Genomic DNA, 47,559 nt, shown 5'->3' with positions numbered 1-47,559 from the left:
CTCTAAAACCTTTTCCCACATAGTCTCGTCGTCCTGACTGAATCGGTTGGGGGATTTTAAACCAAGACCTTGAAAGGGGTGGCTGTAAGAGCGGAACCATAAGAAGCCGTTACCGCAGCAACGGATATACACTCAACCCAAAGCGATACAAGAAACGATACCGACACGTAATTTTGTGTTTGATATTAATTTTCGTATCGCTTATAAAGTCCCATGCCTACGACAAAACACAAGGCGGGAGACCCCCCATGTACGCACAGCTTGTAGAAACCGGAGTAAAGCGCATCAAGGACCTCTCCGAGATGTCCGACCAGGAACGCGCCTTCCAGGAAAAAATCGACGCCGAAATCAAAATCGAAGCCAAGAACTGGATGCCTGACGCCTACCGTCAAACCCTGATCCGCCAAATCTCCCAACACGCCCACTCCGAAATCGTCGGCATGCTGCCCGAAGGCAACTGGGTCACCCGCGCCCCCAGCCTCAAACGCAAACTGCAACTGATGGCCAAAATCCAGGACGAAGCCGGCCACGGCCTGTACCTCTACAGCGCCATGGAAACCCTGGGCGCCGACCGCGACGAAGAAATCGCCAAACTCCACAGCGGCAAAGCCAAATACTCCAGCATCTTCAACTACCCAACCCTGAACTGGGCCGACATGGGCGCCGTGGGCTGGCTGGTCGACGGCGCCGCCATCGTCAACCAAGTGGTACTGCAACGTACCTCCTACGGCCCCTACTCCCGGGCCATGGTGCGCATCTGCAAGGAAGAAAGCTTCCACCAGCGCCAAGGCTACGAACTGCTGCTGACCATGATGCGCCAGGGTACCCAGGCGCAAAAAGACATGGTCCAGGACGCAATCAACCGCCTGTGGTGGCCGTCGCTGATGATGTTCGGCCCCAGCGACGAACACTCCCCCAACAGCGCCCAGTCCATGGCCTGGAAGATCAAGCGCCAAAGCAACGACGAACTGCGCCAGCGCTTCATCGACCAGACCATCCCGCAACTGGAACTGCTGGGCTGCACCTGCCCCGACCCGGACCTGAAGTGGAACGCCGAACGCGGCCATTACGATTTCGGCGAGATCCAGTGGAGCGAGTTCTACGAAGTGCTCAAGGGCAACGGCCCGTGCAACCAGGAACGCGTCGCCACCCGCCGCAAAGCCATTGAAGACGGTGCCTGGGTGCGCGAAGCCGCCGTCGCCCACGCCCGTAAAAAACAGAACAAGAACGCCGCCTGATCGGCCACCTGATGTGGAGTCACCGTTATGTCTGAATGGACCCTGTTTGAAGTCTTCGTGCGCAGCAAGCACGGCCTGAATCACAAGCATGTGGGCAGCGTGCATGCCGCCGACACCACCATGGCCATCGAGAACGCCCGGGAGCTGTACACCCGGCGCAGCGAAGGCGTGAGTTTGTGGGTGGTGCCTTCGGCACTGATCACGGCTTCGTCGCCGGACGAGAAAGACCCGCTGTTCGACCCGGCCGATGACAAGGTCTACCGCCACGCCAGCTTTTACGAGCTGCCGGCTGAAGTCGGGCACATGTGAGGTCGACCATGAACACTCAAACCGATCTGATCGAATACCTGCTGCGCCTCGGCGACAGTGCCCTGATCCAGGGCCAGCGCCTGTGCCAATGGTGCGGCCATGCGCCGGCCTTGGAAGAAGAACTGGCGCTGATGAACGTCGGCCTCGACCTGGTAGGCCAGGCGCGCAACTGGCTGGAATACGCCGCCGAGCTGCTGGATGACGGGCGTGACGCCGATCACCTGGCCTTCCGCCGGGATGAACGGGCCTATCGCAATCTGCTGCTGGTAGAACAACCCAACGGCGACTACGCGGTGACTATCCTCAAGCAATTCCTGTATGACGCCTGGCACTTGCCGGTGCTGAGTGGCCTGGCCCAGTCCAGTGACGAACGCATCGCCGGCATCGCTGCCAAGGCAGTCAAGGAAGTTACCTATCACCTGCGCCGCTCCAGCGAGTGGGTGGAGCGCCTGGGGGACGGCACTGAGCAAAGCCATCAGCGCATGCTCGCGGCGATCCCCGAGCTGTGGCGTTTTACCGTGGAACTGACCAGTGCCGACGACAGTGAACAGCGCCTGCATGCAGCCGGTATCACACCGGACGCCGCGCAAGTCGCCGCTGCATGGCAAACCAACGTCAGCGAGATTTTCAGCAGCGCCACCCTGCCTGTGCCGCCCGCTGCGAACTATTTCTACCTGGACGCCCGACGCGGCCTGCACAGCGAGCACTTGGGGATTCTGTTAGCAGAAATGCAATTCCTACCACGAGCGTACCCCGATGCAACCTGGTGAGCTGATCGCCAGCGACCAGGGCGCACGCCCGGCGCAACCCACCGACCTGGCCGCCGCGTGGGCCACCCTGGCGCAGGTCATGGACCCGGAAGTGCCGGTGGTGAGCGTGGTCGATCTGGGCATTGTGCGTGATCTGGACTGGCAGGCCGGCCATCTGCATGTGGTGGTCACGCCTACCTACTCTGGCTGCCCGGCCACCGAAGTGATCGAGGGCGATATTCGCGACGCCCTGGAGCTGGCGGGTTTTCGCGCGCCGCAACTGGAACGCAAGCTGACTCCGGCCTGGACCACCGACTGGATCACCCACGACGGCCGCGAACGCTTGCGGGCCTACGGCATCGCGCCGCCCCAAGGCAGTAGCAGCAAGCGCAGCCTGCTCGGCGAAAGCCCGGTGATCGCCTGCCCGCAATGTGCCAGCACTCACACCGAAGTACTCAGCGAATTCGGCTCCACCGCCTGCAAGGCGCTGCACCGCTGCCGCGATTGCCTGGAACCGTTCGACTATTTCAAGTGCATCTGAGGGGCCAGTGGCCCGCTTGGTTGGAGAACAACAATGAGCAAATTTCACAGCCTGACCATCAAGGATGTGCGCAACGAGACCCGTGACGCGGTGTCCATCGCCTTCGAGATTCCGCAGCACCTGCAAGACAGCTTTCACTTCACCCAGGGCCAGCACCTGGTGATGCGCACCCAACTGGATGGTGAAGAAGTGCGCCGCTCGTATTCGATCTGCACCGGGGTCAATGACGGTGAACTGCGCATCGCCATCAAGCGCGTGGCCGGCGGGCGGTTTTCGGCGTTTGCCAATGAGCAGCTCAAGGCCGGCCACAGCCTGGAAGTGATGTCGCCCGCCGGGCACTTTCATGTGGAGCTTGATCCTGCTCGCCACGGCCATTACCTGGCGGTAGCAGCCGGCAGCGGCATCACGCCGATCCTGTCGATCATCAAGACCACCCTGCAAACCGAGCCCCACAGCCGCGTGACCCTGTTGTATGGCAACCGCTCCAGCTCCGGTGCGCTGTTTCGCGAACAGCTCGAAGACCTGAAGAATCGCTACCTGCAGCGCCTGAACCTGATCTTCGTGTTCAGCCGTGAACAGCAGGACGTCGACCTCTACAACGGCCGCATCAACGCCGACAAATGCGAACAACTGTTCTCCCGCTGGCTCGACGTAAAAACCCTCGATGCGGCCTTTATCTGCGGCCCGCAGGAGATGACCGAAACCGTGCGCGACAGCCTCAAGGCCAAGGGCATGGCGCCCGAGCGCATCCATTTCGAACTGTTCGCCGCCGCCGGCAGCCAGCATAAACGCGAGGCCCGCGAAGCGGCGCGCCAAGTGGATGCGGCGGTCAGCCAGATCACCGTGATCAGCGATGGCCGCGCCCTGGCCTTCGACCTGCCACGCAACAGCCAGAGCATCCTCGATGCCGGCAACGCCCAGGGCGCCGAACTGCCGTATTCGTGCAAGGCCGGCGTGTGCTCCACCTGCAAATGCAAGGTGATCGAGGGCGAAGTGGAGATGGACAGCAACCACGCCCTGGAAGACTACGAAGTGGCCGCCGGCTATGTGCTTTCGTGCCAGGCGTTCCCGGTCAGCGACAAGGTGGTATTGGATTTCGATCAGCTTTAAGGACACACCGCACCCTTTAGGAGCGAGCTTGCTCGCGAAGGTCGTTAACGATGACGCGGGTAGCCTGAATCAACGCGGCGCCCTCAGGTTTTTCGCGAGCAAGCTCGCTCCTGCAGGGCGCAGGTTTAACCACAACAACAACAATAAAAAGGAGCACACCACCATGACCCCCGACGATATCGAACGCATCCGTCGACATCCCGATTTCATCCAGTTGGTACGCCGTAAACAGAACCTGTACTGGCCGCTGTCGCTGATCATGCTGGTGATCTATTTCGGGTTTGTGCTGCTGGTGGCGTTCTCCCCGGCCACCCTCGGGCAGTCGTTAAGCGGCGGCGTGACCACGGTGGGCATGCTGGTGGGGGTGGTGATTGTGCTGTTGGCGTTCGCGCTCACCGGCTTTTATGTGTACCGCGCCAACCACGTGATCGACCCGCTGAACGACAAGCTGAAGCTGGAGTGCGCGCCATGAGCCGGCTTATGGCGTGGTTTCTATTGCCCCTGGCGTTGGCTACGGACCTTGCGGTGGCCGCAGACGGCGCGTCCCGGCCGCTGAACTGGAATGCGATCGGCATGTTCCTGGTGTTCGTGCTGTTTACCCTCGGTGTGACGCGCTGGGCCGCCCTGCGCACCCGTTCCGCCAGTGATTTTTACACCGCCGGCGGCGGCATGACCGGCTTCCAGAATGGACTGGCGATTGCCGGCGACATGATTTCCGCAGCGTCCTTCCTCGGCATCTCGGCGATGATGTTCCTCAACGGTTATGACGGCCTGTTGTACGCCCTCGGCGTATTGGCCGGCTGGCCGATCATCCTGTTCCTGATCGCCGAACGCCTGCGCAACCTGGGCAAGTACACGTTTGCCGACGTGGTGTCCTATCGTCTGGAACAAACCCCGGTGCGCCTGACCTCGGCCTTCGGCACCCTGACCGTGGCCTTGATGTACCTGGTGGCGCAGATGGTCGGCGCGGGCAAGCTGATCGAGCTGCTGTTCGGCATCGACTACCTGTATGCGGTGATGCTGGTGGGCGTGTTGATGGTGTTCTACGTGACCTTCGGCGGCATGCTCGCCACCACGTGGGTGCAGATCATCAAGGCGGTGATGCTGCTGTTCGGCACCACCTTCATGGCGTTCATGGTGCTCAAGCATTTTGGCTTCAGCACCGAGGCGATGTTCGCCGGGGCCACCGCCGTGCATGCCAAGGGCAACGCGATCATGGCGCCGGGCGGTTTGTTGTCCAACCCGATTGATGCGATTTCCCTGGGGCTGGGCATGATGTTCGGCACCGCCGGGCTGCCGCATATCCTGATGCGTTTCTTCACCGTCAGCGACGCCAAGGAAGCGCGCAAGAGCGTGTTCTACGCCACCGGTTTCATTGGTTACTTCTACCTGCTGCTGATCATTGTCGGCTTTGGCGCTATTGTCATGGTGGGCACCGACCCAAGCTTCCGTGATGCCAACGGCGCGATCATCGGCGGCGGCAACATGATCGCCGTGCACCTGGCCCAGGCCGTGGGCGGCAACCTGTTCCTCGGGTTCATTTCGGCGGTAGCGTTCGCGACCATCCTGGCCGTGGTGGCCGGGCTTGCGTTGTCTGGCGCGTCGGCAGTGTCCCATGACCTGTATGCGTGTGTGATCCGCAAGGGCCAGGCCAGCGAGCAGCAGGAGATCAGCGTGTCGCGCATCGCCACGCTGTGCATCGGCGTATTGGCGATCATCCTCGGCCTGCTGTTTGAGTCGCAGAACATTGCCTTCCTGTCCGGCCTGGTTTTGGCGATCGCCGCGTCGGTGAATTTTCCGGTGCTGTTCCTCTCGATGTACTGGAAGGGCCTGACCACCCGTGGCGCGGTGACCGGCAGCCTGGCGGGCCTGGTGTCGGCCATCGTGTTGCTGGTACTGAGCCCGGCGGTGTGGGTCAACGTGCTGCATTACGACAAGGCACTGTTCCCCTACTCCAACCCGGCCCTGTTCTCTATGAGCCTGGCTTTTTTCAGCGCCTGGGTCTTTTCCGTCACCGACCGCTCGCCCCGCGCTGCGATTGAACGCGGGCGTTACCTGGCCCAGTTCATTCGCTCCATGACCGGCATTGGTGCCGCAGGCGCCAGCAAACACTAACTCTCATTTTCCAACCCGGAGGAATCGTGATGCCTCACGCCCCTACCCTGCAAAGTTTTATCGCTGGCCGCTGGATCGGCCAACACGGCGCCCAAGTGCTGCGCAGCGCCATCGACGGCCATGAGCTGGCGCGCACTCATGAAGAGCGCCCGGACTTCGCCGAAGCCATCGAACACGGGCGTCGCCAGGGCGTCAGCGGGCTGATGGCGCTGGACTTCCAGCAACGGGCCCAGCGCCTGAAGGCTATCGCGCTGTACCTCAGCGAGCGCAAAGAGCAGCTCTACGCCCTCTCCCACCACAGCGGCGCGACCCGCGCCGACAGCTGGATCGATATCGAGGGCGGCAACAGTACGCTGTTCACTTACGCCAGCCTCGGCTCGCGGGAGTTGCCGTCGGGCAATATCGTCCACGAAGGCCCGGCAATGCCGCTGGGTAAACTGGGCAGCTTCGCCGGCACGCATATCCTGGTGCCCCGTGGCGGCGTGGTGGTGCACATCAACGCGTTCAACTTCCCGATCTGGGGCATGCTCGAAAAATTCGCCCCAAGCTTCCTGGCCGGCATGCCCTGCATCGTCAAGCCCGCCAGCGCCACCAGCTACCTGACCGAGGCGGTGGTGCGCCTGATGGACGAATCCGGCCTGCTGCCACCGGGCAGCCTGCAACTGGTGATCGGCAGCACCGGCGACCTGCTCGACCGTCTGCAAGGCCAGGACGTGGTGACCTTCACCGGTTCCGCCGACACCGCCGCCAAGCTGCGGGTCAACCCGAACCTGATCCGCAATTCGGTGCCCTTCAACGCCGAGGCCGACTCGCTGAACTGCGCGATCCTCGCCCCGGACGTGAGCCCGGATGACGAAGAGTTCGAACTGTTCATCAAGGAAGTCGCCCGGGAAATGACCACCAAGGCCGGGCAGAAATGCACCGCCATTCGCCGCGCTATCGTGCCGGCCAAGCACATCGATGCCGTCGCCACCCGCCTGCGCGAGCGCCTGGAAAAAGTCGTGGTTGGCGACCCGTCGGTGGAAGGCGTGCGCATGGGTGCACTGGCCTCCCACGACCAGCACAAAGACGTGGCCGAACGCCTGGAAAGCCTGTTGCAGAGCAGCGATATGCTGTTCGGCGCCCGTGACGGGTTTGAACCGCGCGGTGAAAACGTCAGCCAGGGCGCGTTCTTCGCGCCGACCTTGCTGCAAGCGCGTGACCCGCATGCTGAAGGCGGCGCGCATGACATCGAAGCCTTCGGGCCGGTCAGCACCTTGATGGCCTACGATGACCTGGACGAAGCCCTGGCCCTGGCCGCACGCGGAAAAGGCAGCCTGGTTGCGAGTCTGATCACCAAAGACCCGCAGATTGCGGCCAAAGCCATTCCGGTGGCCGCCGCGTGGCACGGCCGCCTGCTGGTGCTCGACCGCGAGTCTGCCGCCGAGTCCACCGGGCACGGCTCGCCCCTGCCACAACTCAAACACGGCGGCCCGGGCCGTGCCGGTGGCGGCGAAGAACTCGGCGGCTTGCGTGCGGTGAAACACTACCTGCAACGTGCAGCGGTCCAAGGTTCGCCCACCATGCTGGCGGCCGTCACCGGCGAATACGTGCGCGGTGCCAAGGTGATCGAGACCGAAGTGCATCCGTTCCGCCGGTTCTTCCAGGATTTGCAGATTGGCGAATCACTGCTGACCCACCGCCGCACCGTCACCGAGGCCGACCTGGTGAACTTCGGCTGCCTGTCGGGCGACCACTTCTACATGCACTTCGACGACATCGCCGCCAAGGAGTCGCAATTCGGCAAACGCATCGCCCATGGTTACTTCGTGCTGTCGGCGGCGGCAGGGCTGTTCGTATCCCCGGCACCGGGGCCGGTGTTGGCGAACTACGGGCTCGATACCCTGCGGTTTATCAACCCGGTAGGCATTGGTGACACCATCCAGGCGCGGCTGACCTGCAAGCGCAAGATCGACCAGGGCAAGAAGAGCCCGCAGGGCATTCCGCAAGGCGTGGTGGCGTGGGATGTGGAGGTAACCAACCAGTTGGGTGAGTTGGTGGCCAGTTATGACATCTTGACGCTGGTGGTGAAGCGCGAGGACTGACCGCTCACTGAACCGGCTTGAAAAAGCCGGTTGGTACGTGAAGGAACGTTGAGGCAAGCCGGCTACTGGAACGAAACTCACCAAGACCTGATGCAGGCTGTTTACAGGGATGTGGGTAGACTCGAGTGTTGTTCAATGATTTGTACCCGTACAAATCCTTCGTCTTCACTCGGTGGCTCAAGCAGGCTGAACACGCTTTTCAGCGCGTCCTCCGGCACTCTCTTGTCAGCATTGCGTTGGGCGTTTCGCGCCAACGCCAACGCCAGCGGTGCACTCACCAGGATCCCGCTCACCGGGATTGCATATTCCCTGGCGATGGACAGCAGCTCCTCCCGATGACGCCGCGCCGGCAAGGCCGCATCAAAGACGATCGCGCCGCGCCCCAGCCGATCAAGGTTTTCCGAGACCCAGCGAGACTTGCCGGCACCTTGCACGCCCATGACCACGTACAGATGTGCGCCCTGCCCCGCGCGTGACAGCTCGTGCCTCAAGCGCGCATAGGCAAGCTGCCATGCCTGTCGGTTGCGCTCAGGCGTGAACTCCCTGCCAAACTCAGTTTCCAGGTAGTCGTCCGGGTTGATCACCAGGGGCAGGTCCATCGACTGATCCTCCATCAAAAAGGCACATCACCCAAAATCGTCGCACGGTGCATCACCCGCCTTTCTGGTCGGTAATCATCAATCGCGTAATGCTGGGTAATGCGGTTATCCCAGAACGCTACATCATTCGCCTGCCATCGCCAACGCACGGTGAATTCCGGACGGCTCACATGGCTGAACAACAAGCGCAGCAACGCGTCACTTTCCGCGGCCTCAAGCTCATTGATTCGCGTGGTAAAACCTTCATTCACAAACAGCGCCTTGCGGCCCGTGGCGGGATGTGTCCTGACCACCGGGTGTGGCAGCGGCGGATGATCCTTCCTGGCTTTTTCGTAGCGCTCCAGTGCTTCAGGTGTACTGCCAAAGCGCTCGGTGGGAAATGATTTGGTCAACTCATGGGTAGCGGTCAGGCCGTCGAGCAGGTGCCGGATGGGGGCCGATAACGCGTCGAACGCAGCTACGCCATTGGCCCACAATGTATCGCCGCCGAACGCCGGCACTTGTGCTGTTGATCAGTCAGAGGCAGGGACATGTCCAGCCCCTCAACCTCGGCGCCGATGGTAGGGCCAAGTGGATGAAGCGTCAGGCCCATGACTACTCCCCGATGAACTTGTCGCTGACAAAGGCTGAATAGTCAGGCAGGACTTTTTCGATTTTCCCCTGCTCTTTCAGAAACTCGGCGGTCTTGCCGATTTCCTTGGCGGTGCCGCCAGCGAGGTATTCGGCGCTTTTTTGTTCGGCGGCTGTCGGGAACGAAGAGCCTTCGAGCAACTCGGGAATGTCTGCAGCATTGGCGCCTGTGAGTCGGGCGATGCTCTTCACCGGAGCAGAATCTGCGGTCCAGTCCTTTTTATGCGCCGCGTAATCGGCAATCGCTGCCAGGCTGACCTTGGCAAAGTCGGCCACGACCTTCGGGTTCTTTTCGGCGAAATCCTTACGCGCGACCCACACTTCAAAGGTCGGGGCGCCCCAGTTGGACACCTCGGCAGCGTCCGTGAGGATCTTGCCGGTCTTGCGGATTTCACCCAGGGCAGGTGACCAGGTAAACGCCCCGTCGATGTCGCCACGGGCCCAGGCGGCGGTGATTTGTGCAGGGGTCAGGTTGACGATGTTGACCTTGCGCGGGTCCAGGTTCCAGTGCTTCAGCGCGCCCAGCAAGCTGTAGTGGGAGGTGGACACAAAGGGGACGGCGATGGTCTTGCCGATCAGGTCTTCAGGGGTCTTGATCCCGCTGCCGTCGCGCACCACCAGCGCTTCGGAGCTGCGGATCTGTGCGCTGACGATAAATGCCACCAGCGGCATGTTTCGCGAAGCCGCCGCGGCCAGCGGGCTTGAACCGAGGTTGCCGATCTGCACATCCCCGGAAGCCATGGCGGCCAGCACGGCCGGGCCCGCATCGAATTTACGCCAATCGATTTTCTGGCCAATGCCCTGTTCATATTCGCCATCGGCAATCGCGCGTTTGATCGGGTCGATGCCGTTGATATAGCCGATGGTCAGGTCAGCGGATTGAGCACTTAGGGAAAGGACAGCGAGGCCTACGGCCGAGAGGAGATTGCGGGCCAGTTTAAGCGTCTTCATTTTTTATAGATTCCTGAGCGGATAAGACTTGAGCGGCGCGGGTCCCGCCGCTTCAAGGGTCAACTCAGTTAGATGATATTGATCTATAAAGAATAAAATAAATAATTTTATGGAATTAGCTTAGACAGGATACAGGCGCTTGGGCGCGATGAGTCAAGCACCGCGCATGCGCCCTTTGCTTACTCTTGAACGTCCATGAACTCTTTGGCCCAATTCACGTAGGTGTCGGGGAACGTATAGGTATGGGTCAACTCGCTGGCCGTCAGGTTTGACGTGCTGCGCGTGAGGTTGCGCTGATCGCGAAGGCTGTCGTAGGTCGCCTTGATCGAGGCAAAGTAGGCTCCGTGGCCGGCCACCACAATCCGCACCCCCAGCTTGGCCAGGCGTGCATTGTCATTGAGGTTCGGGTTGGCATAGGTCACCAGCATCAGCGGAACCGTCAAGCCTTCAGCGATTTGTTCAAGGTGGTCGAAGTCACGAATACCCACCATGCAGATTCCGTCTGCGCCGGCTTCCTGATACGCCTTGGTGCGGTGGATAACGTCTTCCACCGGCAACACCGCGGCGTTGGTCCGCGCGATGATCGAAAGCTGCGGGTCGACTCGGGCCTCCAGGGCTGCCTTGACCTTGCCCACGCCCTCTTCGGTGCTGATCAGGTCGGTGGATTTGCGCCCGAACTGCGCGGGCAGCAAGGTATCTTCAATGGTCAGCGCCGAAACGCCTGCGCGCTCCAGTTCCTGGACGGTGCGCATCACGTTCAGCGCATTGCCGTAGCCGTGGTCGGCGTCGGCGATCACCGGAAGCTGCGCCACCCGGCCGATGCGAGTGGCCTGCTCGACGAATTCACTCAAGGTAATCAGCGCGAAGTCCGGTGCAGCCAGTACCTGCAGCGAAGCCACCGAGCCACCCAGGATACCGACTTCGAAGCCCAAGTCCGAAGCGATCCGGGCCGACATCGGGTCGAACACCGAGGCGGTGTGAAAGCAGTTTTGGGAGGCGAGCAACTCGCGAAACGAGCGCCGTAGATCATGGTGGGAAATTTTCGACATGTTCACTCCTCACTGTCGCCGTATACGCGGGAACGACCAGTGCCAATTCAAAAGTATGGCTAGCGTATCACGCCCCAAAAAGATGGTTGATGACGATTGAGAAACTTATACATCACGTTCAGGCCTTGCAGTCGACCAACGATGTGTACCCAGCCGCCCTGAAAATAGCCACTTACACGATGCTCGCCCGGCTGCTCGATGAAGTAGAACAACTGGCAGCCGTTGAGGCTTGGGGCGTGCGCAGAAACGCTAGCCGCGCAACCACGCCCAGCGCGTCAATTCATCGTCCAGGTGACGGGCAAACTGCTGCGCGGTGCCGCTCACTTCATCAATCCCGTTTTCCCTGAGCAGCGCCTGGGTCTCGGGCGCCTTCAACGCCTCGGCTATCGCTTGGTTGAGCCACGCTATGGCTTGGGTTGAAGTGCCGGCCGGGGCAACAAAGCCCAGCCAGTTATTCAGCGCATAACCGCTCAACCCTGCTTCCTCCAGCGTTGGCACATGGGGCAATGCGGTACATCGCACTGGCGTGGTAACCGCCAGTGCACGCAGTTGCCCCGCGCGCACCGGCGCCAGCATGGTGGCCACGTTGTTGAAGCTCAAGTCCAAACTACCCTCCCCCAGCGCTACATACAGATCACGCGTATCCGGATAAGCCCGGTGCAGCAGTTTTACCCCGGTCAGTTTTTCGAACAGCAACCCGGCCAGGTACGGCGCGCTGCCGGTACCCGAACTGCCGTAAGTCAACGTCTGCCGCGCGGCCAATTCAATCAGCGCCTGCACGTTGTTGACACCCAGGGACAAACGCGTGCCGAGTACCAGCGGTGAACGGGTAGCCAGGCACACCGGCGCGAAGTCCCGTAGAGGGTCATAGCCCAGGTCGGAGCGCAGGTTGGGGTTGATGGCATGGGTGCCGAAGGTCGCAACCAGGAGCGTATTGCCGTCTGCGGGGCTGGCGATCAATGCGCGGGCAGCGATGGCGCCGAGTTCACCGGGCATCAGCTCTATCCGGATTTCACGGCCCAGCGCTGCGGTAAATGCGGGCGCCATGCTGCGCAGCAAGTCGTCGGAGGCGCTGCGCGGAGAAAAGCCGATGAGGATGCGCAGTGGCAACGGGGCGGATTCAGACTGCATGGGGGCCTCGAAGAAGGTGACTGAAGCGGGATTTGACCCCGTGGGCGGGCCGATTACCAGCCATTTGTCAGCTGACCCGCAGAGCAATGAACATCACTCTATTGCGCTTCTCGTATTATGGTATACCATCATACGCAAATCACCCGCCTCAAATGGAGCCGTTCATGAGTTTCGAAATCCGCAAAATCGTCAGCTATGTAGAAGAAACCCTTATCGAAGGCGGCAAGGCCTCGGATACGCCGGTGAAGATGGTCGGCCTCGCCGTCGTGCTGAAAAACCCATGGCTGGGCCGTGGTTTCGTAGAAGACCTGAAACCGGAAATCCGTGCCAACTGCTCCGATCTCGGCGCACTGATGGTGGAGCGCCTGGTGGGGATTATCGGCGGCGCCGACAAGATCCAGGCCTACGGCAAGGCCGCCGTAGTCGGTGCTGACGGTGAGATCGAGCACGCCTCGGCGATCATCCATACCCTGCGCTTCGGCAACCACTATCGCGAAGCAGTCAAGGCCAAGAGCTACCTGAGCTTCACCAACAAGCGCGGCGGCCCGGGCACGTCGATACAGGTGCCGATGATGCACAAGGACGACGAAGGCCTGCGCTCGCACTACATCACCCTGGAAATGAAGATTGAAGACGCGCCCCGCGCCGACGAAATCGTCGTGGTCCTGGGCTGCGCCGACGGTGGCCGCCTACACCCGCGCATCGGCAATCGCTACATCGACCTGGAAGAGCTGGCGGCTGAAAAAGCCCAGTAAGCAAGACCGGCACTCAAATAAAAAGGCATGCAGGAGCGCTCCATGATTCGGCTCACCGCTGAACGTACCCCGGCTGGCACCAGTTACCTGGCGACCGGCCAAGGCCAGCCTGTGGTTTTGATCCACGGCGTGGGCCTGAATAAAGAAATGTGGGGCGGCCAGGTGGTCGGCCTCGCCACCCGGTACCGCGTCATTGCCTATGACATGCTCGGGCATGGCGCCAGCCCCCGCCCGCAGAGCGGTACGCCGCTGCTGGGCTATGCCGACCAACTGCTGGAACTGCTCGACCACCTGCAATTGCCCCTGGCGACGGTGATCGGGTTTTCCATGGGCGGCCTGGTGGCTCGTGCCTTTGCCCTGCATTACCCGCAGCGCCTGCAAAGCCTGGTGGTGCTTAACAGTGTGTTCAATCGCAGCCCCGAGCAGCGCGCCGGGGTGATCGCACGTACCGCCCAGGCTGCTGAACACGGGCCCGACGCGAACGCCGAAGCCGCCCTGTCGCGCTGGTTCAGCCGTGAATACCAGGCCGCCAACCCGGCGCAGATTGCTGCGTTGCGCCAGACCCTGGCGGGCAACGACCCTCAGGGTTACCTGACCACCTATGAACTGTTCGCGACCCAGGACATGTACCGCGCCGACGACCTGGGCAGCATCCAGGCGCCGACGCTGGTCGCCACCGGGGAGCTGGACCCCGGCTCGACACCGCAAATGGCCCGGCAACTGGCAGAGCGTATTCCCGGCGCGACCGTGGCCGTTTTGCCGGAGCAACGGCATATGATGCCAGTCGAATCGCCGCGCCTGGTCAACCAGCTCTTGCTGGGCTTCCTCGAAACGGCACACTCCCAACAACACCCGATAAAGGGGATCGTGGCATGACACTTGAACGCTTCCAGATGTGCATCGGCGGCGAATGGGTTGACGCCCTGTCCGGCAAGACCTTCGACAGCCTGAACCCGGCGCTGGCCGAACCCTGGGCGCAGTTGCCCGATGCTGACGAAGCCGACGTGGAGCGCGCCGTGAACGCCGCGCAAAGCGCCTTCGAAAGCCCGGCCTGGCGCGGCCTCACCGCCACCGCACGGGGCAAGCTGTTGCGCCGTCTCGGCGACCTGATCGCCGAGAACAAGGAGCAACTGGCGCAGCTCGAAAGCCGTGACAACGGCAAGCTGATCCGTGAAACCCGCGGCCAGGTCAGTTACCTGCCGGAATTTTTCCACTACACCGCAGGCCTTGCCGACAAGCTCGAAGGCGGCACCCTGCCGCTGGACAAGCCCGACCTGTTTGCCTACACCGTGCATGAAGCCATGGGCGTGGTCGCCGCGATTATTCCGTGGAACAGCCCGCTGTACCTGACCGCGATCAAACTCGCGCCGGCCCTGGCGGCGGGCAATACCATCGTGATCAAACCATCGGAGCACGCCTCGGCGACCATTCTTGAACTGGCGCGCCTGGCGCTGCAAGCCGGCATTCCGCCGGGTGTGGTCAACGTGGTCACCGGATACGGTCCCAGCACCGGCGCGGCCCTGACCCGCCACCCGCTGGTGCGCAAGATCGCCTTCACCGGCGGCGCCGCTACGGCACGGCATGTGGTGCGCAGCAGCGCCGAAAACTTCGCCAAGCTGTCCCTTGAACTGGGCGGCAAATCCCCGAATATCATCTTTGCCGACGCCGACCTCGACAGCGCCATCAACGGCGCCATTGCCGGCATTTATGCCGCCTCCGGGCAGAGCTGCGTCTCTGGCTCGCGCTTACTGGTGCAGGATGAAATCTATGACGAATTCGTCGAGCGCCTGGTGGAGCGTGCCCAACGCATTCGCATCGGCAACCCACAGGACGACGCCAGCGAAATGGGCCCCATGGCCACCGCGCAGCAACTGGCCGTGGTCGAAGGCCTGGTGGCCGATGCCATCGCCGAAGGCGCGCGCCTGCGCACCGGCGGCAAGCGCCCGCAGAACCTCGGCGACGGCTGGTTCTATGAGCCGACACTGTTCGAATGCGACAGCAATTCGATGAAGATCATGCAAGAAGAAGTGTTTGGCCCGGTGGCGTCGGTCATCCGCTTCAAGGACGAAGCCCAGGCCCTGGCCATCGCCAACGACTCGCAGTTCGGCCTGGCCGCCGGCATCTGGACCCGCGACCTGGGCCGCGCCCACCGGCTGGCGCGGGACGTGCGCTCGGGCATCATCTGGGTCAACACCTACCGCGCCGTATCGGCCATGGCGCCCATCGGCGGCTTCAAGAACAGTGGCTATGGACGCGAAAGCGGCATCGATTCGGTGCTGGCCTACACCGAGTTGAAGACGGTGTGGATCAACCTTTCCCAGGCCCCGATGCCTGACCCTTTCGTGATGCGCTAAGAGACCCCAACCATGATCGAACCCGGCATTTACAAAGACGTCATGAGCTCGTTTCCTTCCGGCGTCACGGTGGTGACCACCCTGGACCCGGAGGGCGGCATCGTCGGTATCACCGCCAGTGCGTTCAGCGCGCTGTCGATTGACCCGGCGCTGGTGCTGTTCTGCCCCAACTATGCGTCAGACACCTACCCTATCCTGCGCGACAGCAAGCGCTTTGCGATTCACCTGCTGTCTGCCGACCAGACGGCTGAAGCCTATGCGTTTGCCAGCAAAGGCAAGGAAAAGGCCAAGGGCATCGAGTGGCACCTGAGCGACTTGGGCAACCCACTGCTGGCCAACGCCACGGCGATTATCGAGTGCGAGCTGTGGCGCGAATACGACGGCGGCGACCACGCGATCATCGTAGGCGCAGTAAAGAACCTGATCCTCCCCGAGCAACCGGTGACGCCGATGATCTACCACAAGGGCAAGCTGGGCCCGCTACCAACACTGGCGTGAGCAGACGCCGGGGGCGGTGAGGGTTTGTCGCTTAAAGAACGCAGCGTGATAAACTTGCCGAAGATTTTGGCCCTCAATCGGCCCCGGCTGGCCCCTCAAGCCTTTGCCAAAGCCGGTGCCGAGGCCTCCAGTTAACCGCCCCATTCAGAGCAGACCCCATGAAACGCCTGCCACTCGACGACAGCTTCAAGGTCAATCACAACCCTGTTACCCTGCGCGAAATCGTGCTGGAGAAACTGCGCAGCGCCATCATGAACTTCCAGCTGTTGCCGGGTGACCGCCTGGTGGAGCGCGACCTGTGCGACCGCCTCGGCGTCAGCCGCACCTCGGTGCGCGAAGCCTTGCGTCACCTGGAGTCGGAAGGCCTGGTGGAATTCGCCGATGCCAAGGGCCCGCAGGTGGCGATCATTACCCTGGCCGATGCCGTCGATATTTACGAACTGCGCTGCGTGCTTGAAGGCTTGATCGTGCAGTTGTTCACCCTGCGTGCCAAGGCCAAGGACATCAAGGCCCTGGAAAAAGCCCTGGAGGAAAACCGCAAGGCCCTCAAGGACGGTGAACTGCAACAAGTCATCGACTCGGTGCAGGGTTTCTACGACGTCCTGCTGGTAGGGTCTGGCAACCATGTCGCCGCCACCCAGCTGCGTCAGTTGCAGGCGCGCATCAGCTACCTGCGCGCCACGTCGGTGTCCCAGGAAAACCGTCGCGGTACCAGCAACCAGGAAATGGAACGCATGGTGCAGGCGATCAAGAGCGGCGACCCGCTGGCGGCCCACCAGGCCTGCGTCGACCATGTGCGCGCCGCCGCCGCCGTTGCCCTGGATTACCTCAAGCGCAAGCAGGAAGAGACCGGCAAGATTCCCGAGATCATCCTGCCTATCGCGCTTAAAGAACCGCGCATAGGTCACTGACCGTGTTCAGCCCAGGCTTTTGCCCGAAATGCGGTGGCAGTGATTTAGGTCACCAACTGCCGCCGGGCGATACGCATGAGCGCCTGATGTGCCGCGGCTGCGGCTACATCCACTACGTTAATCCGAAGATCATCGCTGGCTGCATCATCGAGCAGGACGGCAAGTACCTGCTGTGCCAACGGGCGATCCCGCCACGCCCTGGCACCTGGACGCTGCCGGCCGGCTTTATGGAAGGTGGCGAAACCACGGAGCAGGCGGCACTGCGGGAGGTCTGGGAAGAAAGCGGCGTGCGTGCAGAGATCGTGTCGCCCTACTCGATCTTCAGCGTGCCGAAGATCAGCGAGGTGTACATCATCTTTCGCGCCGTCGCATTGGAGATTACCGGCCAGTTCGGCCCGGAAACCCTGGACTACAAATTCTTCGCGCCCGAGGATATTCCCTGGGACAGCATCTACTACCCGGCGATTCGGCAGATCCTCGAACGTTATATCGAGGAACGCCAGGCCGGTGTCTACGGCATCTACATCGGCAACGACGACAGCGGCAGGATTCACTTTATCCGCTGATGTTCAGACCGGACTCGGTTCAAAATGGGGGGCTGGCTGTGGTGGGGGGGCTTGTAGCCCTTCGGGTTCACTACAGATTAATGGGGCTGCTTCGCAGCCCAGCGCGGGGCAAGCCCGCTCACCACAGCAAGCCCGCTCACCACAGCATGCCCCCTCACCACAGCAAGCCCGCTCACCACAGCAAGCCCCACATTTGAATCGCTTTACACCTGATAAACCTAGGGTGCCAAGCCTTCCACAATAATGATCTGCGCCTGAGCCACGCCTTCTCGGTGCGCCCTCGCCTGCTGGTACTCCTCAGACTCATAGCACGCCACCGCCTGGTCGTAGCTGTCGAACTCGATCACCACATTGCGCTGCGTCGCAGGCCCGCCTTCCATCGCGGCGCTGCGCCCGCCCCTGGCCAGAAAACGCCCGCCAAACTTCGCAAACGCCGCCGGTGCGCGCTGGGTGTACTGCGTGTATTGCTCTGCATCCGCCACATTCACATGGGCAATCCAGTACGCCTTCATCGTGACATCCTCTTGATTAGATTTTATGGTATACCATAATACATACAACCAACAATTCGAGCACCCTACATGTCGTTCAACAGCATTGCAGAAATCATCGAAGACTACCGCCAGGGCAAGATGGTGCTCTTGGTGGACGACGAAGATCGGGAAAACGAAGGCGACCTGTTGCTGCCTGCCGACTGCTGCACCGCCGAGGCTATCAGCTTCATGGCCCGTGAAGCCCGTGGCCTGATTTGCCTGACACTCACCGATGAACATTGCCAGCGCCTCGCCCTGGAACAGATGGTGCCGAGCAATAGCAGCGTGTTCAGTACCGCATTTACCGTGTCCATCGAAGCGGCCGTCGGCGTCACCACCGGTATTTCTGCTGCTGACCGCGCGTGCACCGTGGCGGCCGCCGTCGACATTAATGCCGGCCCTGCAGACATTGTGCAACCGGGCCATATCTTCCCGCTGCGCGCCAAGGACGGCGGTGTACTGACCCGCGCCGGCCACACCGAAGCCGGCTGCGACCTGGCGCGCCTGGCCGGGCATACGCCGGCCTCGGTGATCGTCGAAGTGATGAACGATGACGGCACCATGGCCCGCCGTCCCGACCTGGAAGTATTCGCCCGCAGGCACGGGATCAAGATCGGCACCATCGCCGATCTGATTCACTACCGCTTGAGCACCGAACGCACCGTGGTGCGCATTGGCGAACGCGACCTGCCGACGGTGCATGGCACGTTTCGCCTGATCACCTTCGAAGACCGCATCGAAGGCGGCGTGCACATGGCGATGGTCATGGGCCAGTTGCGCCGCGACGAACCCGCCCTGGTGCGGGTGCATGTGATCGACCCGCTGCGCGACCTGGTCGGCGCTGAATACAGCGGCCCGTCCAACTGGACGTTGTGGGCCGCCTTGCAGCGGGTGGCCACCGAAGGCTGCGGCGTGGTGGTGGTGCTGGCCAATCATGAGTCATCCCAGGCACTGCTGGAGCGTGTGCCGCAACTGACCCAGGCGCCCCGGCAATTCAACCGCTCGCAATCACGCATCTATTCCGAAGTCGGTACCGGGGCGCAGATCTTGCAGGACCTCGGCGTCGGCAAACTACGCCACCTCGGCCCGCCCCTGAAATACGCCGGTTTGACCGGCTACGACCTTGAGGTGGTCGAGAGCATTCCTTTCACCGAATGACGGATAACCGGTAAGGCAAAATGCTTGCACAAAGTTTGGAATACCATAATATGACATTCCATAGACCGAACGTTCCTGCCAAGTGCGCCCGCCAGGGAAAGCACGAATAACAGCCCTTGGCACGGTCGCCCTTTGGGGCCCGATTAGAGGCCCCGCTGGACCTACTGCTCCCGATAGGCGGGCATTACCAAGCCCGCTCAATAACAAAACAAATGAGGGCGTGAAAATGGTGTTGAACAAACGTGCAACCGCGGTGCTGTTCGCGGGTTTATTGGCCACGGCCTCCCACGTGGCCCTGGCAGCCGAAAGCGTCAATTTCGTGAGCTGGGGCGGTAGCACCCAGGATGCGCAGAAGCAGGCCTGGGCCGACCCGTTCAGCAAGGCCAGCGGCATCACCGTGGTCCAGGATGGCCCCACCGACTACGGCAAACTCAAGGCCATGGTCGAAAGCGGTAACGTGCAGTGGGACGTGGTGGATGTGGAGGCCGACTTCGCCTTGCGTGCCGCCGCCGAAGGCTTGCTCGAACCCCTCGATTTCTCGGTGATCCAGCGCGACAAGATCGACCCGCGCTTCGTGTCTGACCACGGCGTGGGTTCGTTCTTCTTCTCCTTCGTGCTGGGCTATAACGAGAGCAAGCTCGGCGCCGGCAAACCCCAGGACTGGACCGCCCTGTTCGACACCAAGACCTTCCCAGGCAAACGCGCCCTCTACAAATGGCCGAGCCCGGGCGTGCTTGAGTTGGCCCTGCTGGCCGACGGTGTACCCGCCGACAAGCTGTACCCGCTGGACCTGGGCCGCGCTTTCAAGAAACTCGACACCATCAAGAAAGACATCGTCTGGTGGGGTGGCGGTGCACAGTCGCAACAGCTGCTGGCCTCCGGCGAAGTCAGCATGGGCCAGTTCTGGAACGGACGCATTCACGCGCTGCAGGAAGACGGCGCACCAGTGGGCGTAAGCTGGAAGCAGAACCTGGTGATGGCCGACATTCTGGTTGTACCCAAGGGCTCGAAAAACAAGGCGGCGGCCATGAAGTTCCTGGCCAGCGCCAGCAGCGCCAAGGGCCAGGCAGACTTCTCCAACCTGACCGCCTATGCACCGGTGAAGATCGACAGCGTGCAGCGCCTGGATTCAGTCCTGGCGCCCAACCTGCCGACGGCGTATGCCAAGGACCAGATCACCCTCGATTTCGCCTACTGGGCCAAGAACGGCCCGGCCATTGCGACACGGTGGAATGAATGGCTAGTCAAATGAAAATGACGGCAACCACGCCCTCCGGGAGCGCCGTTGGCGCTGCCGGCAAGGCTGGCGGTAAAGCCGTTTCGCCGTCCCTGGCGCAGCGCTGGCGCGGTTCAAGCAACCTGATCCCGGCCTTGCTGTTCCTTGGTCTGTTCTTTCTGGCGCCGCTGATCGGCCTGCTGCTGCGCGGCGTGCTGGAGCCGGTGCCGGGGCTTGGCAATTACCAACAGCTGTTCGCCAACTCGGCCTACGCCCGGGTGTTGCTCAACACCTTTTCGGTGGCGGGCCTGGTGACCCTGTTCAGCTTGTTGCTGGGCTTTCCGCTGGCGTGGGCCATTACCCTGGTGCCACGCGGCTGGGGACGCTGGATCCTGAGCATTGTGCTGTTGTCGATGTGGACCAGCCTGCTCGCCCGCACGTACTCCTGGCTGGTGCTGTTGCAGGCCTCCGGCGTGATCAACAAGGCGCTGATGGCGATGGGCATCATCGATCAACCCCTGGAAATGGTGCACAACCTGACCGGCGTGGTAATCGGCATGAGCTACATCATGATTCCGTTTATCGTGCTGCCGTTGCAGGCGACCATGCAGGCCATCGACCCGATGATCCTGCAGGCCGGCTCAATTTGCGGCGCCAGCCCCTGGATCAACTTCTTCCGGGTGTTCCTGCCGCTGTGCCGGCCGGGGCTGTTTTCCGGCGGCTTGATGGTGTTTGTGATGTCCCTCGGTTACTACGTCACCCCGGCGCTGCTCGGTGGTGCGCAAAACATGATGCTGCCTGAGTTCATCATTCAGCAGGTGCAGTCGTTCCTCAATTGGGGCCTGGCCAGTGCCGGGGCCGCGTTGCTGATCTTCATCACGCTGGTGCTGTTCTACTTCTACCTGAAGCTTCAGCCGGAATCCCCGGTTGGCGCCAGCAACGCGAGGTAAGCCGTCATGCTCCTGACTCCCAATGCCATGAGCCGCAGGATGCGCCTGGGCCTGTATACCACCACCGGTGTGATTGGGCTGTTCCTGCTGCTGCCGATCGTATTCATCGTGCTGCTCTCGTTTGGTTCGTCCCAATGGCTGGTCTTCCCGCCGCCCGGCTGGACGCTGAAATGGTACGGCCAGTTCTTCTCCAACCCCGACTGGATGAACGCCGCCGTGGCCAGCCTCAAGGTCGCGGTGCTGACCACGGTGTTTGCCGTGGCGCTGGGCCTGCCCACCGCATTTGCCCTGGTGCGCGGGCGGTTCCCCGGCCGCGAGTTACTCTACGGGCTGTTCACCCTGCCGATGATTGTGCCGCTGGTGATCATTGCGGTAGCGGTGTACGCGCTGTTCCTCAAACTCGGCTACACCGGCACGATGTTCGCCTTTGTGGTCAGCCATGTGATCGTCGCGCTGCCGTTCACCATCATCTCGATCATCAACTCGCTGAAGCTGTTCGATCAATCAATTGAAGACGCTGCGGTGATCTGCGGCGCGTCGCGCTTGCAGGCGGTGTTCAAGGTGACCTTCCCGGCGATTCGCCCAGGGATGGTGGCCGGCGCGCTGTTCGCCTTTCTGGTCTCGTGGGACGAAGTGGTGCTCAGCGTGATGATGGCCAGCCCGACCCTGCAAACCCTTCCCGTAAAAATGTGGACCACCCTGCGCCAGGACCTGACGCCTGTGATCGCCGTCGCTTCGACGTTGCTGATCGGCCTCTCGGTGCTGGTCATGGTGATTGCCGCCGCCGTTCGCCGGCGCACCGAAACCCGGCCCTGAGCCCAGGAGAAGAACATGAGTGCAGTAATCAAAGAGTCCGCGCAAGGCAACGAGCAACCCCTGGTAAGCCTGCGCAGCCTGAACAAGTACTACGGCGAATTTGCCGCCGTGGACAACATCTCGCTGGACATCAAGGACGGCGAATTCCTCACCTTCCTCGGCTCCAGCGGCTCGGGCAAAAGCACCACGCTGTCGATGCTCGCCGGTTTTGAAACGCCGAGCAGCGGCGAGATCCTGGTGGGCAACCAATCGCTGGTCAATGTACCGCCGCACAAGCGCGACATCGGCATGGTGTTCCAGCGCTACTCGCTGTTCCCGCACTTGTCGGTGCGCGACAACATCGCCTTCCCCCTGGCGATTCGCAAACTGGCGAGCGCCGAGCGCGAGAAGCGCGTGGACGCCATGCTCAAGCTGGTGCAGCTGGAAGAGTTTGCTCATCGCCGCCCTTCGCAACTCTCCGGCGGCCAACAGCAGCGTGTCGCCATCGCCCGGGCGCTGGTGTATGAACCACGCATCCTGCTGATGGACGAACCCCTCGGCGCCCTGGACAAGAAACTGCGTGAAGACTTGCAGGACGAACTGCGCCAGTTGCACCGGCGCCTGGGCATCACCATTGTCTACGTGACCCACGACCAGGAAGAAGCCATGCGCCTGTCCCAGCGCATCGCGATTTTCAGCCACGGCAAGATCGTCGGCCTGGGCAGCGGCTTCGACCTGTACCAGAACCCACCGAATGCGTTTGTCGCCTCGTTTTTGGGCAACTCCAACTTCCTCAAGCTCAAGGTCCAGGGCAACGCGGTCGGCATGTTCGAAGGCCATCCCGTGTCGATCCGTCTGACCGCCGGGCTGCGTACCGATCAGGACGTGCTACTGATGGTGCGCCCGGAAAAAGCCCTGGCGTTGAGCGTCGAACAGGCCGCCGGGCAGCCGCTGGCGGCGGGCTGGAATGAAGTATCAGCGATCGTGGGCGAAGTGCTGTTCCTCGGGGAAAGCCAGACCTGCGCGGTGAAAACCCTGGGCGGCACCTCGATGACGGTCAAGGCCTTGTCTGCCGCGGGCATGCCGCTCAGGGCCGGCGACCCGGTGCGGGTGCGCTGGGCCACGGCGGATGCGTGTGTGTATACGCAGTGGGCGCAAAGTGATTTGAACAAGGCTGCCGGGGCACACTGAGTCAGCCTTTGTGGGAACGGGCTGGTTGTGGTGAGGGGGCGTGTCCCCCGTCGGGTTCACCACAGATTGATGGGGCTGCTTGGGCAGCCCAACGCGGGGCAAGCCCGCTCATCACAAGGTTTTACGTTCGAAAATCGCCCCCTCGATTCCCAGCACCTCGCGGGTATCGGCATAAATCCCCACGCCTTTCTCCCACACCTGCTTGATCGACTGATCGGCGCAGCGAATCTGGTAATTGAGTTCGAACGGCTCGTGCCGCGACAACGCATATTGCACCTCGCGCCAGACGTAATCGGCGTACTGCGCCAGGATCAGGCTGTTGTAGGTGAACTCATGGTTGTCCACCAGCCGCTCGGCAGGGTAACCGGTCAATTGCAGGCACCCGGCACTCACGAATTCCATGGTCCAGTCGCGGTTGTTGCGCCCCCGATAGACCAGCCCCGGCATGCTGTCGAGCAAACTCATGCTGCTGCGCTGGCTGGCCTGCAAGGCAATCTCGCGGCGCTTGTGCGCCGTCACATCACCCGCCACCAGGTAGAACCCTTGCGCGCCGCGCTTGAGGCTGACCTCGAACCAGCGTAACTCGCCACAGGGATGCACAAAACGCAGGCGCTGGTTGAATGAGGTGTCGGGGCGCCGGCGCAGTTCGTTCAAGGCCTGGCGCCACAACGGGCGGTCTTCCTGGTGCACGTAATCCATCAGGTTGCGCTCCGTACCCGGCTGCCCCATCAGCTCGGCCCAGGCCAGGTTGAAGTGCGCGATCTGGCCGTTGTCGCGCAATTCGAGCAGGGCGGCCGGAAAGCGATCCATCAGGTGCGCCGGCGGGGCCTGCTCAAAGGCTTCGGGGCTTTCCCTCATCTAATGGCGCTCCTCGTGTTTCATCAATGCACCGCTGTGCACCCGGGCCGCCAGCTCCAGCCGCGAGTGCAGGCCGAGTTTTTGCAACAGGCTGCGCACATAGATTTTTACCGTGCCATCGCTGATCCCCAGTTCCCGGCCGATCTGCTTGTTGCTCATGCCGGCGGCGATCAATGCCAGGGTCTGGCCTTCGCGCTCAGTGAGGTTGCCACTGCCCGCAGCCTCGCAGTGTTGCGCCGGTGCGGCCTGGTCAGCCAGCAGCGCAATCAAGGCCGCATCCAGCACAATCGCACCTTTGTGGCAATTGCGCATGTAGGCCAACAACGCATCGGGCTCGGTTTCCTTGAGCACATAACCACTGGCGCCGAGGCGCAAGGCACTGAGCAATTCGGCGCGGTCCATCGAGGCGGTCAGCACCACCACCTGGCAATCGAGACGCAATTGGCGCAGTTCATCCAGTACCTGCAAACCGCTGAGGCCCGGCATGTGCAAATCCAGCAGGACCTGCTGCGGCGTCAGGCTCACGGCCAGGTTGATGCCTTCACGGCCACTGGCCGCTTGCCCCACCACTTCGAAGTCATCGCTGGCATCGAATAACTGCGCCAGGCCCTTGCGAAACAGTGGGTGATCATCGATCAGTAATAAGGTCGTGCAGTCCATCGAGACTCCCCTGTGGCAGGTCTTGGTTGCGATTCAGGCCCAGGTGCACGCGCACCCCGTGCGGGCGGATCGCTTCAATGGTCAGCCGCGCGCCGATGCTGGCGGCGCGCTCGCGAATAATCGCCAGGCCGAAGTGGTTGTCTTCGCCGCAGGCCTGGCTCAGGCCAATGCCGTCATCCTCCACCGACACCGATGCATCGCCATCCTGGGTCTGGCGCAGTTCAATACGCACGTGCCGCGCGTGGGAATGACGCACTGCGTTGGCCAGGGCCTCACGAATAATCTGCAGAATCTGCAACTCGGTTTCCGGGCTCAGGGCGTCGTCGGCCAGGCGGTTATCCAGTTCGAACACGATGATGCAACGCCGCGAGAACTCCGCGACGGAGTCGGCCAGCGCCTGGCGCAGCGAGCGCCCGTCCATGGTCAGGCGGGCGCTGGTGATCAGTTCGCGCACCTGGCGCTGCAGTTGGCTCAAGCCCGCGCACAGGTCCTGCAGGCCGGCGCTGGCTTGCGCCGGTTCGCCCAGTTGCGAGTGCAGCCCGTGGGCCTGGAACGACAGGTAACCCAACTGCTGCGCCACCGAATCGTGCAGCTCACGGGCCAGCGCACCGTGCCGGGACGTCGCTTGTTTGCGCTGTTGCTCAAGAGTGTGGCTGCGCAGGCGTACGGTGACACCGACTGCCTGCGCGGCCTCCTCCATGAGCTGGCGCCAACTGGCGCCGGCCCGGCGGGGGGTGTCGAGCAGCAACACGCCCTTGTGCCCCTCCGGCAAGGCGCATACCAGGCGATGCACGCCCCGGTGCCGGCATGGGCCACAAGCCTCGGGCGTGTCGGCTGCGGTGGCGTCACGCCAAGGGCAGCGCGCCACGTCCTGGCAGCCTTCGATCAACCCGCGCCGGGCCGGCCCCAGGTCTTCGCCACCAAAGATCAGGGTGAGCTTGCCGGCGGGCAACAATGCGTCGAAACGGTCCACGAAACCCGACAAGGCACCGTCAGCGTGCGCCTGGCCCAAAGGCAACCCGGCCAGCAGCCTGCGCACGCTACGTGCCTGTTCGGGGCGCACAGGCCCCAACCAGAGCGGCCACCATTGCTGTCGTGTTCGCACTCTCGATAACTCCCCGCCCGGATGCTCAACGTTACGTTAAGACCAGCAACTTCCATGCCCCGCACGGTCGTCGCGCAAGGCTTATCTCCAAAGGCATAGCCCTTTTTCCAGATTGAGAAGATTTTCCCCATAGGAAAGTATCTCTCCCAACAGGAAACAAAACGCACCTTGGAGAGCCCGCATGAACCACCCCCACAACCGCCCCATCGTGGTGATGCAATCGGCAACCGTCGGCATCGAAGTTGTCGCGGCACTGGACCAACCTTTGGTGCTGATCGGCGACCAGCCAGACTTCGCCCGGCGCTTGCAGCAGGTGCTGGCCAGCGCAACCGTGGGGTGTCGGCTGTACCTGCTGGGCGATGAAGCGTTCGTGTGGCGCATCCACGGCGACGCACGCGCCGCGGGCCTTGAAGACGATGAGATCAACCTGACCTGCTCGCTGCCCGGCGAGCGCCTGGTGTATTGCGCCCACTGTGGGCTGATCCAGGCAGGCGGGCCGGAACCCTTGCTGAATTGCATCGGTTGCCATGTCGGGCTGGAAGTACGCAGGCATTTTTCCAGGCGGCTGGGGGCTTACCTGGGCGTGTGCAACAACCCCGACAAGCCTTATGCGGGGTTTCAGCCATGAGCGCGTCCCTCAACGTGCGGGTCAGCGCGGCGAGAATGCTCACGCCGGTGGTGCGCGAGTTCACCCTGGTGGCGTGCGACGGCGCCCTGCCCGGCTTCTCGCCCGGCAGCCATGTGCAGGTGCATTTGCCGCTGGCCGAAGGCAAGGTGCGCAACGCCTATTCACTGACCAGCGACCCGGCGCACAACCGGCATTATCGTATCGCCGTGCGCCTGCAAGACACTTCCCGTGGCGGTTCGCAGTACCTGCATCGGCAAGTGCAGGTCGGCGACACCTTGCAGATCTCGCCACCGGCCAATCTGTTTGCACCGCACGCCACGGCCCGCCGGCACATCCTGATCGCCGCCGGCATCGGTATCACGCCGTTCATGGCCTACATCGCAGCCCTCGAACACCAGCAGGCCGAGTTCGAATTGCATTACCTGTTCCGCCCCGGCCTGAGCGACGCCTACCTGGACGAGTTGCAACAGCGCCTCGGCGCCCGCCTGCATACCTACGCCAGCCGCCCGGACCTGAGCCGAATCCTTGGCAACCGACCGCTGGGCAGCCACGTCTACACCTGCGGCCCGCAGTCCCTGCTCGACGCCGTCGAGCACCAGGCCGCGCGCCTCGGTTGGCCGCCCAAACGTGTGCATTCGGAAGCATTCAAGGGCGCCCAACAGGGCCAACCGTTCGACCTGCACCTGTTGCGCAGTGACCGGCGCCTGCGGGTCGAGGCTGAACAGAGCCTGCTCGAAGCCCTGGAAACCGCCGGCCTGCAGGTGCCCAACCTGTGCCGCGGCGGGGTGTGCGGCCAGTGCATGACGCGCCACATGGGCGGCGCCATCGAACACCGCGACAGCTTCCTCACCCCGGCCGAACAGGCCGATTTTCTGATGCCCTGCGTCTCTCGCGGCAACGGCCCATGCGTTTCGCTGGACCTTTAGGAGTTGTTGACCATGCCTCTTCAAACGAGCCCCGTGTTGAGCTATCGGGATGACTTCAGCTTTCACAACAGCCCGACGGCAATTCGTCGCTTTCCCTTTCCGTTTATCGAAGACAGTTACCTGTACTCGGTGAATATCGAGCCGGCCACCTCGCGCGACCCCGGCTCGATCTATGAGCATGGCTTTGACATCGACGAGCACTACCGCTCGGAAATGGCCGAGCGCGCGCTGGTGCTGGACAAGGACCCGCGTCGCTACCTGGTGTTGCCACACATGCAAGTGGCCGCCTGGGATGCGTTGCAGATGCTCATGGAGCACCTGGCCGCCGACTACCCGCAGTGGTTCAGCCTGGCGCGTGATGGCGACCGTTGGCATTGGCGCAACCGCCTGCTGGAGATCAACCAGCACTTTGTATTTGGCGATGCCACCAGCCTGCCCTGTGAGCCGCTGGAATTCATCGGGCGCCAGGTGCAAGGAGACTTCGCGCTGCTCGACCAGCGCGACGGCGACCTGTACATGGACGCAGGCCTGATCACCGGCCCGGCCGACTGGTCACTGGCCTTCGACGCCGGCATGAGCTTCAAGCAGTGGCATGCACCGGTGCCCATGGCCCATCAACTGGGCGTGTTCGAGCGTGCGCTGAAGTACCTGCTCAACCTGCAGGCCGGCCAGCCCGTGCGGCGCCTGAACTGGACCCTGACCATCAACCCGCGCCTGGACTCATCCCCCGAGACCTTTCATGAATGGGGCGCGGACCGAGGCCAGATCACCGCCCAAAACGTCGGGCAACAGGTGCACCTGCGGGTCGAGCTGCAAGTGATGGCGCGCCTGCCCCGCAGCAACGCGGTGATGTTCAGCATCCGCACTTACCTGATCAGCATGCAGGAACTGGTGACCCAACCCGGCTGGGGCTGCCGCCTGCACCGCGTGCTGCGCGACCTGCCCGAGCCCATCGCCGACTACAAGGGCATGACCCGCTACCGACACACGCTGGTGGAGTGGCTGAGCCAATTCGACCCGCACGCCTGACCTTCATTTCCCAGCAAAAGGATCCTTACATGACCCACTCATGGCGTATTTCTGCATTGGCCGAGCGGCACCGCGCCCTCGGCTCGAACCTCGAAGACTGGAACGGCATGGGCACCGCCTGGACCTACACCAGCGAACTGGCCGACCACCATCAGGCGATCCGCACCCGCGCCGGGTTGATGGACGTGTCGGGGCTGAAAAAAGTCCACTACGTAGGGCCCCACGCCGAGAGCCTGTTGCAGTGGGCGACCACCCGCGATATCGCCAAGCTCTACCCCGGCAAATCGGTGTACGCCTCGATGCTCGATGAGGACGGCAAATTTGTCGATGACTGCATCGTCTACCGCACCGGGCCCAACGCATTCATGGTGGTGCATGGCGCCGGCACGGGGCATGAAATGCTGGTGCGTTCTGCCCAGGGCCGGCAAGTGGCGGTGCTGTTCGATGACGACCTGCACGACCTGTCGCTGCAAGGCCCGCTGGCAGTGGATTTTCTTGCCGAGCACGTGCCCGGCATCCGCCAGTTAGCGTATTTCCATCACCTGCAAACCCGCCTCTTCGACCGCCCGGTGATGATCTCCCGCACGGGTTACACCGGCGAACGCGGCTACGAGATTTTCTGCAAGGCGGCCGATGCGCCAGCGCTGTGGGACGCCATCCTGGAACAGGGCGCGAGCCTGGGCATTATCCCGTGTGCGTTCACCGCCCTGGACTGGCTGCGGGTGGAAAGCTCGCTGATGTTTTTCCCCTACGACAACTCGCAGATGTACCCCTTCGCCGACCAGAAAGCCGGCGACACCCTCTGGGAAATGGGCCTGGACTTCACCGTCTCCCCTGGCAAGCAAGCGTTTCGTGGCGCGGAAGAACACCTGCGCCTGCGCGGCCAGGAGCGTTTCAAGATCACCGGGGTGCTGCTCGACGGCGTACGCCCTGCCGAGGCCGGCGACACCCTGTGGCACGGCGGCCAGCAAGTCGGCGTGGTCACTTGCGGCATGTATTCGCGCCTCAGCAAACGCTCGATGGCCATCGCACGCATGAGCGTCGCCTGCTCGCAACCCGGCATTGCGCTGCAGGTGCGCGGCAGCCTCGAAGGCACCGCCGCCACTCACGCCCTGCCCTTTGACGACCCGGAAAAAGCCAAACGCACGGCCAAGGGCTGAACCTTCCTTCATTTCATTTCAGGAGCCACCGATGGACGCCTCCAGCGAACATTACATTCTCAAGATCACCTGCCCGGCGGCGTCCGGTATCGTCGCAGCAATCAGCGCCTGCCTGGCCCGCCAACAGTGCTACATCAGCGAGCTGGCACAATTTGACGATGAGTTCACCGGGCAGTTTTTCATGCGCGCAGTGTTCCGTTTCAACACCTTGGTCAGCGGTGATATCGGCGCGCTGCGCGAAGGCCTGGGCGACCTTGCCGGCGGCTTCGACATGCAGTGGCAGTTATTCAGCTCGCGCCAGCCCACCCGGGTACTGCTGATGGTCAGCAAGTTCGACCATTGCCTCACCGACCTGCTCTATCGCCACCGCAAGGGCGAGATGGACATGCACATCACCGCCGTGGTTTCCAACCACCTCGACCTGCGGGCCATGGCCGAGCGCGAAGGCATCCGCTTCATCTACCTGCCCATCACCAAAGACAGCAAGGCCAACCAGGAAGCCGAGCTGATGCGCATCGTCGAAGACACCCAGACCGACCTGGTGGTGCTCGCCCGCTACATGCAGATTCTGTCCGACGGCCTGTGCCAGCAGCTGTCGGGGCGGGCGATCAATATCCATCACTCGTTCCTGCCCGGGTTCAAGGGCGCCAAGCCTTATCACCAGGCCTACGACCGTGGCGTAAAGCTGATCGGCGCCACCGCCCACTACGTCACCAGCGACCTCGATGAAGGGCCAATCATCGAGCAGGAAATCCAGCGCGTCGACCACACCCACCTGCCCGACTCGCTGGTTGCGATTGGCCGCGACACCGAGACCGTCGCCCTTTCCAAAGCCCTGAAATACCACCTGGAACACCGGGTATTCATCAATCAGGACAAGACAGTGATCTTTCGCTGAAACCCTTCAGGAGCACGCTCATGACTCTACGTGTAGCAATCATTGGCGCCGGCCCGTGCGGCCTGGCACAACTTCGTGCGTTCCAGTCGGCCCGCGACCAGGGCACCGCCATTCCCGAACTGGTGTGCTTTGAGAAACAGCAGGACTGGGGCGGCATGTGGAACTACACCTGGCGCACCGGCCTGGACGAAAACGGCGAACCGGTGCACGGCAGCATGTACCGCTACCTGTGGTCCAACGGCCCCAAGGAATGCCTGGAGTTCGCCGACTACACCTTTGAAGAGCATTTCGGCCGGGCCATTGGTTCCTACCCGCCGCGCGAGGTGTTGTGGGACTACATCAAGGGCCGGGTGGAAAAAGCCGGCGTACGCGACTACATCCGCTTCAACAATGTGGTGCGCCAAGTCACCTTCGATGAACAGACCCAGCGCTTTACCCTGCAGGCCCACGACTACAACAGCGACACGCTGACCTGTGAAGAATTCGACTACGTGATCAACGCGTGTGGCCACTTCTCCACGCCCAAGGTGCCGTACTTCGACGGCTTCGAACAGTTCGCCGGGCGCATTCTGCATGCGCATGATTTTCGCGAGGCGCTGGAGTTCAAGGACAAAGACCTGTTGATTGTCGGCAGCAGCTATTCGGCCGAGGACATCGGCTCGCAGTGCTACAAGTACGGCGCACGCAGCATCACCAGTTGCTACCGCACCGCGCCCATGGGCTATGCCTGGCCCGATAACTGGGAAGAAAAACCGCTGCTCAAGCGCCTGGAAAACAACCGCGCCTACTTTGTGGATGGCAGCAGCAAGCACATCGACGCGGTGATCCTGTGCACCGGCTACAAGCATCACTTTCCGTTCCTGCCCGACGAACTGAGCCTGAAGACCGACAACCGCCTGTGGCCGATGAACCTCTACAAGGGCGTGTTCTGGGAGCCCAACCCACGCCTGATCTACCTCGGCATGCAGGACCAGTGGTACTCCTTCAACATGTTCGATGCCCAGGCCTGGTATGCCCGCGACGTGATCCTGGGGCGTATCGCGCTGCCGAGCCAGGCCGAGCAAGCCGCCGACAGCCAGCAATGGCACGCACGGGAACAGACCCTGGAGACCAACCAGCAGATGTTCGAGTACCAGGGGGCGTATATCCAGCACCTGGTGGATGCCACCGACTACCCGAACTTCGACATCGCCGCCGTCAACGAAACCTTTCTGCACTGGAAGCATGACAAGGCGCAAAACATCATGGGCTATCGCGACAAATCCTATCGCTCATTGATGACCGGCACCCAATCGCCAGCCCACCACACACCGTGGTTGCAGGCGCTGGATGACTCGATGGCGGCGTACCTGGGCGAGCCCGCGACGCCCATCAAGTCGGTTGGCTGATGATGAACGCACCTCGTGTTTCACATCCCCGAGAACCCGGGCTGTTCGCCCGCGCACCGAACCTGGAACGTTACCGCGTGGCCGCCGGCGGTATGACCCTGGTGGACTTGCAGCCCGGCGACGGCCTGCAAGTGATCGACATCGAAGGCCGGCAAACCTGCCAACTGCTGGCCCTCGACGCCTGCGGGCGCAGTGCCTTGGCCAGTTGGGGCTTGCACGGCTCGACGGCCGGCGGCGTATCCGGGCGTGTCGGCCAGGCGCTCAACCGCCGTGGCATCGACCCGCTGCAATTGCCGCCTGCCGCCTCGCTGTGGGACGACGACAACCCGCCCGGCCACAGCCGCCATTTTGTGGCCCATGAGCGGTTGCTGGTGATCGTTGCCGCCCCCGCCGGGCCCACCGCCGTTGACCGGCAATATAGGCCCAGCGAACTGCGCCTTGTGGTGACACGGGCCAACCCTTCGCCCCTGCTGGTGCCCGTGCTGCCCGAGCCGTTGGGTGATGTGCTGGACGAATTCACCCTGCGCGCCGGCACCGCCCACAGCTACACCGTCGCCAAAGGGCAATATGTGCAGGTGCTGGATGTTGCCGGGCGCCAGTGCTCGGATTTCGTCGCCCTCGACCGTCGCGCCCTGGACCGCGGCGTGGAACTGGACCTGGACCAAACGGTGACCCGCACGCTGAACGCCAGCGCCTACCCGGCACCCGGGCTGTTCTCGAAGTTTTTCGACCGGAACATGCAGCCGATGCTGGAGGTGGTGCAAGACACCGTCGGCCGCCACGATTCCTTCGCCCTGGCCTGCGCCGCACGCTATTACGAAAACCATGGCTATTTCGGGCACGACAACTGCAGCGACAACCTCAGCCAGGTGCTCGCGCCCCATGGTGTGCAGGCCCGCAATGGTTGGCCGGCGATCAATTTCTTCTTCAACACCCGGATCGATGCGCACCAGCAGATGACCCTGGATGAGCCCTGGTCACGGCCCGGCGATTATGTGCTGCTGCGCGCTATGACCGATCTGTTGTGTGGCAGTACCTCGTGCCCGGATGACATCGACCCGGCCAATGGCTGGAACCCGACGGATATCCATGTCCGTATCTACAGCGAGAAGGAGCGTTTTTCCATCGCCATGAGCACTCGAACCACGGCCGATGCCGACCCGATCCTGACCCGTGAGTCTGGGTTCCACTCACGCACCAGCCGCCTCACAGGCAGCTTCACCGACTACCGCAACTGGTGGCTGCCATTACGCTACGACGGCTACGGAGCCATCGAGGAATACCTCGGTTGCCGCGAACGGGTAGCGGTGATGGACCTCACCGCCCTGCGCAAATTCGAAATCATCGGCCCCGACGCCGAGAGCCTGTTGCAGCACTGCCTGACCCGCGACGTGCGGCGCCTGGCGGTGGGCCAGGTGGTCTATTGCGCCATGTGCCACCCCCACGGCGGCATGCTCGATGACGGTACCTTGCTGCGCCTGGGCCCGGATAATTTCCGCTGGATCTGCGGTGAGGACTACGCCGGGGTCTGGTTGCGCGAGCAAGCGCAGCTACTGGGCATGAAGGTGTGGGTCAAGTCCGCCAGCGAGCAGATTCACAACCTGGCAGTGCAAGGCCCGATGAGCCGCGAGTTGCTTAAGCAGATGGTCTGGACCCCACCCACCCAACCGGGCCTGGAAGCCCTCGGCTGGTTCCGCTTCCTGGTCGGGCGGCTGGACGGTTTCGATGGCTGCCCATTGATGATTTCGCGTACCGGCTACACCGGCGAGCTGGGTTACGAGGTGTGGTGCCAACCCGACGACGCAGAACGGGTGTGGGACCGCATCTGGCAACTCGGCCAACCCTTGGGCCTGGTGCCCCTGGGCCTGGAAGCACTGGACATGCTGCGCATCGAAGCCGGGCTGATTTTTGCCGGCTACGAGTTCAACGACCAGACCGACCCGTTTGAGGCGGGCATCGGGTTCAGCGTACCGCTGAAAAGCAAAACCGATGATTTCATCGGCCGCGACGCTCTGTTGCGGCGCAGTGCACACCCCACCCACAAGCTGGTCGGCCTGCAATTAAGCGGCAACGAGGCCGCGCACCATGGCGACCCGGTGTACCACGGCCGGGCTCAGGTGGGGGTGATTACCAGCGCCTGCCGCTCACCGCTGCTGGCCAGCAACATTGCGTTATGCCGGGTGGACGTGGCCTGCGCCGAGCCCGGTACGGTACTTGAGATAGGCAAAGTCGATGGCCTGCAGAAGCGCATCAGCGCCACGGTCAGCGCAGCGATTTTCTACGACCCGGACAAAAGCCGGGTACGCAGTTGATCGTCCCGATACCTGAGTGCGCCACCCTACTTTGACTGCCCCACTTAACCGCTCTTCAACATGGGAATACAAAGATGGAAGCGACTACGTTCGAGGCCGTACCGCAGGCCGCCAGCCCGGCGGGCAGCCTGCACCGCAAGATCGATTGGCGCGGGGCGTTCTGGGTCGCCAGCGGCGTGCCCGCCCTGGTGTTGTTCTCTATTGGCGCGATTGCCGCGACGGTCGGCAAACCGGCGTGGGTCGTGTGGATCGTGTCGATCCTGTTCGGGTTTATCCAGGCATTCACCTACGCCGAGATCGCCGGGTTGTTCCCTCATAAATCCGGGGGTGCCTCGGTGTACGGCGCGGTGGCCTGGGTGCGCTACAGCAAGCTGATTGCACCGGTTTCGGTGTGGTGCAACTGGCTGGCCTGGTCGCCGGTGTTGTCCATCGGTTCGGGGCTGGCAGCGGGCTATATCCTGACTGCGCTGTTCCCTGCCGATGCACTGATCAACACCTGGCAACTGACCCTGCTGGACCTGGGCTGGGTCAAGAGCGGGCTGTCGCTGCGGATCAACGCAACCTTCGGCATTGGCCTGCTGATTCTGCTGACGGTGTTTGCCGTGCAGCACGGCGGTATCCTGCGTTCGGCACGCCTGACCCTGGTGCTGGGCGTCACCTCGCTGATTCCCCTGTTGCTGGTCGGCGTGGTGCCGTTGCTCACCGGGGATGCAGCCCAGGCCAACTTCCTGCCGCTGTACCCCCTGGCCCATGATGCGGCTGGGCAAGTCATCGATGGCCCATGGGATATTTCCGGTTGGACGCTGATGGCCGGCGGGCTGTTCATGGCCGCCTGGTCCACCTACGGCTTTGAAACGGCGGTGTGCTACACCCGGGAATTCAAGGACCCCAAGCGCGACACGTTCAAGGCGATTTTCTACGCCGGCCTGTTGTGCATCCTGGTATTCACCCTGGTGCCGCTGGCGTTTCAAGGCAGCCTGGGGCTTGGCCAACTGGTGACCCCGGCGGTGCTCGACGCCAGCGGCGCCATCGTCACGCCGGCGGTATACAGCGGGCTGTTGTCACCGGCGATCTACAGCGGCATGGGCGTTGGCCAGGCCATGGCCGACAGTATCGGCGGCGGCAAGGTGGTCGCCAATATCGTGCTGATCATGCTGGTACTGGCGACGCTGCTGGCGATCATGACCTCGATGTCCGGCTCCTCGCGCACCCTGTACCAGGCGTCGGTGGATGGCTGGCTGCCGAAATACCTGGGACGCACCAACGAACACGGTGCGCCCACGGCAGCGATGTGGACCGACCTGTCGTTCAACCTGCTGTTGTTGCTGATGTCTGACTATGTGTTCGTGCTCGCGGCCTCCAACGTGAGCTACATCATTTTCAACTTCCTTAACCTGAATGCCGGTTGGATCCACCGCCTGGACCGCCCCGACTGGGTGCGCCCGTACAAGGCACCTACCGCACTGCTGGCCGCCGGCGGCGTGCTGAGTTTCGTCAACCTGGCGTGCATGGGCCTGGGCGCCGACATCTGGGGCGCGGGCACCCTGGTGACGGGCCTGTTGCTGGCCCTGCTGATCCTGCCGGTGTTCTGCTACCGCCACTATGTGCAAGACAAGGGCCGCTTCCCCGCCGCAATGCTCAACGACTTGTATATCCAGGCCAACGATGGGCAAAAGCGTGCCGGCTGGTTGCCGTACGCCACGCTGATCGCCGGTGTGCTGGTGGTGTATGGCTGCCATCAACTGGTAGCCTGAACTCATCGCTGAGGGAGTGATCCCTCAGCGCCTTTACTTCTTCAGACAACGGTGACGTTTTTGACCAGCACTCTCCCGGTACTTGCCCGCGATATCGACGGCAAGGCCATCTCGGCCCAGGTTCTCGACGAAGTTCGCGAAGAAGTCCTGATACTGGCCGCACAGCAGATCTACCCGGCTCTTGCAGTGTTGCTGGTAGGTGAAGACCCGGCCAGCCATGTCTACGTGCGCAACAAACTGCTGCGGGCCAAGGAGGTCGGAATCCGCTCCCTTGAATACCGGCTGCCAAACGACGCCAGCCAGGTGCAAGTGCTGGAGCTGATTGCCCGGCTGAACACCGACCCTTCGGTAAACGGCATCCTGGTGCAATTGCCCCTGCCGGGCCATATCAACGAAGCCTCGGTGATTCACGCCATCGACCCGATCAAGGACGTGGACGGCTTTCACCGCGAAAACGTCGGCGGGCTAGTGCAAGGCCTGGAGGTGCTGACACCCTGCACCCCGACAGGTTGCATGCGCCTGTTGCACGAAACCTGCGGCGACTTGAGTGGTTTGCATGCGGTGGTGGTTGGCCGCTCGAACATTGTCGGCAAACCCATGGCGACCTTGTTGTTGCAGGCCAACTGCTCGGTGAGCGTGGTGCACTCGCGCAGTGTCGATGCACCGGCGCTGTGCCGCCTGGCAGACATCGTGGTGGCCGCCGTGGGCCGGCCACAACTGATCGACGCCAGCTGGCTCAAGCCTGGCGCGGTGGTGATTGATGTGGGGATTAACCGCATCACGACCGAGACCGGCACACGGTTGGTGGGCGATGTGGATTATGCGAGCGCACGCACCGTGGCCAGTGCAATTACCCCAGTGCCGGGAGGTGTGGGGCCGATGACGATTGCCTACCTGCTGAAGAACACCCTGGTGGCCGCCCAGTTGCAGCGGGCCGCCCAGCCCCTTGAGCTGGCGGTAAGCTGAACTACACCGCAAAACCCATGTGAAAGCGGGCTTGCTCGCGAATGCGGTGGGTCAGTGAATATTCCGCTAACTGACATACCGATTCGCGAGCAAGCCCGCTTCCACATTTTTGAGCGGTGTTAAGTCAGCCGGATGTCAGTGGTTGTAGGCCCGCTCGTTATGCTCGGCGAGGTCGAGCCCCATCTCTTCCACCGACTCGTGGGCGCGCAGGCCGACCAGGGCATTGACCACCTTGAGAATGATCCAGCTGACCACAAAACAATAAACCGTGGTCAGCAGCACGCCCTTGATCTGGGCGACAACCTGGCCGCCCATGGTCACGCCTTCCACCAGGCCGCCCATGGACGGCACGCAGAACACGCCGGTCAGCACCGCGCCGATCATCCCGCCGATGCCGTGCAAGCCGAACACGTCGAGGCTGTCGTCATAACCGAAGCGACGCTTCAACACCGTCACGCTCAAGTAGCAGAACACCCCGCACAGCAGGCCGATGGCCAGGGCACCACCAACGCCCACATAGGCACACGCCGGCGTGATCCCCACCAGGCCCGCCAAGGCACCGCTCGCAAGGCCCAGGGCACTCGGCTTGCCGACCTTGAACCACTCGGTGAACATCCAGCCGAGAATCCCGGCACACGCGCCCAATTGGGTGTTGAGCATCACAATCCCGGACAACCCATTGAGCCCGCCACCGGAGCCGATATTGAAACCGAACCAGCCCACCCAGAGCATCGCGGCGCCAGCCATGGTCAGGCTCAAGTTGTGGGCCGGCATCGGAGTGTTCTGGTAGCCCTTGCGTTTACCCAGGATCAGGCACGCGGCCAGCGCAGCCACACCGGCGTTGATGTGCACCGCGGTGCCACCGGCAAAATCGAGCACGCCCCAGTTATGCATCAAGGCTCCCGAACCGCCCCACACCATGTGCGCCACCGGGGCATAGACCAGGGTAAACCACACGGCCATGAACAGCAGCGCCGCCGAGAACTTCATGCGCTCGGCAAAGGCCCCGGCGATCAGCGCCGGGGTGATGATGGCGAAGGTCATCTGGAAGGTCACGAACACGCCTTCCGGAATATCCCCCACCAGACTCTCGGGGGTCATGCCTGCCAGGAAGACCCGGCTCAACCCGCCGACAAAACTGTTGAAAGTCACCTGCCCCTCGACCATGCCGGTGGTGTCGACCACCATGCTGTAGCCGTAAATCACCCACAACACGCCCACCAGGCCGGCGACGCCAAAGCACTGGGTGAACAGCGAGAGCATGTTTTTCGCACGTACCAGGCCGCCATAGAACAGTGCGAGCCCCGGCAAACACATGAACAACACCAGCACCGCGGCGGTGATCATCCAGGCGGTGCTGCCAGTGTTCAACACGGGTGTATCGGCGGCTTGTGCCAGCGGTGCGAAAGCACTGGCCGCCAATAAACCGAAAAGCGATTTGCCAAGAAGACGATTGACCATGTTCAAAGCTCCTGCAAAAGAGAGGGGAAGTTTCTGGCAGTGAGCAAGTGGCAAAGCAACGGACCATTGAGGTCTCTTCGAAGGTCTGACACACACAAAACCCGTGTAGGAGCCGGCTTGCCGGCGATGGCGATTTCAAGGCCGCCATCGCCGGCAAGCCGGCTCCTACACGGGGTATTTCAGTAACCCGAACCCGGTACCCAACTGGTCCCCGCCAGCGGCACGCGGGCCATGGCGGCCGACTCCACCGTCAGCGCCACCAGGTCCTCGGGGTCGAGGTTGTGCAGGTGCGACTTGCCACACGCACGGGCCATGGTCTGGGCTTCCAGCACCATCACCCGCAGGTAGTTGGCCAACCGACGGCCGCCTTCCACCGGGTCCAGACGCTTGGACAGTTCCGGGTCCTGGGTGGTGATGCCGGCCGGGTCGCGACCGTTCTGCCAGTCGTCATAGAAACCGGCGGCCGAGCCGATCTTTTTCAGTTCTGCGTCCAGCCGTGGGTGGTTATCGCCCAGGGCGATCAACGCCGCCGTGCCGATGGCGACTGCATCCGCGCCCATGGCCATGGCCTTGGCCACGTCGGCACCGTTACGAATCCCGCCCGATACGATCAGCTGGACTTTGCGGTGCATGCCCATTTCCTGCAAAGCCTGTATCGCTTGCGGGATCGCCGACAAAATCGGAATGCCGACGTGCTCGATAAACACTTCCTGGGTGGCTGCAGTGCCGCCCTGCATACCGTCGAGGACGATCACATCGGCACCGGCCTTGACCGCCAGCTTCACGTCGTAATACGGCCGGCTCGCGCCGATTTTCACGTAGATGGGTTTTTCCCAATCGGTGATTTCCCGCAGCTCGGCAATCTTGATCGCCAGGTCATCCGGGCCGGTCCAGTCGGGGTGGCGGCAGGCGCTGCGCTGGTCCACGCCAATCGGCAAGGTGCGCATGCCGGCCACGCGCTCGGTGACTTTCATGCCAAGCAGCATGCCGCCACCGCCGGGCTTGGCACCCTGGCCCAGGACGATCTCGATGGCGTCGGCCTTGCGCAGGTCGTCGGGGTTCATGCCGTAGCGCGACGGCAGGTACTGATACACCAGGTGTTGGGACTGGCCGCGCTCTTCCGGGGTCATGCCGCCGTCACCGGTGGTGGTGCTGGTGCCGGCGATGGTCGCGCCACGGCCCAGGGCTTCCTTGGCGTTGGCCGACAACGCGCCGAAACTCATGCCGGCGATGGTCACCGGGATCTTCAGGTGAATCGGCTTTTTGGCAAAGCGGTTGCCGAGGATCACGTCGGTACCGCACTTCTCGCGGTAGCCTTCCAGCGGGTAGCGCGACACGCTGGCGCCCAGCAGCAACAAGTCATCGAAGTGCGGCAGCTTGCGCTTGGTGCCGCCGCCGCGAATGTCGTAGATGCCGGTTTCGGCGGCACGCTGGATTTCCTGGATGGTCAGGCGGTCGAAGGTGGCCGACTCGCGCAGTACCGGAGGGGTTTGTTCTGTCATGGCGTAGCTCCTGGATCAGTACGCGGAGGCGTTATCGACTTTAAAGTTGTAGAGCTGGCGGGCCGAGCCGTAACGCTTGAAGTCCGCCGCCTGATGCACAAATCCGGCGCGGTCGAGCAGCGCTTGAAGCTCTTGCAGGTGCTCGCTGCGCATCTCTTTTTCAATGCAGTCAGAGCCCAGTGACTCCACCGTGCCTTTGACGTAGATGTGGGTCTCATACAGCGAATCCCCCAGTGCATCGCCGGCATCGCCGCACACCACCAGGCGCCCGGCCTGGCCCATGAAGCAGCTCATATGGCCGATGCTGCCGCCGACAACAATGTCGACGCCCTTCATGGAAATCCCGCAACGTGCGCCTGCGTCGCCTTCAATCACCAGCAACCCGCCATGAGCCGTGGCCCCGGCAGCCTGGGACGCGCTGCCCTTGACGCGCACCGAGCCCGACATCATGTTCTCGGCACAGCCCACCCCGACATTGCCGTGCACGGTGATCGACGCCTGTTGGTTCATGCCCGCGCAGTAGTAGCCGGCGTGGCCCTCGATATCGATGGACACCGCCTGGTTCACGCCCACCGCGAGGTTGTGTTTGCCGTTGGAATGGGTGACTCGCCATTCACTGTCGATAGCCTGCGCATGCAGCGCCTGGTTGAGGTCACGCACGCTGGCAGTGGAAAGATCGATGGTTTTCATGTGTGCGCTCCTTAAGCTGACTCGCGTTCCCAGATGTACAAGGTGGCCGGTGCGGGCTCCCAGATCCTGGCGTTTTCAATCCCCGGCAGGCTCGACAGCGCCTGGTACTCGGAGGCCATGGCGACGTAGTCGTCGGTCTCGGCGAGAATCGCCGGCTTGCAGGCGATCGGGTCGCGGATCACCGCAAACCCGTTACGCGTGCCGATGGCAAAGGTGAAGAACCCGTCGAGGTCTTCCAGGGAGTGGTCCAGCGCTTCCTTGAGCGAATCGCCCTGTTGCAGGCGCCAGGTCAGGTAGCCGGCGGCGACTTCGGTGTCGTTGTCGGTTTCAAAATGGATGCCTTCGCGCTTGAGTTCCTGGCGCAGGCGGAAGTGGTTGGACAGCGAACCGTTGTGCACCAGGCACAGGTCGGCGCCGGTGGAAAACGGGTGGCTGCCTTCCATGGTCACCGCACTTTCAGTGGCCATGCGCGTGTGGCCGATGATGTGGCTGCCCTGCATGCTCGCCAGGCCAAAGCGCCGGGAAATTTCCTGGGGCAAACCCATGCCCTTGAGGATCTCGATACTCTGCCCGGCGCTCATGATGCGTACGCTCGGCGCCAGTTCAGCCAGGGCCAGGCGCACCGGCGCCTCTTGGGCATGGATCTTCAACACGGCCGCGCTGGCGTTCTGAAACCAATCCAGGGAGCAGCCCAGGCGCCCTTCCAGTTCCCCCATCAGGGTCTTCCAGTCAAACACTTCGGTGGTCGCTTGCAGGGTCAGCTTGACCCAGCCGTCGGCCACTTCATCGCCGTAGATGGCGAACCCGGCACTGTCCGGGCCACGGTCGGTCATGGCCTGCAACATGGGTTCAAACAACTTGCCGAGCTGGGATTCCAACTGCGGATTTTTCAGGTACAGGCCTACGATTCCACACATAACAAGTCTCCGTCACACGGTGTCAGAAAAATTCGGTATAGCGCTGGATTTCCCAGTCGCTCACATGGCGGCTGTATTCCACCCACTCCATGCGCTTGAGCTTGATGAACTCACCCACGATCTGCGGGCCCAGCACCTCGACGAACAGCGGGTCGGCTTCCAGCGCGTCGCAGGCTTCCTTGAGGGATTGCGGCAGGGTCTTGATGCCGCGCGCGGCGATCTGCTCAAGGCTCAGGCTGTAGAGGTTTTCGTTGCAGACGTGGTCGATTTCCAGCTGGCGATCAATGCCATCCAGCCCGGCCGCGATGATCGCGGCGCTGACCAGGTAAGGGTTGCAGCCGGCGTCCGGCAGGCGGAACTCGAGGCGGCCGTAAGGCACGCGCACCATGGCCGAACGGTTGTTGGCGCCAAAGGCAATAAACGCTGGGGCCCAGGTGGCGCCAGACAACGAATTGCCCACCACCAGGCGCTTGTAGGAGTTGACCGTTGGCGCAGCGAACGCACACAGGGCCGGGCCATGGGCGAGCAGCCCGGCGGCGAAGTGATAAGCCATCTTCGACAGCCCCATGCCACTGGGATCGCTGGCATCAAAGAACAGGTTCTTGTTCTCGGCGCTGCTGATGGACAAGTGAAAGTGCATGCCATTGCCGGCGCGTTTCGGGTCGGGCTTGGGCATGAAGGAACAGATCATGCCCAGGTCATTGGCGATCTCGCCGGCGGCCATGCGGAAGAAGGTAAAACGGTCGGCCGAGGTCAGGGCGTCGCTGTAGGTGTAGTTGATCTCGAACTGACCGTTGGCGTCTTCGTGGTCGATTTGGTAGACCTCGAAATCCACCGCCTGCAAGGCTTCGGTCAGCCGCTCAAGGAACACCCGCGAGCGCGACAACCCCTTGTAGTCGTAGCAAGGCTTGTCCAGGTTGTCGCTGGGGTCGACCAATTGCAGCTTGCCCTGCTCGTCCCGGCGCATCAGGTTGAACTCGGGTTCCAGGCCGGTGTTGAGGGTCCAGCCCTTGTCTTGCAGGCGCTGCACCTGCTGTTGCAGTACGTAGCGGCTGTCGTAGGGATGGGGCTTGCCGTCGACATGACCGACACACACCACTCGCCCGTAACCCGGTTGCCATGGCACCGGGGTCAGGGTCGACAGGTCGCCGCGAGCCATGAAGTCTGGCCCGTGCGGCTCCATGCCCATGCCGCTGATGGCAAAGCCGGCAAAACCTGCGCCCTCTTCGGCCACCGTCTTGAGCCCGCAGATCGGCACCGACTTGGTCTTGGCCGCACCGTGTATATCCACAAACTGCGCAAGCACGTACTTGATCCCGTGCTTGTCGATAATGCGCTGGGTTTCTGCTGGCAACATTGCGTGTGACTCCTCGCGAAAGGCAAAACAGTGTGGGTGGGCCTAGGCTGTCTTTTTATTCCTAAAAAGAAAGTTAGTTTCCTTGTAGGAATGCAATACCCTTGCCAGATTCGCGAATGACGCTTTGATGAGCTCGGAACAGCGCTTTTGTGCTGTATATATGGGAAAATCCTTTTCCCCGCAGGAATACGTGTTGCGGGATGGCCTTCGAGAGCCATGCCATGCACTTTCCCAGTGCGAAAATAATATTACTGAGCGGAAACCGTGCAGGAGCCGACGAACATGTCCACTGAAACAGCGCCTCGCCTGAAGCTGGAGCAATACCTGGGGCTGCAGATCAAACGCCAGCGCCAGGCGCAGGACCTGAAGTTGTCCGATGTGGCGAAAATTGCCGATATCAGCCAGGGGATGTTGAGCAAGATCGAGAACGCCCAGGTGTCCACCAGCCTCGATACCTTGAGCCGCCTGTGTGATGTGCTTGGGCTGCCGTTATCGAAGTTGTTCAGTGAGTATGACCAGCAGGATGGCAGTGCCTTGCTGGTCAAGGCTGACCAGGGGATGGAAGTGGTGCGTCGCGGGACCGAGAAGGGGCACACCTATCACCTGCTCAACCATACGCGGGGGCCCAAGAAGAGCTTCGAGGCATACATGGTCAGCATGGACGATGCGAGTGAAGAGTTTCCGACGTTTGCCCACCCTGGGACTGAGTTTTTGCATTTGCTTGAGGGAGAGCTGATTTATCGGCATGGGAATCAGCTGTATCGGATGGAGGCCGGGGATAGCTTGACGTTTGAGGGGGAGATTCCTCATGGGCCCGAGGAGTTGGTGCAGGTGCCGATCCGGTTGTTGTCGATCATGAACTATGGCAACGATAAAGAGTGATTGGGTTCTCAGGTTCTTCGCCGGCAAGCCGGCTCCTACAGAAAAGCAGCTCTGCTGTTGCTTTTAACACTCAAGCCGGCCGGTAGGCCGCTGTGCTCTGGCTTTTGATCTCGATCTGACTGCCCCATTCAGCCCGAGGGCACACCGAGCCACAGCGAGGTGCCGACAGGCGGGGCAGAGCCCTTTGCTTGCTTTGGGGCTTTTCCAAAGTGAGTCGCTGTAAGAGCTAAACCATAAGCCGCCGTTACCTGAATAACGGATATACCCACCAAAAGCCCCGGCAAAAACTTTCCCCTCAGTTAAAAAACTTTCCCAAACCCCTAGACGCCCCGCCCCCATTCCCCTATAAAGCCACTTCAGGAATATTTTATTCCCCACAAGAAAACGCGCTCAAGGAACGAGCCAGCTGTCCTCAGACATTTTTCGCTATGCGATGAACTGCCGCCATCATCCCGAGGACGTGTCATGCAACACGAAAAAAACCACTTCATCATCAAGGTCACCTGCCCTGCGGTGTCCGGCATCGTCGCAGCCGTGACCACCTACCTGGCAGACAACGCTTGCTACATCGGGGAGATGGCGCAATTCGACGACGACTTCAGCGGCCGCTTCTTCATGCGCGCGGTGTTCCGCTTCAATGACGGCCACCCCGGCGACCTCGAACAGATCAAGGCCGGTTTCACCGACATCGCCAAAGCATTCGACATGCAATGGGAACTGCACGACACCCGCGAACCCATGCGCGTAATGCTGATGGTCAGCAAATTCGACCACTGCCTCACCGACCTGCTCTACCGCTACCACAAGGGCGAGATGGACATGACCATCACCGCCATCGTCTCCAACCACCTCGACCTGCGGCCCATGGCCGAGCGCGAGGGCATCCGCTTTATCTACCTGCCCGTGGCCAAGGACAACAAAGCCGCCCAGGAAGCCGAACTGATGAAAATCGTCGACGACACCCGCACCGAACTGGTGGTGTTGGCGCGCTACATGCAAATCCTGTCCGACGACCTGTGCCGGCAACTGTCGGGGCGAGCGATCAACATTCACCACTCATTCCTGCCCGGCTTCAAAGGCGCAAAACCCTACCACCAGGCCTATCAGCGCGGGGTGAAGCTGATCGGCGCCACGGCGCACTACGTCACCAGCGACCTCGATGAAGGCCCGATCATCGAACAGGAAGTACAGCGCGTAGACCACGTGTACAAACCCGACGACCTGGTCGCCATCGGCCGCGACACCGAAACCGTGGCCCTGTCCAAGGCGGTCAAGTACCACCTGGAACACCGCGTATTCCTCAACCAGGACAGAACGGTGGTGTTCCGGTGAGCGCCCATAAACTGATCGACGGCAAAGCCGCTGCCGCCCGGGTGCTGCTGCAAGTGCGCGAAGATGTGGCGCGCCTGCGCGAGCACGACATTGAACCGGCCCTGGCGGTGATCCTGGTGGGCGCTGACCCGGCCAGCCAGGTCTACGTGCGCAACAAGATCCTGCGTGCCGAAGAGGTGGGCATTCGCTCCCTCGAGCACCGGTTGCCCAGCGACACCAGCACCGAACAGTTGCTGATCCTGATCGGCGAGTTGAACGCCAACCCGGCGATCAACGGGATCCTCCTGCAACTGCCGCTGCCGGCGCAAATGGACGAATTACGCGCCCTGGAAGCCATCGCGCCAGACAAGGACGTGGACGGTTTTCACAGCCAGAACGTCGGCGGGCTCAGTCAGGGCCGCTCGGTGTTGACGCCCTGCACCCCCAGCGGTTGCCTGTATTTGCTGGAGCAAACCCTGGGCGATTTGCGCGGTAAACATGCGGTGGTCGTCGGCCGCTCGAACATCGTCGGCAAACCCATGGCCGCCCTGCTGCTCAAGGCGGACTGTTCGGTAACGGTACTGCATTCGCGCAGCCAGGATGCACAAGCGTTGTGCCGACAGGCCGACATCGTGATCGCCGCTGTAGGCCGCCCGCGCTTGATCGATGCCGGCTGGCTCAAGCCCGGCGCGGTGGTGATCGACGTCGGGATCAACCGCATTGACGACGAAGGCCGCAGCCGCCTGGTGGGCGATGTCGATTTCGACAGCGCCCTGCCCCATGTCGCGGCCATCACCCCGGTGCCCGGCGGCGTGGGCCCGATGACCATCGCCTTCCTGATGAAAAACACCGTGACCGCAGCCCTCGCGCAACACCACGCCCTACGCAGCCAATCGGAGGCCGTATGCCATTCAATCTATTGAAATACGGACTGAGCTCGGAATACCCGGTGGACGTGGATCTGCCACCGCCCAAGGAACTCAAGGCCAGCTACGACGTGGTGATCATCGGTGCCGGCGGCCATGGCCTCGCCACCGCTTACTACCTGGCCAAGTACCACGGCATCACCAACATTGCCGTGCTGGAAAAATCGTACCTGGGCGGCGGCAATACGGCGCGCAATACCGCGGTGATTCGCTCCAATTACCTGACCAGCGAGGGCGTACGTTTCTACGCCGAATCGGTGAAGATGTTCCAGTCGCTGTCCAACGAATTCGACTTCAACATCATGTACTCCGAGCGCGGTCAGCTGACCCTCGCGCATACCGATGCCACCGTGCGTTCGTTCCGCCAGCGCGCCGAGGTCAACAAGCACTTTGGCGGGCGTACCGAGATGATCGACCGCCAACAGATCCGTGAACTGGTGCCCAGCCTCAACCTCGACCCCGGCCACTTGCCGGTGATCGCCGGGCTCTGGCACATCGACGGCGCCACCGCGCGCCATGACGCCGTGGCCTGGGGTTACGCCAAGCAAGCAGCCAAGCGCGGCGTGGAGATCCACCAACTGACCGAAGTGCAGGACCTGATCATCGAAAACGGCGCGATCACGGCGGTCAAGACCAATCGCGGCACGATCAAGTGTGGTTGCGCGGTGCAGGCGATTGCCGGGCACAGTTCGCTGCTGATGGCCAAGGCCGGCATCCGCTCGCCGATCCAGACCTTCCCGCTGCAGGCGATGGTGACCCAGCCGTTCAAACCGTTTCTCGACCCGCTGGTGAGTTCCTCGGCCCTGCACTGCTACGTGCAGCAAACCAGCCGGGGCGAAGTGGTATTTGGTGGCGGTTCCGACCCTTACCCATTGTTCAACACGCGCTCGACCCTGGACCTGAAGGAAAGCCTGCTGGCCCACGCCATCGAGATGTTCCCGTTCCTGGCCAACGCCAAGTTGATGCGCCAATGGGCCGGGATCACCGACATGACGCCCGACTACAGCCCGATCATGGGCCTGTCGCCAGTGAAAAATTATTACCTCGACGCCGGCTGGGGCACCTGGGGGTTCAAGGCCACGCCCATCTGCGGCAAGACCATGGCCGAGCTGGTGGCCAGCGGCGGCAAGGTGCCGCAGCTGATCAAGCCCTTTGGCCTGGAGCGTTTCTCGACCTTCCAGCAAGTCAACGAAATGGGCGCCACGGCGGCCAGTCACTAAGCGCAGAGCAGACTATGAAAATCATGATTTGCCCGCTCAACGGGCCGCGCAATATCAGCGAGTTCACCTACGGCGGCGAGTTCAAGCCCATGCCCGACCCGGTGAACTGCAGCGATGCCGAATGGGCCGACTACGTGTTCAACACCGACAACCTTGCCGGCGTAGTGCGCGAATGG

46 protein-coding genes and 2 pseudogenes (1 of these 48 cut by a window edge) are annotated in these 47,559 nt (G+C 62.2%); 34 read left to right on the top strand and 14 right to left on the bottom strand.

The annotated features are described in order from the left end of the window. The first annotated feature begins 248 nt into the window (after positions 1–248). The 9 genes and pseudogenes from paaA to paaZ all read left to right on the top strand — a co-directional run bounded on the left by paaA (position 249) and on the right by paaZ (position 8,146). Positions 249–1,238, top strand: a complete 990-nt coding sequence (gene paaA, locus ACZRN6_RS29055) for a 1,2-phenylacetyl-CoA epoxidase subunit PaaA (protein WP_177089538.1) — start codon at positions 249–251, stop codon at positions 1,236–1,238. A gap of 27 nt (positions 1,239–1,265) precedes the next feature. Continuing rightward, a complete protein-coding gene (gene paaB / locus ACZRN6_RS29050; RefSeq protein WP_003208899.1) occupies positions 1,266–1,547 on the top strand; it encodes a 1,2-phenylacetyl-CoA epoxidase subunit PaaB in 282 nt (93 codons plus the stop codon). An 8-nt stretch (positions 1,548–1,555) separates the two neighbouring features. Further along, on the top strand, positions 1,556–2,317 hold the full coding sequence (gene paaC / locus ACZRN6_RS29045) for a 1,2-phenylacetyl-CoA epoxidase subunit PaaC (RefSeq protein WP_322144625.1): 762 nt from the start codon (positions 1,556–1,558) through the stop codon (positions 2,315–2,317). Further along, positions 2,304–2,837 (top strand): 1,2-phenylacetyl-CoA epoxidase subunit PaaD, encoded by a 534-nt coding sequence (gene paaD, locus ACZRN6_RS29040; protein ID WP_322144624.1) that lies wholly within the window; start codon positions 2,304–2,306, stop codon positions 2,835–2,837. Before paaC ends, paaD begins: the two co-directional genes overlap by 14 nt. 33 nt (positions 2,838–2,870) lie before the next feature. Beyond that, complete coding sequence (paaE, locus tag ACZRN6_RS29035) at positions 2,871–3,947, top strand: 1,2-phenylacetyl-CoA epoxidase subunit PaaE (protein WP_322144623.1); 1,077 nt, start codon at positions 2,871–2,873, stop codon at positions 3,945–3,947. Beyond that, a pseudogene (locus ACZRN6_RS29030) lies at positions 3,937–4,059 on the top strand (outer membrane lipoprotein carrier protein LolA); the annotation flags it as partial. The gene paaE and the pseudogene ACZRN6_RS29030, both read left to right, overlap by 11 nt. 51 nt (positions 4,060–4,110) lie before the next feature. Beyond that, complete coding sequence (locus ACZRN6_RS29025) at positions 4,111–4,419, top strand: DUF485 domain-containing protein (RefSeq protein ID WP_464009441.1); 309 nt, start codon at positions 4,111–4,113, stop codon at positions 4,417–4,419. Next, positions 4,416–6,062, top strand: a complete 1,647-nt coding sequence (locus ACZRN6_RS29020; protein WP_322144621.1) for a cation acetate symporter — start codon at positions 4,416–4,418, stop codon at positions 6,060–6,062. Before ACZRN6_RS29025 ends, ACZRN6_RS29020 begins: the two co-directional genes overlap by 4 nt. Before the next feature lie 29 nt (positions 6,063–6,091). After that, complete coding sequence (gene paaZ, locus ACZRN6_RS29015; protein WP_464009438.1) at positions 6,092–8,146, top strand: phenylacetic acid degradation bifunctional protein PaaZ; 2,055 nt, start codon at positions 6,092–6,094, stop codon at positions 8,144–8,146. A 101-nt stretch (positions 8,147–8,247) separates the two neighbouring features. Here the strand turns inward: paaZ and ACZRN6_RS29010 are convergent, their stop codons facing one another. From ACZRN6_RS29010 to ACZRN6_RS28990, 5 genes and pseudogenes are all read right to left on the bottom strand, one after another. Then, positions 8,248–8,745 carry a P-loop nucleotide/nucleoside kinase family protein gene (locus tag ACZRN6_RS29010; protein WP_322144619.1) on the bottom strand — a complete coding sequence of 166 codons (498 nt, stop codon included), beginning with the start codon at positions 8,743–8,745 and terminating at the stop codon, positions 8,248–8,250. A 14-nt stretch (positions 8,746–8,759) separates the two neighbouring features. Then, a pseudogene (locus ACZRN6_RS29005) lies at positions 8,760–9,257 on the bottom strand (TauD/TfdA family dioxygenase); the annotation flags it as partial. A gap of 82 nt (positions 9,258–9,339) precedes the next feature. Continuing rightward, positions 9,340–10,326, bottom strand: a complete 987-nt coding sequence (gene tauA, locus ACZRN6_RS29000; protein WP_464009437.1) for a taurine ABC transporter substrate-binding protein — start codon at positions 10,324–10,326, stop codon at positions 9,340–9,342. A gap of 179 nt (positions 10,327–10,505) precedes the next feature. Next, positions 10,506–11,375 (bottom strand): isocitrate lyase/PEP mutase family protein, encoded by an 870-nt coding sequence (locus ACZRN6_RS28995; RefSeq protein WP_464009436.1) that lies wholly within the window; start codon positions 11,373–11,375, stop codon positions 10,506–10,508. 249 nt (positions 11,376–11,624) lie between these two features. Next, entirely contained in the window at positions 11,625–12,506 is an 882-nt protein-coding gene (locus tag ACZRN6_RS28990; protein WP_464009435.1) for a Bug family tripartite tricarboxylate transporter substrate binding protein, read from the bottom strand. 164 nt (positions 12,507–12,670) lie between these two features. On the opposite strand from ACZRN6_RS28990, the gene ACZRN6_RS28985 reads away from it, so the two are divergent. From ACZRN6_RS28985 to ACZRN6_RS28960, 6 genes are all read left to right on the top strand, one after another. Next, positions 12,671–13,261 (top strand): amino acid synthesis family protein, encoded by a 591-nt coding sequence (locus ACZRN6_RS28985; RefSeq protein ID WP_322144615.1) that lies wholly within the window; start codon positions 12,671–12,673, stop codon positions 13,259–13,261. A 42-nt stretch (positions 13,262–13,303) separates the two neighbouring features. Then, positions 13,304–14,137, top strand: a complete 834-nt coding sequence (locus ACZRN6_RS28980) for an alpha/beta fold hydrolase (RefSeq protein WP_322144614.1) — start codon at positions 13,304–13,306, stop codon at positions 14,135–14,137. Then, complete coding sequence (locus ACZRN6_RS28975) at positions 14,134–15,615, top strand: aldehyde dehydrogenase (RefSeq protein WP_322144613.1); 1,482 nt, start codon at positions 14,134–14,136, stop codon at positions 15,613–15,615. Before ACZRN6_RS28980 ends, ACZRN6_RS28975 begins: the two co-directional genes overlap by 4 nt. Before the next feature lie 12 nt (positions 15,616–15,627). Further along, the gene (locus ACZRN6_RS28970) at positions 15,628–16,113 is read left to right on the top strand and encodes a flavin reductase family protein (protein ID WP_322144612.1); all 486 of its coding nucleotides are present in this window, start codon (positions 15,628–15,630) and stop codon (positions 16,111–16,113) included. A 158-nt stretch (positions 16,114–16,271) separates the two neighbouring features. Beyond that, positions 16,272–17,024, top strand: coding sequence for a GntR family transcriptional regulator (locus ACZRN6_RS28965; RefSeq protein ID WP_322144611.1), 753 nt, complete (start codon positions 16,272–16,274; stop codon positions 17,022–17,024). A gap of 2 nt (positions 17,025–17,026) precedes the next feature. After that, positions 17,027–17,590 (top strand): NUDIX hydrolase, encoded by a 564-nt coding sequence (locus tag ACZRN6_RS28960; protein ID WP_322144610.1) that lies wholly within the window; start codon positions 17,027–17,029, stop codon positions 17,588–17,590. 218 nt (positions 17,591–17,808) lie between these two features. On the opposite strand, the gene ACZRN6_RS28955 is transcribed toward ACZRN6_RS28960, so the two are convergent. Then, positions 17,809–18,102 carry a DUF1330 domain-containing protein gene (locus ACZRN6_RS28955; protein WP_322144609.1) on the bottom strand — a complete coding sequence of 98 codons (294 nt, stop codon included), beginning with the start codon at positions 18,100–18,102 and terminating at the stop codon, positions 17,809–17,811. Positions 18,103–18,171: 69 nt separating this feature from the next. Between ACZRN6_RS28955 and ribBA the strand changes: the two genes are divergently transcribed. The 5 genes from ribBA to ACZRN6_RS28930 all read left to right on the top strand — a co-directional run bounded on the left by ribBA (position 18,172) and on the right by ACZRN6_RS28930 (position 23,433). Next, complete coding sequence (ribBA, locus tag ACZRN6_RS28950; RefSeq protein ID WP_464009434.1) at positions 18,172–19,281, top strand: bifunctional 3,4-dihydroxy-2-butanone-4-phosphate synthase/GTP cyclohydrolase II; 1,110 nt, start codon at positions 18,172–18,174, stop codon at positions 19,279–19,281. Positions 19,282–19,507: 226 nt separating this feature from the next. After that, complete coding sequence (locus ACZRN6_RS28945; protein WP_464009433.1) at positions 19,508–20,533, top strand: ABC transporter substrate-binding protein; 1,026 nt, start codon at positions 19,508–19,510, stop codon at positions 20,531–20,533. Further along, positions 20,530–21,447 carry an ABC transporter permease gene (locus ACZRN6_RS28940; RefSeq protein ID WP_464009432.1) on the top strand — a complete coding sequence of 306 codons (918 nt, stop codon included), beginning with the start codon at positions 20,530–20,532 and terminating at the stop codon, positions 21,445–21,447. The genes ACZRN6_RS28945 and ACZRN6_RS28940 overlap by 4 nt, the downstream gene beginning before the upstream one ends. A 6-nt stretch (positions 21,448–21,453) precedes the next feature. After that, the gene (locus tag ACZRN6_RS28935; RefSeq protein ID WP_177046621.1) at positions 21,454–22,263 is read left to right on the top strand and encodes an ABC transporter permease; all 810 of its coding nucleotides are present in this window, start codon (positions 21,454–21,456) and stop codon (positions 22,261–22,263) included. A 15-nt stretch (positions 22,264–22,278) separates the two neighbouring features. Continuing rightward, positions 22,279–23,433: an ABC transporter ATP-binding protein gene (locus ACZRN6_RS28930; RefSeq protein WP_464009431.1), complete on the top strand. Its 1,155-nt coding sequence runs from the start codon at positions 22,279–22,281 to the stop codon at positions 23,431–23,433. A gap of 111 nt (positions 23,434–23,544) precedes the next feature. On the opposite strand, the gene ACZRN6_RS28925 is transcribed toward ACZRN6_RS28930, so the two are convergent. Genes ACZRN6_RS28925 through ACZRN6_RS28915 form a run of 3 tightly spaced genes read right to left on the bottom strand, consistent with a single transcriptional unit; the run spans position 23,545 to position 25,990 of the window. Next, positions 23,545–24,291, bottom strand: coding sequence for a PAS domain-containing protein (locus ACZRN6_RS28925; RefSeq protein ID WP_322144604.1), 747 nt, complete (start codon positions 24,289–24,291; stop codon positions 23,545–23,547). After that, positions 24,292–24,951 carry a response regulator gene (locus ACZRN6_RS28920; protein WP_322144603.1) on the bottom strand — a complete coding sequence of 220 codons (660 nt, stop codon included), beginning with the start codon at positions 24,949–24,951 and terminating at the stop codon, positions 24,292–24,294. It abuts the gene before it with no gap. Beyond that, entirely contained in the window at positions 24,920–25,990 is a 1,071-nt protein-coding gene (locus ACZRN6_RS28915; protein WP_464009430.1) for an ATP-binding protein, read from the bottom strand. Before ACZRN6_RS28915 ends, ACZRN6_RS28920 begins: the two co-directional genes overlap by 32 nt. A 247-nt stretch (positions 25,991–26,237) precedes the next feature. On the opposite strand from ACZRN6_RS28915, the gene ACZRN6_RS28910 reads away from it, so the two are divergent. The 9 genes from ACZRN6_RS28910 to ACZRN6_RS28870 all read left to right on the top strand — a co-directional run bounded on the left by ACZRN6_RS28910 (position 26,238) and on the right by ACZRN6_RS28870 (position 37,117). Further along, the gene (locus ACZRN6_RS28910; protein ID WP_322144601.1) at positions 26,238–26,684 is read left to right on the top strand and encodes a dimethylamine monooxygenase subunit DmmA family protein; all 447 of its coding nucleotides are present in this window, start codon (positions 26,238–26,240) and stop codon (positions 26,682–26,684) included. Then, the gene (locus tag ACZRN6_RS28905) at positions 26,681–27,610 is read left to right on the top strand and encodes a PDR/VanB family oxidoreductase (RefSeq protein ID WP_464009429.1); all 930 of its coding nucleotides are present in this window, start codon (positions 26,681–26,683) and stop codon (positions 27,608–27,610) included. Before ACZRN6_RS28910 ends, ACZRN6_RS28905 begins: the two co-directional genes overlap by 4 nt. A gap of 12 nt (positions 27,611–27,622) precedes the next feature. Beyond that, the gene (locus tag ACZRN6_RS28900) at positions 27,623–28,639 is read left to right on the top strand and encodes a heme-dependent oxidative N-demethylase family protein (RefSeq protein ID WP_322144599.1); all 1,017 of its coding nucleotides are present in this window, start codon (positions 27,623–27,625) and stop codon (positions 28,637–28,639) included. 29 nt (positions 28,640–28,668) lie between these two features. Further along, complete coding sequence (locus tag ACZRN6_RS28895) at positions 28,669–29,799, top strand: aminomethyltransferase family protein (RefSeq protein ID WP_322144598.1); 1,131 nt, start codon at positions 28,669–28,671, stop codon at positions 29,797–29,799. 31 nt (positions 29,800–29,830) lie between these two features. Continuing rightward, positions 29,831–30,697, top strand: a complete 867-nt coding sequence (gene purU / locus ACZRN6_RS28890; RefSeq protein WP_322144597.1) for a formyltetrahydrofolate deformylase — start codon at positions 29,831–29,833, stop codon at positions 30,695–30,697. Between the two features lie 20 nt (positions 30,698–30,717). Next, positions 30,718–32,085: an NAD(P)/FAD-dependent oxidoreductase gene (locus ACZRN6_RS28885; RefSeq protein WP_322144596.1), complete on the top strand. Its 1,368-nt coding sequence runs from the start codon at positions 30,718–30,720 to the stop codon at positions 32,083–32,085. 2 nt (positions 32,086–32,087) lie between these two features. Further along, the gene (locus ACZRN6_RS28880; protein WP_464009440.1) at positions 32,088–34,397 is read left to right on the top strand and encodes a DUF1989 domain-containing protein; all 2,310 of its coding nucleotides are present in this window, start codon (positions 32,088–32,090) and stop codon (positions 34,395–34,397) included. 74 nt (positions 34,398–34,471) lie between these two features. Next, positions 34,472–36,151, top strand: coding sequence for an APC family permease (locus ACZRN6_RS28875; RefSeq protein ID WP_322144594.1), 1,680 nt, complete (start codon positions 34,472–34,474; stop codon positions 36,149–36,151). Between the two features lie 51 nt (positions 36,152–36,202). After that, on the top strand, positions 36,203–37,117 hold the full coding sequence (locus ACZRN6_RS28870) for a bifunctional 5,10-methylenetetrahydrofolate dehydrogenase/5,10-methenyltetrahydrofolate cyclohydrolase (protein ID WP_322144593.1): 915 nt from the start codon (positions 36,203–36,205) through the stop codon (positions 37,115–37,117). A gap of 135 nt (positions 37,118–37,252) precedes the next feature. Here the strand turns inward: ACZRN6_RS28870 and ACZRN6_RS28865 are convergent, their stop codons facing one another. The 5 genes from ACZRN6_RS28865 to glnT form a co-directional block, all read right to left on the bottom strand. Further along, positions 37,253–38,578, bottom strand: coding sequence for an ammonium transporter (locus ACZRN6_RS28865; RefSeq protein WP_464009428.1), 1,326 nt, complete (start codon positions 38,576–38,578; stop codon positions 37,253–37,255). Positions 38,579–38,757: 179 nt separating this feature from the next. After that, a complete protein-coding gene (locus ACZRN6_RS28860) occupies positions 38,758–40,080 on the bottom strand; it encodes an FMN-binding glutamate synthase family protein (protein ID WP_322144591.1) in 1,323 nt (440 codons plus the stop codon). Positions 40,081–40,095: 15 nt separating this feature from the next. Beyond that, the gene (locus ACZRN6_RS28855) at positions 40,096–40,770 is read right to left on the bottom strand and encodes a protein glxC (RefSeq protein ID WP_464009427.1); all 675 of its coding nucleotides are present in this window, start codon (positions 40,768–40,770) and stop codon (positions 40,096–40,098) included. A gap of 11 nt (positions 40,771–40,781) precedes the next feature. Further along, entirely contained in the window at positions 40,782–41,687 is a 906-nt protein-coding gene (locus tag ACZRN6_RS28850) for a class II glutamine amidotransferase (RefSeq protein ID WP_322144589.1), read from the bottom strand. Positions 41,688–41,709: 22 nt separating this feature from the next. Further along, the gene (gene glnT / locus ACZRN6_RS28845; protein ID WP_322144588.1) at positions 41,710–43,044 is read right to left on the bottom strand and encodes a type III glutamate--ammonia ligase; all 1,335 of its coding nucleotides are present in this window, start codon (positions 43,042–43,044) and stop codon (positions 41,710–41,712) included. Positions 43,045–43,326: 282 nt separating this feature from the next. On the opposite strand from glnT, the gene ACZRN6_RS28840 reads away from it, so the two are divergent. The 5 genes from ACZRN6_RS28840 to ACZRN6_RS28820 form a co-directional block, all read left to right on the top strand. Further along, positions 43,327–43,926, top strand: a complete 600-nt coding sequence (locus ACZRN6_RS28840; RefSeq protein WP_177046668.1) for a helix-turn-helix domain-containing protein — start codon at positions 43,327–43,329, stop codon at positions 43,924–43,926. A 465-nt stretch (positions 43,927–44,391) separates the two neighbouring features. Next, entirely contained in the window at positions 44,392–45,258 is an 867-nt protein-coding gene (gene purU, locus ACZRN6_RS28835) for a formyltetrahydrofolate deformylase (protein WP_322144587.1), read from the top strand. Continuing rightward, positions 45,255–46,160, top strand: coding sequence for a bifunctional methylenetetrahydrofolate dehydrogenase/methenyltetrahydrofolate cyclohydrolase FolD (gene folD / locus ACZRN6_RS28830; protein ID WP_322144586.1), 906 nt, complete (start codon positions 45,255–45,257; stop codon positions 46,158–46,160). The genes purU (ACZRN6_RS28835) and folD overlap by 4 nt, the downstream gene beginning before the upstream one ends. Beyond that, positions 46,142–47,383 carry an FAD-dependent oxidoreductase gene (locus ACZRN6_RS28825; RefSeq protein ID WP_322144585.1) on the top strand — a complete coding sequence of 414 codons (1,242 nt, stop codon included), beginning with the start codon at positions 46,142–46,144 and terminating at the stop codon, positions 47,381–47,383. Before folD ends, ACZRN6_RS28825 begins: the two co-directional genes overlap by 19 nt. A 14-nt stretch (positions 47,384–47,397) precedes the next feature. Next, positions 47,398–47,559, top strand: the 5' portion of a protein-coding gene (locus ACZRN6_RS28820; protein ID WP_322144584.1) for a sarcosine oxidase subunit delta. Its footprint extends 138 nt past the window's final position; 162 of the gene's 300 nt are visible here — the first part of the coding sequence; its start codon is at positions 47,398–47,400; the stop codon falls past the right edge of the window.

It is taken from the genome of Pseudomonas sp. A125 (genome assembly GCF_055409485.1).
The sequence above is the reverse complement of the archived record's forward strand: the minus strand, read 5'-3'. Positions and strand labels throughout refer to the sequence as shown.

Bases quoted from the DNA above. Each gene is read 5' to 3' on its own strand.
- paaA (WP_177089538.1), top strand. From the start codon at position 249: ATGTACGCACAGCTTGTAGAAACCGGAGTAAAGCGCATCAAGGACCTC.
- paaB (WP_003208899.1), top strand. From the start codon at position 1,266: ATGTCTGAATGGACCCTGTTTGAAGTCTTCGTGCGCAGCAAGCACGGC.
- paaC (WP_322144625.1), top strand. From the start codon at position 1,556: ATGAACACTCAAACCGATCTGATCGAATACCTGCTGCGCCTCGGCGAC.
- paaD (WP_322144624.1), top strand. From the start codon at position 2,304: ATGCAACCTGGTGAGCTGATCGCCAGCGACCAGGGCGCACGCCCGGCG.
- paaE (WP_322144623.1), top strand. From the start codon at position 2,871: ATGAGCAAATTTCACAGCCTGACCATCAAGGATGTGCGCAACGAGACC.
- ACZRN6_RS29025 (WP_464009441.1), top strand. From the start codon at position 4,111: ATGACCCCCGACGATATCGAACGCATCCGTCGACATCCCGATTTCATC.
- ACZRN6_RS29020 (WP_322144621.1), top strand. From the start codon at position 4,416: ATGAGCCGGCTTATGGCGTGGTTTCTATTGCCCCTGGCGTTGGCTACG.
- paaZ (WP_464009438.1), top strand. From the start codon at position 6,092: ATGCCTCACGCCCCTACCCTGCAAAGTTTTATCGCTGGCCGCTGGATC.
- ACZRN6_RS29010 (WP_322144619.1), bottom strand. From the start codon at position 8,745: ATGGACCTGCCCCTGGTGATCAACCCGGACGACTACCTGGAAACTGAG.
- tauA (WP_464009437.1), bottom strand. From the start codon at position 10,326: ATGAAGACGCTTAAACTGGCCCGCAATCTCCTCTCGGCCGTAGGCCTC.
- ACZRN6_RS28995 (WP_464009436.1), bottom strand. From the start codon at position 11,375: ATGTCGAAAATTTCCCACCATGATCTACGGCGCTCGTTTCGCGAGTTG.
- ACZRN6_RS28990 (WP_464009435.1), bottom strand. From the start codon at position 12,506: ATGCAGTCTGAATCCGCCCCGTTGCCACTGCGCATCCTCATCGGCTTT.
- ACZRN6_RS28985 (WP_322144615.1), top strand. From the start codon at position 12,671: ATGAGTTTCGAAATCCGCAAAATCGTCAGCTATGTAGAAGAAACCCTT.
- ACZRN6_RS28980 (WP_322144614.1), top strand. From the start codon at position 13,304: ATGATTCGGCTCACCGCTGAACGTACCCCGGCTGGCACCAGTTACCTG.
- ACZRN6_RS28975 (WP_322144613.1), top strand. From the start codon at position 14,134: ATGACACTTGAACGCTTCCAGATGTGCATCGGCGGCGAATGGGTTGAC.
- ACZRN6_RS28970 (WP_322144612.1), top strand. From the start codon at position 15,628: ATGATCGAACCCGGCATTTACAAAGACGTCATGAGCTCGTTTCCTTCC.
- ACZRN6_RS28965 (WP_322144611.1), top strand. From the start codon at position 16,272: ATGAAACGCCTGCCACTCGACGACAGCTTCAAGGTCAATCACAACCCT.
- ACZRN6_RS28955 (WP_322144609.1), bottom strand. From the start codon at position 18,102: ATGAAGGCGTACTGGATTGCCCATGTGAATGTGGCGGATGCAGAGCAA.
- ribBA (WP_464009434.1), top strand. From the start codon at position 18,172: ATGTCGTTCAACAGCATTGCAGAAATCATCGAAGACTACCGCCAGGGC.
- ACZRN6_RS28945 (WP_464009433.1), top strand. From the start codon at position 19,508: ATGGTGTTGAACAAACGTGCAACCGCGGTGCTGTTCGCGGGTTTATTG.
- ACZRN6_RS28940 (WP_464009432.1), top strand. From the start codon at position 20,530: ATGAAAATGACGGCAACCACGCCCTCCGGGAGCGCCGTTGGCGCTGCC.
- ACZRN6_RS28935 (WP_177046621.1), top strand. From the start codon at position 21,454: ATGCTCCTGACTCCCAATGCCATGAGCCGCAGGATGCGCCTGGGCCTG.
- ACZRN6_RS28930 (WP_464009431.1), top strand. From the start codon at position 22,279: ATGAGTGCAGTAATCAAAGAGTCCGCGCAAGGCAACGAGCAACCCCTG.
- ACZRN6_RS28925 (WP_322144604.1), bottom strand. From the start codon at position 24,291: ATGAGGGAAAGCCCCGAAGCCTTTGAGCAGGCCCCGCCGGCGCACCTG.
- ACZRN6_RS28920 (WP_322144603.1), bottom strand. From the start codon at position 24,951: ATGGACTGCACGACCTTATTACTGATCGATGATCACCCACTGTTTCGC.
- ACZRN6_RS28910 (WP_322144601.1), top strand. From the start codon at position 26,238: ATGAACCACCCCCACAACCGCCCCATCGTGGTGATGCAATCGGCAACC.
- ACZRN6_RS28905 (WP_464009429.1), top strand. From the start codon at position 26,681: ATGAGCGCGTCCCTCAACGTGCGGGTCAGCGCGGCGAGAATGCTCACG.
- ACZRN6_RS28900 (WP_322144599.1), top strand. From the start codon at position 27,623: ATGCCTCTTCAAACGAGCCCCGTGTTGAGCTATCGGGATGACTTCAGC.
- ACZRN6_RS28895 (WP_322144598.1), top strand. From the start codon at position 28,669: ATGACCCACTCATGGCGTATTTCTGCATTGGCCGAGCGGCACCGCGCC.
- purU (WP_322144597.1), top strand. From the start codon at position 29,831: ATGGACGCCTCCAGCGAACATTACATTCTCAAGATCACCTGCCCGGCG.
- ACZRN6_RS28885 (WP_322144596.1), top strand. From the start codon at position 30,718: ATGACTCTACGTGTAGCAATCATTGGCGCCGGCCCGTGCGGCCTGGCA.
- ACZRN6_RS28880 (WP_464009440.1), top strand. From the start codon at position 32,088: ATGAACGCACCTCGTGTTTCACATCCCCGAGAACCCGGGCTGTTCGCC.
- ACZRN6_RS28875 (WP_322144594.1), top strand. From the start codon at position 34,472: ATGGAAGCGACTACGTTCGAGGCCGTACCGCAGGCCGCCAGCCCGGCG.
- ACZRN6_RS28865 (WP_464009428.1), bottom strand. From the start codon at position 38,578: ATGGTCAATCGTCTTCTTGGCAAATCGCTTTTCGGTTTATTGGCGGCC.
- ACZRN6_RS28860 (WP_322144591.1), bottom strand. From the start codon at position 40,080: ATGACAGAACAAACCCCTCCGGTACTGCGCGAGTCGGCCACCTTCGAC.
- ACZRN6_RS28855 (WP_464009427.1), bottom strand. From the start codon at position 40,770: ATGAAAACCATCGATCTTTCCACTGCCAGCGTGCGTGACCTCAACCAG.
- ACZRN6_RS28850 (WP_322144589.1), bottom strand. From the start codon at position 41,687: ATGTGTGGAATCGTAGGCCTGTACCTGAAAAATCCGCAGTTGGAATCC.
- glnT (WP_322144588.1), bottom strand. From the start codon at position 43,044: ATGTTGCCAGCAGAAACCCAGCGCATTATCGACAAGCACGGGATCAAG.
- ACZRN6_RS28840 (WP_177046668.1), top strand. From the start codon at position 43,327: ATGTCCACTGAAACAGCGCCTCGCCTGAAGCTGGAGCAATACCTGGGG.
- purU (WP_322144587.1), top strand. From the start codon at position 44,392: ATGCAACACGAAAAAAACCACTTCATCATCAAGGTCACCTGCCCTGCG.
- ACZRN6_RS28825 (WP_322144585.1), top strand. From the start codon at position 46,142: ATGCCATTCAATCTATTGAAATACGGACTGAGCTCGGAATACCCGGTG.